This is a genomic window from Streptococcus sp. ST16 (genome assembly GCF_046098135.1).
Classification (GTDB): domain Bacteria; phylum Bacillota; class Bacilli; order Lactobacillales; family Streptococcaceae; genus Streptococcus.
In genome coordinates this window covers 172,024-229,694 of sequence record NZ_JBJUSE010000002.1, presented here as the reverse complement: position 1 = coordinate 229,694, position 57,671 = coordinate 172,024, and the positions used below count along the sequence as shown (strand labels likewise).

40 protein-coding genes and 1 other RNA gene (2 of these 41 only partly in view) are annotated in these 57,671 nt (G+C 41.6%); 37 read left to right on the top strand and 4 right to left on the bottom strand.

The window, feature by feature from the left end; translation table 11 throughout:
• Positions 1 to 110, bottom strand: the beginning of a protein-coding gene (locus tag ACIY14_RS02745) for a DUF1846 domain-containing protein (protein ID WP_409001436.1). 1,375 nt of this gene lie to the left of the window's left edge; 110 of the gene's 1,485 nt are visible here — the first part of the coding sequence; the start codon lies at positions 108 to 110; its stop codon lies off the left edge, out of view.
• 152 nt (positions 111 to 262) lie between these two features.
• Here ACIY14_RS02745 and ACIY14_RS02740 point away from each other — a divergent pair, with 152 nt between their 5' ends.
• The 20 genes from ACIY14_RS02740 (at position 263) to rfbB (ending at position 24,063) form a co-directional block, all read left to right on the top strand.
• Complete coding sequence (locus tag ACIY14_RS02740) at positions 263 to 1,873, top strand: glycoside hydrolase family 13 protein (RefSeq protein WP_409001435.1); 1,611 nt, start codon at positions 263 to 265, stop codon at positions 1,871 to 1,873.
• A 169-nt stretch (positions 1,874 to 2,042) separates the two neighbouring features.
• Positions 2,043 to 4,010, top strand: a complete 1,968-nt coding sequence (locus tag ACIY14_RS02735) for a peptide ABC transporter substrate-binding protein (protein ID WP_409001434.1) — start codon at positions 2,043 to 2,045, stop codon at positions 4,008 to 4,010.
• 154 nt (positions 4,011 to 4,164) lie between these two features.
• Positions 4,165 to 6,123, top strand: a complete 1,959-nt coding sequence (locus tag ACIY14_RS02730) for a peptide ABC transporter substrate-binding protein (protein ID WP_409001433.1) — start codon at positions 4,165 to 4,167, stop codon at positions 6,121 to 6,123.
• 193 nt (positions 6,124 to 6,316) lie between these two features.
• Positions 6,317 to 7,762 (top strand): LCP family protein, encoded by a 1,446-nt coding sequence (locus tag ACIY14_RS02725; protein ID WP_409001432.1) that lies wholly within the window; start codon positions 6,317 to 6,319, stop codon positions 7,760 to 7,762.
• Position 7,763: 1 nt separating this feature from the next.
• Positions 7,764 to 8,495: a capsular polysaccharide biosynthesis protein Cps4B gene (cps4B, locus tag ACIY14_RS02720; RefSeq protein ID WP_247916626.1), complete on the top strand. Its 732-nt coding sequence runs from the start codon at positions 7,764 to 7,766 to the stop codon at positions 8,493 to 8,495.
• An 8-nt stretch (positions 8,496 to 8,503) separates the two neighbouring features.
• Entirely contained in the window at positions 8,504 to 9,196 is a 693-nt protein-coding gene (gene cpsC, locus ACIY14_RS02715) for a capsular polysaccharide biosynthesis protein CpsC (protein WP_409001431.1), read from the top strand.
• A gap of 9 nt (positions 9,197 to 9,205) precedes the next feature.
• Positions 9,206 to 9,889, top strand: a complete 684-nt coding sequence (locus ACIY14_RS02710; RefSeq protein WP_272153962.1) for a tyrosine-protein kinase — start codon at positions 9,206 to 9,208, stop codon at positions 9,887 to 9,889.
• A gap of 22 nt (positions 9,890 to 9,911) precedes the next feature.
• Positions 9,912 to 11,279 (top strand): sugar transferase, encoded by a 1,368-nt coding sequence (locus tag ACIY14_RS02705; protein WP_409001430.1) that lies wholly within the window; start codon positions 9,912 to 9,914, stop codon positions 11,277 to 11,279.
• 28 nt (positions 11,280 to 11,307) lie between these two features.
• The gene (gene cps2T / locus ACIY14_RS02700; protein ID WP_409001429.1) at positions 11,308 to 12,480 is read left to right on the top strand and encodes a beta 1-4 rhamnosyltransferase Cps2T; all 1,173 of its coding nucleotides are present in this window, start codon (positions 11,308 to 11,310) and stop codon (positions 12,478 to 12,480) included.
• 3 nt (positions 12,481 to 12,483) lie between these two features.
• Positions 12,484 to 13,635, top strand: a complete 1,152-nt coding sequence (locus ACIY14_RS02695; RefSeq protein WP_409001428.1) for a glycosyltransferase family 4 protein — start codon at positions 12,484 to 12,486, stop codon at positions 13,633 to 13,635.
• A gap of 8 nt (positions 13,636 to 13,643) precedes the next feature.
• On the top strand, positions 13,644 to 14,645 hold the full coding sequence (locus ACIY14_RS02690) for a glycosyltransferase (protein ID WP_223362064.1): 1,002 nt from the start codon (positions 13,644 to 13,646) through the stop codon (positions 14,643 to 14,645).
• Between the two features lie 14 nt (positions 14,646 to 14,659).
• The gene (gene wefF, locus ACIY14_RS02685; protein WP_409001427.1) at positions 14,660 to 15,661 is read left to right on the top strand and encodes a receptor polysaccharide phosphotransferase WefF; all 1,002 of its coding nucleotides are present in this window, start codon (positions 14,660 to 14,662) and stop codon (positions 15,659 to 15,661) included.
• Between the two features lie 33 nt (positions 15,662 to 15,694).
• Positions 15,695 to 16,663 carry a glycosyltransferase family 2 protein gene (locus ACIY14_RS02680; protein WP_409001426.1) on the top strand — a complete coding sequence of 323 codons (969 nt, stop codon included), beginning with the start codon at positions 15,695 to 15,697 and terminating at the stop codon, positions 16,661 to 16,663.
• 37 nt (positions 16,664 to 16,700) lie between these two features.
• Positions 16,701 to 17,861 carry a polysaccharide polymerase gene (locus tag ACIY14_RS02675; RefSeq protein WP_409001425.1) on the top strand — a complete coding sequence of 387 codons (1,161 nt, stop codon included), beginning with the start codon at positions 16,701 to 16,703 and terminating at the stop codon, positions 17,859 to 17,861.
• Entirely contained in the window at positions 17,858 to 19,270 is a 1,413-nt protein-coding gene (locus ACIY14_RS02670) for a flippase (RefSeq protein ID WP_409001424.1), read from the top strand. The genes ACIY14_RS02675 and ACIY14_RS02670 overlap by 4 nt, the downstream gene beginning before the upstream one ends.
• A 9-nt stretch (positions 19,271 to 19,279) precedes the next feature.
• A complete protein-coding gene (gene glf / locus ACIY14_RS02665; protein WP_409001423.1) occupies positions 19,280 to 20,383 on the top strand; it encodes a UDP-galactopyranose mutase in 1,104 nt (367 codons plus the stop codon).
• A gap of 27 nt (positions 20,384 to 20,410) precedes the next feature.
• Positions 20,411 to 21,463 (top strand): galactofuranosyltransferase, encoded by a 1,053-nt coding sequence (locus ACIY14_RS02660; protein WP_409001422.1) that lies wholly within the window; start codon positions 20,411 to 20,413, stop codon positions 21,461 to 21,463.
• Between the two features lie 71 nt (positions 21,464 to 21,534).
• Positions 21,535 to 22,404, top strand: coding sequence for a glucose-1-phosphate thymidylyltransferase RfbA (gene rfbA / locus ACIY14_RS02655; RefSeq protein WP_409001421.1), 870 nt, complete (start codon positions 21,535 to 21,537; stop codon positions 22,402 to 22,404).
• Positions 22,405 to 22,998: a dTDP-4-dehydrorhamnose 3,5-epimerase family protein gene (locus ACIY14_RS02650; RefSeq protein WP_000131474.1), complete on the top strand. Its 594-nt coding sequence runs from the start codon at positions 22,405 to 22,407 to the stop codon at positions 22,996 to 22,998.
• Positions 22,999 to 23,016: 18 nt separating this feature from the next.
• Positions 23,017 to 24,063: a dTDP-glucose 4,6-dehydratase gene (rfbB, locus tag ACIY14_RS02645; protein WP_295588608.1), complete on the top strand. Its 1,047-nt coding sequence runs from the start codon at positions 23,017 to 23,019 to the stop codon at positions 24,061 to 24,063.
• A gap of 60 nt (positions 24,064 to 24,123) precedes the next feature.
• Here the strand turns inward: rfbB and rfbD are convergent, their stop codons facing one another.
• A complete protein-coding gene (gene rfbD, locus ACIY14_RS02640) occupies positions 24,124 to 24,978 on the bottom strand; it encodes a dTDP-4-dehydrorhamnose reductase (RefSeq protein WP_409001420.1) in 855 nt (284 codons plus the stop codon).
• A gap of 249 nt (positions 24,979 to 25,227) precedes the next feature.
• Here rfbD and ACIY14_RS02635 point away from each other — a divergent pair, with 249 nt between their 5' ends.
• From ACIY14_RS02635 to ACIY14_RS02625, 3 genes are all read left to right on the top strand, one after another.
• Positions 25,228 to 27,210 carry a peptide ABC transporter substrate-binding protein gene (locus ACIY14_RS02635; protein ID WP_409001419.1) on the top strand — a complete coding sequence of 661 codons (1,983 nt, stop codon included), beginning with the start codon at positions 25,228 to 25,230 and terminating at the stop codon, positions 27,208 to 27,210.
• A gap of 268 nt (positions 27,211 to 27,478) precedes the next feature.
• Complete coding sequence (locus ACIY14_RS02630; protein ID WP_409001418.1) at positions 27,479 to 33,898, top strand: SpGH101 family endo-alpha-N-acetylgalactosaminidase; 6,420 nt, start codon at positions 27,479 to 27,481, stop codon at positions 33,896 to 33,898.
• 141 nt (positions 33,899 to 34,039) lie between these two features.
• Entirely contained in the window at positions 34,040 to 42,400 is an 8,361-nt protein-coding gene (locus ACIY14_RS02625; RefSeq protein ID WP_409001417.1) for an SIALI-17 repeat-containing surface protein, read from the top strand.
• Positions 42,401 to 42,567: 167 nt separating this feature from the next.
• On the opposite strand, the gene pbp1a is transcribed toward ACIY14_RS02625, so the two are convergent.
• Both pbp1a and recU read right to left on the bottom strand, forming a co-directional pair.
• Complete coding sequence (pbp1a, locus tag ACIY14_RS02620; RefSeq protein WP_409001416.1) at positions 42,568 to 44,733, bottom strand: penicillin-binding protein PBP1A; 2,166 nt, start codon at positions 44,731 to 44,733, stop codon at positions 42,568 to 42,570.
• Positions 44,730 to 45,326, bottom strand: coding sequence for a Holliday junction resolvase RecU (gene recU, locus ACIY14_RS02615; protein ID WP_000248760.1), 597 nt, complete (start codon positions 45,324 to 45,326; stop codon positions 44,730 to 44,732). The genes pbp1a and recU overlap by 4 nt, the downstream gene beginning before the upstream one ends.
• Positions 45,327 to 45,392: 66 nt before the next feature.
• Between recU and ACIY14_RS02610 the strand changes: the two genes are divergently transcribed.
• The 14 genes from ACIY14_RS02610 to ACIY14_RS02545 form a co-directional block, all read left to right on the top strand.
• Complete coding sequence (locus ACIY14_RS02610; protein ID WP_409001415.1) at positions 45,393 to 45,920, top strand: SLOG family protein; 528 nt, start codon at positions 45,393 to 45,395, stop codon at positions 45,918 to 45,920.
• Positions 45,921 to 45,989: 69 nt separating this feature from the next.
• Positions 45,990 to 46,316 (top strand): cell division regulator GpsB, encoded by a 327-nt coding sequence (gpsB, locus tag ACIY14_RS02605; protein WP_009729806.1) that lies wholly within the window; start codon positions 45,990 to 45,992, stop codon positions 46,314 to 46,316.
• Positions 46,317 to 46,339: 23 nt separating this feature from the next.
• Positions 46,340 to 46,721: RNase P RNA component class B (gene rnpB / locus ACIY14_RS02600), an RNA gene on the top strand.
• Between the two features lie 84 nt (positions 46,722 to 46,805).
• The gene (locus tag ACIY14_RS02595; protein ID WP_409001414.1) at positions 46,806 to 47,963 is read left to right on the top strand and encodes a class I SAM-dependent RNA methyltransferase; all 1,158 of its coding nucleotides are present in this window, start codon (positions 46,806 to 46,808) and stop codon (positions 47,961 to 47,963) included.
• Positions 47,964 to 47,975: 12 nt separating this feature from the next.
• Positions 47,976 to 49,418, top strand: a complete 1,443-nt coding sequence (locus ACIY14_RS02590) for a cell division site-positioning protein MapZ family protein (RefSeq protein ID WP_409001413.1) — start codon at positions 47,976 to 47,978, stop codon at positions 49,416 to 49,418.
• 75 nt (positions 49,419 to 49,493) lie between these two features.
• Complete coding sequence (gene gndA / locus ACIY14_RS02585; RefSeq protein ID WP_007518502.1) at positions 49,494 to 50,918, top strand: NADP-dependent phosphogluconate dehydrogenase; 1,425 nt, start codon at positions 49,494 to 49,496, stop codon at positions 50,916 to 50,918.
• Positions 50,919 to 50,929: 11 nt separating this feature from the next.
• Complete coding sequence (locus ACIY14_RS02580; protein WP_000518005.1) at positions 50,930 to 51,619, top strand: response regulator transcription factor; 690 nt, start codon at positions 50,930 to 50,932, stop codon at positions 51,617 to 51,619.
• Positions 51,620 to 51,718: 99 nt separating this feature from the next.
• A complete protein-coding gene (cbpF, locus tag ACIY14_RS02575) occupies positions 51,719 to 52,714 on the top strand; it encodes a choline-binding protein CbpF (RefSeq protein ID WP_409001412.1) in 996 nt (331 codons plus the stop codon).
• A gap of 117 nt (positions 52,715 to 52,831) precedes the next feature.
• Complete coding sequence (mvk, locus tag ACIY14_RS02570) at positions 52,832 to 53,710, top strand: mevalonate kinase (RefSeq protein WP_409001411.1); 879 nt, start codon at positions 52,832 to 52,834, stop codon at positions 53,708 to 53,710.
• Complete coding sequence (mvaD, locus tag ACIY14_RS02565) at positions 53,692 to 54,645, top strand: diphosphomevalonate decarboxylase (RefSeq protein WP_409001410.1); 954 nt, start codon at positions 53,692 to 53,694, stop codon at positions 54,643 to 54,645. Before mvk ends, mvaD begins: the two co-directional genes overlap by 19 nt.
• Entirely contained in the window at positions 54,632 to 55,639 is a 1,008-nt protein-coding gene (locus ACIY14_RS02560; protein WP_409001409.1) for a phosphomevalonate kinase, read from the top strand. Before mvaD ends, ACIY14_RS02560 begins: the two co-directional genes overlap by 14 nt.
• Positions 55,623 to 56,624, top strand: coding sequence for a type 2 isopentenyl-diphosphate Delta-isomerase (gene fni, locus ACIY14_RS02555; RefSeq protein WP_409001408.1), 1,002 nt, complete (start codon positions 55,623 to 55,625; stop codon positions 56,622 to 56,624). Before ACIY14_RS02560 ends, fni begins: the two co-directional genes overlap by 17 nt.
• Before the next feature lie 167 nt (positions 56,625 to 56,791).
• Entirely contained in the window at positions 56,792 to 57,490 is a 699-nt protein-coding gene (gene liaF, locus ACIY14_RS02550) for a cell wall-active antibiotics response protein LiaF (protein ID WP_409001407.1), read from the top strand.
• A protein-coding gene (locus ACIY14_RS02545; protein WP_409001406.1) for a sensor histidine kinase crosses the window boundary here: on the top strand, positions 57,487 to 57,671 show its beginning. The gene runs 814 nt beyond the window's last position; the window shows 185 of its 999 coding nt (coding positions 1-185); the start codon lies at positions 57,487 to 57,489; the stop codon falls past the right edge of the window. The genes liaF and ACIY14_RS02545 overlap by 4 nt, the downstream gene beginning before the upstream one ends.

The following is a 57,671-nucleotide window of genomic DNA, read 5'->3' as shown; positions in this document are numbered from 1 at the left end:
TTGCCACCAAACTCCAAATAGAGCTTGCCATCAAATTGGTTAATGCGCTCCAAAATGTGGTCGCGCTGTAGATTCAGATATTGTTCAGAACTAAAAGCTTGTTTTTTCATTTTTTTACCTCTGACCTCTATTATAATAAAAAATTGGAAGTTAGGAAACTACGGAGCTAAAAAAGAAATTAAAAAGATTAGGCAAACGCTTGCACAAAATTTTAAAAAGCGCTATCATAGACTATAGATTATTAAAATAATGAGGTAAACAGATGCAAGAAAAATGGTGGCACAATGCCGTAGTCTATCAAGTCTATCCAAAGAGTTTCATGGACAGTAACGGAGATGGAATTGGCGATTTGCCAGGAATTACTAGTAAGTTGGACTATCTAGCCAAGCTAGGAATCACAGCAATTTGGCTTTCTCCTGTTTATGACAGTCCGATGGATGATAATGGCTATGATATTGCTGATTATCAAGCGATTGCAGCTATTTTCGGGACCATGGAGGACATGGACCAACTAATCGCAGAGGCTAAGAAGCGGGATATTCGAATTATCATGGACTTGGTGGTCAATCATACCTCGGATGAGCATGCTTGGTTTGTCGAGGCCTGTGAAAATCCTGGCAGCCCCGAGCGAGACTACTATATCTGGCGGGATGAGCCCAATGATTTGGAGTCTATCTTTAGTGGGTCTGCCTGGGAATACGATGAAAAATCAGATCAATACTATCTTCACTTTTTCAGCAAGAAACAGCCTGATCTCAACTGGGAGAATGAAAAACTGCGCCAGAAAATTTACGAGATGATGAACTTCTGGATTGATAAAGGAATTGGCGGTTTCCGTATGGATGTCATTGACATGATTGGGAAAATTCCTGACGAGAAAGTAGTCAATAATGGCCCTATGCTCCATCCCTATCTCAAGGAGATGAATCAGGCGACCTTTGGAGATAAGAATCTCTTGACAGTAGGAGAGACCTGGGGAGCAACGCCAGAGATTGCCAAGCTCTACTCTGATCCAAAGGGGCAAGAATTGTCTATGGTCTTCCAGTTTGAGCACATTTGTCTTCAATATCAGGAAGGGCAACCTAAATGGCACTATCAAAAAGAGCTGAATATCAGTAAGTTAAAAGAAATCTTCAACAAATGGCAGACAGAGTTAGGAGTTGAAGACGGCTGGAATTCCCTCTTCTGGAACAATCATGACCTCCCTCGTATCGTCTCTATCTGGGGAAATGACCAAGAATGTCGTGAGAAATCTGCCAAAGCCTTTGCAATCCTACTTCATCTTATGAGAGGGACTCCTTATATCTACCAAGGTGAGGAGATTGGGATGACCAACTATCCATTTGAAACACTGGATCAAGTAGAAGATATTGAATCCCTCAACTATGCGCGTGAAGCTCTTGAGAAAGGCGTTTCTATAGAGGAAATCATGGACAGCATCCGTGTCATCGGTCGTGATAATGCACGTACTCCGATGCAATGGGATGAAAGCAAAAATGCTGGCTTCTCAACAGGTAAATCTTGGTTGGCAGTTAATCCAAACTACGAAGAAATCAACGTTCAAGAAGCACTGGCAAATCCAGATTCTATTTTCTATACCTATCAGAAACTCATTCAGATCCGTAAGGAGAACAGCTGGCTGATTCGAGCTGATTTTGAATTGCTTGATACAGCTGACAAGATCTTTGCTTATATCCGTAAGGACGGTGACCGTCGTTTCTTAGTTGTGGCTAACTTGTCCAATGAAAAACAAAACTTTTCAGTAGAAGGAAAAGTTAAATCTGTCTTGATTGAAAACACTACAGCTAAAAAAGCAGTTGAGAAACAGACCTTGGCTCCATGGGATGCCTTCTGTGTGGAACTAACGGATTAAAATAAGTGAACCTCAAGCCTTTGATGCTTGGGGTTCTTTTACTAAAAAATATGTAGAAAAGTCTTTAAAAAATATTTGTTAGAATTTTCCAAAAAATCTGGCGAAAGCCCTTGCTTTTATGAAAAAATAGAGTATAATGGTGAAAATACTATCTTAAAGGAGATTACTTATGAGATCGAAAAAGTGGCTCTTAGGAGCAGGTGCCGTCCTGAGCACAGCCCTTCTTTTAACTGCTTGTGGGAAAAGTGAAAAGAAGGCTGATGCACCCAAGACATTCTCTTATGTCTATGCTATGGATCCATCGTCTTTGGACTACAGTGTGACGAGCAAGAGTTCAACTTCTGATGTTATAGCGAACGTTGTTGATGGCCTTTTGGAAAATGATAAGTATGGAAACTTAATTCCATCGCTTGCAGAAGACTGGTCCGTTTCTAAAGATGGCTTGACTTATACCTACAAACTTCGTAAGGGTGTAAAATGGTATACTTCTGAGGGAGAAGAGTATGCTGAAGTCAAAGCTCAGGATTTTGTTACTGGTCTGAAACACGCGGCTGATGGCAAATCAGACGGTCTCTCTCTCCTTCAAGATTCTATCAAAGGTTTGGCAGAGTATATCAGTGGAGAAAGCAATGATTTCTCTACTGTAGGAGTTAAGGCTGTTGATGATTACACGGTAGAATACACACTCAACAAACCAGAAAGTTTCTGGAATTCTAAGGTTACAACTGCTACCATGCTGCCAGTTAATGAAGAATTCTTGAATTCTAAAGGGAGCGACTACGGTGCGCCAACACCATCAAGTATTCTTTATAACGGTCCTTACCTTTTGAAATCATTGACTTCAAAATCAGTCATTGAGTATGAAAAGAATCCAAACTATTGGGACAAGGACAATGTTAAGATTGACAATATCAAACTAACCTTCTATGATGGTTCCGACCAAGAATCCTTGATTCGAAGCTTTACGCAGGGGGCTTATACAACAGCTCGTCTCTTCCCAACAAGCTCAAACTTTGAGTCAACTAAGAAAGAGTACGGAGATAAGATTGTCTACAGTCCACAAGAAGCGACAAGCTACTATCTCACTGTTAACGTAAACCGCCAGTCTTACAATAAAACAGCCAAAACAGACGAGGCTCAAAAAACATCAACAAAAGAAGCTCTTCTCAACAAGAATTTCCGTCAAGCCTTGAACTTTGCCCTTGACCGTCATTCTTACACGGCTCAGTTGAATGGTGAAGAAGGTGCGGACAAAATTATCCGTAACAGTCTAGTACCTCATGACTACGTTCAAGTAGGTGAAAAGACATTTGGAGAGTTGGCACAAGCAGAGCTGGTTTCTTACGGAGACCAATGGAAAGATGTAGCCCTTACTGATGGTAAGGATACGCTTTACAGTCCTGAAAAAGCCAAGGCAGCCTTTGCAAAGGCTAAGGCAGAATTGCAGGCTAAGGGTGTGACCTTCCCAATCCGTTTGGATGTTCCAGTTGAGCAGACTGATGTCATTGCCGTTCAACAAACCAACTCACTCAAGCAGTCTATCGAATCAACACTGGGTACGGAGAATGTCATTGTCGATGTCCTTCAAATGACCGATAATGAGAAAATGAGCATTACGTCTCAAGCTAAGGTTCCAGCACAAAAAGACTACGACTTGAATGGAACTGGTTGGGGACCAGACTATCAAGACCCAGCCACCTACCTAAACATTCTTGATGCTAAGAAGGGTTCTGCCCTTAAACACTTGGGTATCACTCGTGGAAAAGATCCAGAAGTGATGGCTCAAGTCGGCCTAGACGAATACAAGAAACTCTTGGATGATGCCGCAGCTGAAACAAGCGACCTCAATAAGCGTTACGAAAAATACGCTAAAGCGCAAGCTTGGGTATCTGATAGTTCGCTCTTGATTCCAGTTGCCTCTTCAGGTGGTTCTCCAACTGTTAGCCGTACTGTTCCATTCACAAAAGCATACTCTCAAGTCGGAATCAAGGGAGATCCATTTGTGTTCAAAGGTTTGGAATTGCAAAATGATGTCGTGACTACAAAAGAATACGAAGAAGCTCTCAAGAAATGGCAACAAGAAAAGATTGAAACAAATGCCAAATACCAAAAAGAGCTAGAAAAACACGTTAAATAATCTATAAGAAAGGAAGAGGCAGGTAACTGTGCTTCCTTTCTTTTTATTTGACTAGGTTCATCATTCATCTATAAAAGAGTCGGAAACTTTACAATTTAGGATAAATTTGATAAAATACGGCTATGTTATAAAAAGTGACATAAAGGAGTAGAGGATGAACATGAAAAAAAGACTCATCGGAACTGGTCTTGTCCTAGCTACAGGGATTTTACTGACAGCTTGTGGACAGTCAAATACTGATACAAGCACTTTCTCATCAACATTTAGTGCAAATCCGACGACGTTTAACTATCTTTTAGACTATTATGCAGATAACACTTCAGTGATTACCAATCTTGTGGATGGTTTGTTAGAAAATGATAGCTATGGGAATCTAACGCCAGCTCTAGCTGAAGATTGGTCAGTTTCGGCGGATGGTTTAACCTATACTTATAAACTCAGAAAAGACGCCAAGTGGTATACGGCTGATGGAGAAGAGTACGCTCCAGTCAAAGCCCAAGACTTTGTCACTGGGATTAAGTATGCTGCGGACAACAAGGGGCAAGCCATGGATCTCATCCAAAACTCTATCAAGGGATTGAATGACTATGTGACAGGTGCGACCAATGACTTCACAACAGTTGGTGTCAAAGCCTTGGATGACTATACGGTTGAGTACACTTTGACTCGACCAGAGCCCTACTGGAACTCAAAGACCACCAATAGTATCCTTTTCCCGGTTAACGAAGAGTTTTTGAAATCAAAGGATAAAGAATTTGGAACCTTGACGCCAAACAGCATCCTTTATAATGGGCCTTACTTGTTAAAAGATTTCACATCAAAATCTTCCATCGAGTATGTGAAGAATCCACACTATTATGACCATGATAAAGTAACCATTGAAAAAGTTAAGTTAGCCTACTTTGATGGGTCCGATCAGGAGATGACCATTCGAAACTTTGAAAATGGCGCTTACTCGATTGCAGGAGTCTATCCAAATAGTTCGAACTATGCCAAGACAAAAGAAAAATACCAAGACAATATCGTTTATAGCTTGCAAGACAAGACATCTTGGTACTTTAACTTTAACGTCAACCGTAAGACCTATAATCATACCGCTAAAACAACGGACGAACAAAAGAAATCAGCTCAAACAGCTATCTTAAATAAAAATTTCCGTCAGGCTATCAACTTTGGTATTGATCGAACAGCCTACTCTGCTCAATCTAACGGTGAAGAAGCAGCGAGCAAAACCCTTCGTAATACTCTGGTTCCACCAACTTTTGTCCAAGTGGGAGATAAGACCTTTGGAGAAGTAACAGCTTCTAAACTTGTAAACTATGGAATTGAGTGGTCAGGTATCAATTTGGCAGACGCTCAAGATGCATACTTTAACAAGGAAAAGGCCCAAGCAAAATTTGCGGAAGCTAAAAAGGAATTGGAAGCTCAAGGCGTGACTTTCCCAATCCATTTGGATGTCCCTGTTGATCAGACGAATAAAAATGCGGTTTCTGGTATGAACTCGGTTAAACAAACCCTTGAAACAGTACTAGGTTCTGACAATATCGTCATTGATGTTCAACAGCTTTCTATAGATGACTTTGGAAATGTTGCCTTCCTAGCGCCAAATCCAGCAGCTCGTGACTACGATCTAAACTTTGATGGTTGGGTTGGTGATTACCAGGATCCATCAACTTATCTAGACCCCTTCAATGCTGAAACCGGCTTCTATCTCAAGATTTTTGGCCTTGATGCCAAGGAAGACCAAGAGCTCATCAAGAGTCTGGGGCTCGATACCTATACACAACTCCTAAAAGAAGCAGATGCTGAGAATAAAGATGTCGCTAAGCGTTATGAAAAATACGCTGAAGCTCAAGCTTGGATGATTGACAATTCTCTAGTCATGTCTGCTATGTCAAATGGTGGAACAGCCTCTGTAACCAAAGTAACTCCGTTTACACGTGCCTACTCTCTAGTGGGAATCAAGGGTGACGGAAATAATTATAAGTACATGAGACTGCAAAAAGACCCTGTTACCAAGAAACAATTTGACGAAGCCAAGGCTAAGTGGGAAGCAGAAAGTAAAAAGGCTATTGAAAAGAGCCAAAAAGAGTTTGAAAATCATATCAAATAAAAACAGAAATGGGGCCCCATAATAAAGGGGGTCTTGTTTTTGTTTTATCAAGGATTCCGTTAATGGAAGTCATAAATTCAAAATATAGATAAGAAAAAATGAATGAAAACGCTGATAATAGCAGGAATGGATGGAATTTCTTTCATGATTGTGATATAATAATTATAATTATTAACGTGTATAGGGGATTACCATGAGTAGACGTTCAAAGAGAAATCGTTCAGGAAATGTGAAACGAAGTATTAATATAGCTTTATTAGCCATTTATTTATTATTGAGTGGCTCTTTGTTGTTCTTAATTTTTAGACATAATATCCTAGCCTTTAGGCATCTCAATATCTTAGCTACTGTTCTAGTTTTACTATCTGCTATCGTAGCTCTACTTTTGATAGTATATAAGAAAGCCGAAAAGTTCACGATTTTCTTTTTGGTACTTGCGGTGTTAACTAGTTCGCTTTCGCTATTTGCTTTGCACCAATTTGTGGGCTTGACTAATCACATCAATGCGACATCAAACTACTCAGAATATTCGATGAGTGTTGTGGTTTTAAAAGATAGTGAAATCAACAACGTTACCCAGTTGGAAAGTGTAACAGGTCCGACTGAAACGGATAATGACAATATCCAAAAATTGATAGCGGATATTAAGACGACTCAGAGCAAAGACTTGGCGGTTGAACAAAGTGCATCTTACTTAGCAGCCTATAAGAGCTTGATTTCAGGTGATGCGAAAGCGATTGTCTTGAACAGTGTCTTTGAAAACATCATTGAAGCGGAGTATCCAGATTATGCTTCGAAGATTAAGAAAATCTATACGAAAAAACTAACCAAAGATGTTGCGGCACCAAAGGTATCTAAGAATCAATCCTTTAATATTTATATCAGTGGTATTGATACCTACGGACCTATCAGTTCAGTTTCGCGTTCAGACGTCAACATCTTGATGACTGTAAATCGAGATACTAAGAAAATCCTTCTCACCACAACACCTCGAGATTCTTATGTTCCGATTGCGGACGGAGGAAATAATCAAAAGGATAAATTGACTCACGCGGGGATTTATGGAGTGGACTCATCAATTCATACCTTGGAAAACCTATATGGAGTTGATATTAACTACTATGTTCGTTTGAATTTCACCTCTTTCTTGAAATTGATTGACCTTCTAGGTGGTGTGGATGTTTATAATGACCAAGATTTCACTTCTTTGCATGGGCGGTACCACTTTCCTGTCGGGAATGTCCATCTAGACTCTGAAAAAGCCCTTGGTTTTGTCCGCGAACGCTACTCTCTAGCGGATGGAGACCGCGACCGCGGTCGGAACCAGCAAAAAGTCATTGTTGCCATCATTCAGAAGCTAACCTCGACAGAGGCTTTAAAGAATTATGACAACATTATTCAAGGATTGCAAGATTCTCTTCAAACCAATATGCCTTTGGAAACCATGATGGACTTGATTAATACACAGTTGGATAGTGGTGGTCAGTATAAGGTTAATTCCCAAGACTTAAAAGGAACTGGTAGAACGGATCTTCCATCCTACGCTATGCCAGATAGCAACCTCTATATGATGGAAATTGATGAAAGTAGCTTGGCTGCAGCCAAGGCAGCTATCAAAGATGTGATGGAGGGGAAGTAGCATGATAGACATCCATTCACACATCGTTTTTGATGTGGATGATGGTCCAAAGTCGATAGAGGAGAGTAAAAACCTTTTAAGAGAAGCCTATAGTCAAGGGGTCAGGACCATTGTTTCCACGTCTCATCGTCGTAAAGGGATGTTTGAGACGCCAGAAGAGAAAATAGCAACTAACTTTTTGAAAGTTCGCGAAATGGCCAAAGAGGTGGCAGATGATCTTGTCATCGCTTATGGTGCAGAAATATACTATACGCCAGATGTTGTCGAAAAATTGGAAAAGAAATTGATTCCAACCCTCAATGATAGTCACTATGCTTTGATTGAGTTCAGTATGAATACACCCTATCGAGATATACATAAAGGCCTGAGCGATATTCTCATGTTAGGGATCACACCAGTTATTGCCCATATTGAGCGTTATGATGCTCTAGAAAATAATGAGAAGCGAGTTCAGGAGCTGATTGATATGGGGTGCTATACCCAGGTCAATAGTTCTCATGTCTTGAAACCAAAACTCTTTGGAGAAACCTACAAATTCATGAAAAAGAGAGCTCAGTATTTCTTGGAACGTGATCTAGTTCATGTCATTGCTAGCGATATGCATAACTTGGATCGTAGACCACCTCATATGGAAGAAGCCTATGACATCATTGCTAAAAAGTATAGCGAAGATAAGGCGAAGGAACTATTCAAAGATAACCCACGAAAAATAATAATGGATCAATTGATTTAGGAGAAACAATGAAAGAACAAAATATGATGGAAATTGATGTATTTCAATTGCTTAAAATTCTTTGGAAACGGAAATTTCTAATTGCACTGGTAGCAATCGTAACTGGGGTAGTAGCCTTTGCCTATAGTAGCTTTATCGTAAAACCTGAATATACCAGTACGACACGTATCTATGTAGTTAATCGTAATCAGGGAGATAAGCCTGGATTGACAAACCAAGATTTGCAAGCAGGATCTTACTTGGTTAAAGACTATCGCGAAATTATTCTTTCGCAAGACGTTTTGGAGAAGGTCGCAACGGATTTGAAACTGGATCTTCCTTCAAAAGGTTTGGCTAGTAAAATCAAGGTGACCGTACCGGCTGATACACGTATCGTATCCATCTCTGTTACAGATCGTGCGCCTGAAGAAGCAAGTCGTATCGCCAACTCATTGAGAGAGGTTGCAGCTCAAAAGATTATTAGTGTTACACGGGTTTCAGATGTGACGACACTCGAAGAGGCTCGCCCAGCAACCTCACCATCTTCACCAAACATCCGTCGTAATACCATGATTGGATTTCTCGCTGGAGCGGTTGTGATGATTGTCACAGTTCTCCTTATTGAACTCCTAGATACACGCGTTAAACGACCAGAAGACGTTGAGGATGTTATGCAAATTGCATTATTAGGAGTTGTTCCAAATTTGGATAAATTAAAATAGGAGAGAAAAATGCCAACGTTAGAAATCGCACATAAAAAATTGGATCAGGCAAGAAAAGCAGAGGAATATTACAATGCGCTTCGTACCAATATACAATTGAGCGGAAATAACTTAAAAGTTATTTCCATTACATCAGTGAAACCAGGGGAAGGGAAGTCAACTACTTCTACCAATATTGCTTGGGCCTTTGCGCGTGCTGGATATAAGACGCTTTTAATTGATGCCGATATTCGTAATTCTGTCATGTCAGGTGTTTTTAAATCACGTGAAAAGATTACGGGATTAACAGAATTCTTATCAGGGACAACAGATTTATCACAAGGGTTATGTGATACGAATGTTGAAAATTTGTTTGTCATTCAAGCTGGTTCCGTTTCTCCAAATCCAACAGCTTTGTTGCAAAGTGAGAATTTTAAGACTATGCTTGACACTTTGCGCAAGTACTTCGATTACATCATTGTGGACACTGCTCCTATCGGGGTTGTGATCGATGCGGCTATCATCACTCAGAAATGTGATGCTTCGATTTTGGTGACTGCAGCTGGTGAAACAAATCGACGTGATATCCAAAAAGCCAAAGAACAATTGGAACAAACAAGTAAACCATTCTTAGGGATTGTATTAAATAAATTGAATACCTCGGTTGAAAAATATGGATCATATGGAGCTTATGGCTCTTACGGGAAAAAATAAGAGATAGCTTAGGGAAGATATTATGGAAGAAAAAGGATTGAAGATTACTTTGGCGGTAATCCAGAGTTTTCTTGTCATTGTATTAGCTTATTTACTTAGTTTTGTAAGAGAAACAGAGATTGTGAACACCTCTGTTATCATCTTGTTCATTCTGCATTTTGTTGTTTTTAACATTAGTGATTATGAGCGTGATTTTTTTAAAAGGGGTTATTTATCTGAGTTTATCAGCACTACAAAATATATCGTTTTCTTTGCTTTAGCCATCAGTATTTCAAACTTCTTTTTAGAAGATCGTTTTAGTATCTCTAGACGAGGCATGATTTATTTTTTGACAATACATTCTATTTTGTTGTATTTGTTGAATCTGTGCATTAAACGCTATAGGAGACGTATCTTTCCAAATTTCAAGGGGAGTAAAAAGATATTCTTGATAACAGCTACTTCCAGAGTTGAGAAAGTTGTGGATAGACTGATAGAGTCGGGAGATATTTTTTGGGAATTGGTGGCGGTCAGTGTTTTGGATCAGCCTAATTTTCAGCATGCATCCGTAACCGTTGTACCTGCAGAGAACATCTTAGACTTTGCTACCCATGAAGTTGTTGATGAAGTTTTTATCAATTTACCAAGTGAAAAGTACGACATCGGGGAGTTCATCTCTCTTTTTGAAACAATGGGAATTGACGTGACAGTCAACCTGAATGCTTTCAATAACTATCTAGGTAGCGATAAAAAGATTCGCGGGATGGCAGGCTTGAATGTCATTACGTTTTCTACAAAATTTTATAAGACAAGCCATGTCATTGCTAAACGCTTCATTGATATCATAGGTTCAATTATCGGACTACTTATTTGTGGATTGGTGAGTATTGTTTTGGTTCCGGTGATTCGAAAAGATGGCGGACCCGCTATTTTTTCTCAAACTCGTATCGGAAAAAATGGTCGACATTTCACTTTTTATAAATTTAGATCTATGTGCGTGGATGCTGAGAAAAAGAAACAAGAGCTCCTTGCACAAAATACCATGCAAGGTGGTATGTTTAAAGTCGATGATGATCCTCGTATAACAAAGATAGGGAGATTTATCCGTAAGACCAGTCTAGATGAGCTCCCTCAGTTTTGGAATGTTTTAATGGGAGATATGAGTTTGGTTGGGACACGTCCCCCAACAGTTGATGAGTATGAAAAATATACTCCTGAACAAAAACGTCGTCTTAGTTTTAAGCCAGGAATTACTGGTCTATGGCAGGTGAGTGGTCGTAGTAAAATCACGGACTTTGATGATGTTGTCAAGCTGGACGTGGCCTACATTGATGATTGGACCATCTGGAAAGATATTGAAATATTGTTAAAGACCGTCAAAGTGGTATTTATGAGAGAAGGGGCGAAGTGATTTCTGCCTTCAGCTTGTTAGGAGAGAAATGAAACAGTCAGTTTATATTATTGGTTCAAAGGGGATTCCTGCTAAGTATGGAGGATTTGAAACCTTTGTTGAAAAATTAACCGAATATCAAAAAGACAGCAACATACAATACTATGTTGCTTGTATGCGTGAAAATTCAGCTAAATCTGGCATCACGGATGACCAGTTTGAGCATAATGGGGCCATTTGTTTCAACATTGATGTACCTAATATTGGACCGGCCCGCGCCATCGCTTACGATATCGCAGCGCTCAACAAGGCTATTGAATTGGCTAAGGAAAACAAGGACGAGGCTCCCATTTTTTACATTCTAGCTTGTCGCATCGGTCCTTTTATTTCTGGGCTTAAGAAAAAAATTCGTGCCATCGGAGGCCAATTGTTGGTAAATCCTGATGGTCATGAATGGCTGCGAGCAAAGTGGAGCCTGCCAGTTCGAAAGTATTGGAAAATCTCGGAGCAACTAATGGTCAAACATGCTGATTTATTGGTCTGTGACAGTAAAAATATTGAAAAATATATCCGGGAGGATTATAAGCAGTATCAACCAAAGACCACCTATATTGCCTATGGGACAGATACAGCTCCCTCAAGCCTGAAAGCAGAAGATGCCAAAGTTCGAGACTGGTATCAGGAAAAAGGAATTAGCGAAAATACCTATTATCTAGTGGTGGGACGATTCGTTCCTGAAAACAACTACGAAACCATGATTCGTGAATTTATCAAGTCCAAGTCCAAGAAGGACTTTGTCCTCATCACAAATGTGGAGCAGAATAAATTTTACGATCAGTTGCTACAGGATACTGGTTTTGATAAAGATCCTAGGGTCAAATTTGTCGGTACGGTCTATGACCAAGAATTGCTCAAGTACATTCGTGAAACTGCTTTTGCCTATTTGCATGGGCATGAGGTTGGAGGGACCAACCCTTCTCTACTGGAAGCCCTAGCATCTACAAAACTGAATTTGTTGCTAGATGTTGGCTTTAACCGTGAGGTTGGTGAAGACGGGGCTATTTATTGGAAAAAAGACGAGTTGGCACACGTCATTGAGGAAGTAGAGGGATTTGATCAAGTAGTGATAGCTGACTTGGATTTCAAGTCAAGCCAAAGAATTCTCTCAGCTTTCACATGGGAAAAGATTGTGTCAGATTATGAAGAAGTGTTTAAAGGATAGGGAATGAAACGGATTTTATACTTGCATGCTGGTGCAGAAATGTATGGAGCAGATAAGGTTTTACTGGAATTGATCAAAGGATTAGATCGCCAAGAATTTGAAGCTCACGTCATCCTACCAAATGATGGTGTTTTAGTCGAGGCCTTGCGTCAAGTTGGAGCTCAGGTTAGCGTGCTGGACTATCCGATTTTACGAAGAAAGTATTTTAACCCCAAAGGCATTGCCGACTATATTCGCTCTTATAATTTCTATGCTAAGCAAATCGCCCTCTATGCTCGAGAACATAGTATAGATATGGTTCACAATAATACAGCGGCTGTTTTGGAGGGCATCTATTTGAAACGCAAGCTCAAGCTGCCTTTGGTTTGGCATGTTCATGAGATTATCGTCAAACCCAAAGCTATTTCTGACTTTATCAATATGCTCATGGGACGATATGCAGACAAGATTGTGACGGTGTCCCAAGCGGTCGCTAATCATATCAAGCAGTCTCCCTTTATCAAAGATAGCCAAGTGGAAGTGATTTATAACGGTGTCGATAATGCTGTCTATTATCCAATGGATGCGTCTTCTATTCGTGAAAAATTTGACATTGAGCAAGATGCACTTGTGATTGGCATGATTGGTCGGGTCAATGCTATCAAAGGACAAAATGATTTCATAGAAGCAGTCGAGCCACTTTTGGAAAAGAATAAGAAAGCGGTGGCTTTCCTAGCTGGAGGTGTTTTTCCTGGTGAAGAATGGCGCTTAGAAGAACTAGATAATAGAATAGCTTCTTCATCTGTTGTGTCACAAATTCATCGTATTGATTACTACGATAAGACTTCTGAACTTTATAATATGTTTGATATCTTTGTCTTACCAAGTATAAAACCTGATTCCCTACCTACAGTAGTCCTAGAAGCCATGGCTTGTTCAAAACCAGTTGTTGGTTATAACAATGGGGGAATAGCTGAAATGGTAGTAGATGACAAAAGTGGTTGCTTAGTCAAACCAAATCGTCCTCAAGAACTTTCTAATGCCATTTCTCTCTTACTAGATAGTTCTGAAAAAAGAGAAAAATTTGGGCGAGTAGGATATCAGAGACAAAAAGAGCTGTTTTCTTTGGAGAGTTACATCAAGAACTTCTCGGAATTTTATGATAATTTACAATAAGGGGTATAATGGAAAATTTAATCATTTTAGACAGTGAGCTACAAAAAAAGAATGAAGAGCATTATCAATCTCTTCATGGCGGGAGCCGAGTAGTTTATACCAACTATGAAAGTCCACTTATAAGAAGAGTACGTAATTTCAAATACATCGGTAGTGCTTTGTATCATTTTTTAATGTGGAAAATGTCCTATGATTATGCTCGGAAATTCATAAAATATGATGTCAAGAAAATTATTTGTGTAAATCCTCTTGTAGGTATCTTTTTAGGAATTTTAAATAAAAGTGGCAAGGAAATTACATTAGCAGGATTTTTGTTTGAGAATAAGAAAAATAAAATCTATTATTATTTACGAAAGCAACTTGTGAAAAAGTCTTTCCAGAATATCAGAAATATCATAGTCTATGGTTCAAAAGAAATTCATTATTATTCGGAACTCTTTCCAGAATTTCAGGAGAAATTTAAATTTATTCATTACGGCTTAGATTATGATAATCAACTAACTTATCAAGGTTCTTTACCAACTAAGTATATCTTTTCAGGTGGAGGTAGTAACCGAGATTATGAGACTTTAGTCAAGGCAGTGGAGACTTCAAACCTTTCAATGCCGTGTGTGATTGCAACTCAGCCATGGAGAGTTCCTACGCATGGTTCAAACATTCAAGTTTTATCTGATGTAGTAGTAGAAACCTTTGGAGATGTATTAGCTAAGTCTGATTTCCTTGTCCTATCGTTAAAAGATATTGATTTATCCGCTGGTCATATGGTTATGCTTCAAGCAATGTCTTTAGGAGTTCCTATCATTGTAAATGATATTCCTTCTGTTCGAGACTATGTTAATGAATCGCTAGTGACTTTCTATCCGTCAGGTGACTTTGAAAAACTAGCACAAATTATAGAAGATTTTGATCCTTCAGTTGATGAGGTGCTTCAAAAGGTTGCGAAGGCGAAGAACCTATATTTTGAGCAATATACGTCTATTAAATTGATGGAAAGACTGTTAGATTTTTAAATAGGAGAGACTGAATGGTAGAAAAAATTGATTTTGTTGTCGCATGGGTTGATGGGAATGATCCTGTTTGGAGAAAAAAGAAAGTACAGTACGATGGAACAATTAATACCTCTAAGGAAGGCATGAATTCGGATAAGGCTTATCGTGAATGGGGAACCTTTAAATACTGGTTTAGAGGGGTAGAAAAGTTTGCCCCTTGGGTCAATAAGGTCTATCTTGTGACTGACAATCAAAAGCCAAGTTGGTTAGAGTTAAATAGCGATAAATTGGTCTTGGTAGATCATACAGAGATTATCTGCAATGACTACCTACCAGTTTTTTCTGCCAATCCTATCGAAAGCAATATTCATCGGATTCCAGGTCTTTCTGAGTGCTTTGTGTTCTTTAACGATGATGTTTATCTCACAGCTCCAGTTGAACCGACAGATTTCTTTTCAGATGATGGTTTACCAAAGTATGTTACGGCTTTAGCTCCTATTACAACGGAGAGATATGGCACTGGCCATTTCCAAATGAATGATATGGGAATTATAACAACACATTTTACTCGTGAGGAAATTTTAAAGAATGGCAAATTCTTCTCAATTAAACAAGGTGTTAAAGGTATTGCTAAATCTTTGTTGTATAGACACAGCAAATTTATTTGTGGTTTTTGGGAGAATCATTTAACGCATCCACTCTTAAAGTCAACAATGGAATTGGTATGGGAAAAGGAAAAAGATGTCTTAGAAAAAACATCTGCTAGTCGCTTTAGAAGTCCATCTGATACCAATGTTTGGCTCTTTAAGTATTGGCAGATTGCTAGTGGTCAATATGCAATTGGAAATCCTAAGTTAGGCGGTCTCTTTTCATTATATAATGCTGGGCCAGATTTTTGGAAACTTCTAAATTCTAGGAAATATAAGGTTATGTGTATTAATGATGGTTTTAATGTCCAAAATGAAAATCAGGTGATGGATGACTTTATTAAAGCTATGAATCAACTTTTCCCAGATAAAAGTTCATTTGAGATTTAAATATCTAACTGAGTAAGAGAAAGAAAAGAAAATATGATTTCAGTAATTGTACCTATTTATAATGTAGAGGACTACCTTCATTATGCCATGGAAAGCTTGGTCAATCAAACCTATAAAGATTTTGAAGTTATCTTAGTTGATGATGGTTCCACGGATGATTCTGGGAAACTATGCGATCAATATGCAAGTGAGTATGATTGGGTATCGGCCTATCATAAAGAAAATGGTGGCTTGTCTGATGCTAGAAACTATGGTGTCGCAAAAGCTAAAGGGGAATGGATTGTTTTCCTAGATCCAGATGATTATTTTGAGCCTTGTGCACTTGAACTTTTGGTGGAACTTCAAAAACGTACAGGTGCTCGTATTGTCGCAGGAAAAGGTAAGGATACTTACGAACATGATTCCTACCAAAACTACCAAATAAATGAAGAAATGCTAGCGAAAGCTACCCTTCTTTCTTCTGAAGAAACTTTAATAGAGATGCTTTATGGTACAATTGCCACGGTCTCTGCTTGGGCTAAACTCTTTCCCAGAGATATCGTAGAAAAATACCCCTATCCAAAAGGGAAAATCTATGAAGACTTATATGTTATCAGTGACTACTTGAAAGAAGTGGAATCAGTTTGTGTGATTGATTTAGGTATCTATCATTATTATCGTAGACCAAACAGTATTACCTTATCAAACTTCAATAGTAAGCACTATGATTTTTATGATTCTATGGATCATTTGGCAGAAGTTGTCCAGAAGGACTATTCTGCCAATACAGAACTTGATGATGCTATCATCGCCCGTTGGTTCATCGGTAGTCTCCACATTTTCATCTTAATCTCAGATTCTTCCAAAGAGGAAATCGTTCGCATTCAAAGAAGGATTCGTCCTTATCTAAGAAGAATCTTGAAAAATAAGCGGATTAACTTGAAAAACAAGGCGATTTATCTTATGTTATCATTGGTTCCAGGTCTGTATTATCAATTTAAAAAATTAAAAAAGCCTCAATGAAATAAAAGAGGTTAGAGATTAAAAAAGGAAAAAGAAAATGTTAAAGATAGAACGTGATAAATTGCTCGTGACAGCAGTTTTATTTGTGATAATTTCTATAGATATGATAAACACTTCAATGTTAGCACCTGTATTACCTAGTATACCTAATTTTGTTCCTTTCTTTGCAATCATGTTACTAGCTGTGCGTTTTTTATATATTCGTAACTATTCTTTGAGTTTTTTAATATTTGCACCTACCCTCATTTTAGTTGGAAGTATGGTTTATTATAAGGCAGGAAACTTAAATGGTTTAATGTTTTTGCTGTTAATTGTTTTTCTTTACAAAGCAGATTTAGAGTCTATACTTAAAATTTATACTTGGACGAGTTTATCTTTTATAGTTCTTATTATTTTACTATCGTTAGTCAATGTTATTCCTAATTTACAGTTTGTTCAAACTCGCCCCGTGGGAGTGGTTGTACGTAACTCTTTTGGTTTTATCTATCCAACCGACTTTGCTTCTCATTGTTTCTATCTCTTTACTGCCCTTTCCTATCTCCTTAGAAAGAAGTTTATCTTCCTGAGAACCCTATCAGGTGTAGCCTTGGCGGCCTTTATTATTGTTTATTGTGATGCCCGTTTAAATGCAGGCTCCATCTTAGCAGCAACAGGAATTTTTCTATACTTTTATTATCGTAACAAGACTGAATGGCGTTTATTTTCCCTACTGCCTTTTTCGGCTGGTATCGCTTCTTCGGTCATGATTTATCTATCCAACAAGTTTAGTTGGTCTCATCCAATATATGTTTCTCTGAATAACTTTTTCGGAATGCGATTGTATTTGGGACATGAAGCGCTTAAGAAATATGGCGTACAGTTATTTGGAATTCGTGGAATTTCCTTTGTTGGATATGGAGGAAAGACAGAAACGGTTTTGAACTATGACTATGTAGATTCGTCTTATGTACAAATGTTATTTACTTACGGTTTGATTCCAGTTGTTATGTTGGTATGCCTATACATGGTTCAGTCTTGGACTCTCTATCGTAGGAAGAACTATTTATTGTTAACCTGCCTGGCCTTAGTAACAGTCAATTGTATGTTTGAGGCCTTCTGGGTTCGTCCATCATACAATATTTTTATGTTCCTTCTTTTTGCTACCATCCCAGCGATGGAATTTGAAGGAGAAAAATCTGAGATGGGGGAAGCCGTGTGAGAGTTTTAAAAAATTACTTGTACAATCTGTCCTATCAGTTACTTGTCATCGTCCTACCAGTGATTACAACTCCCTATATCACCCGAGTTTTCTCTTCGGATGATTTGGGATCTTACGGATACTATAACTCTATCGTGACTTATTTTATCCTACTAGCGACGCTGGGAGTAGCCAATTATGGGACCAAGGAAATTTCCGGCCATCGTAAGGAAGTTGAAAAGACCTTCTGGGGTATTTACAGTTTACAAGTCCTTTCAACCTGTTTAGCGGTTATACTTTATATAAGTGTTTGTTTGCTTGTACCGTCAATGAACAATCCAATTGCCTATATACTTGGCTTTAGTTTGCTGTCTCGTGGTTTTGATATTTCTTGGCTTTTTCAAGGATTAGAAGATTTCAAAAAAATTACAGCTCGTAACACAATGGTCAAACTTCTAGGTGTTGTTTCGATTTTCCTATTTGTTAAGAAACCATCTGACTTGTACTTGTATATCATCCTCTTGGTTGCCTATGATCTACTAGGTCAGTTGAGTATGTGGCTTCCTGCTCGGGAACACATTCGCAAGCCACATCTGGATATAGCCTATGTCAAAGAGCATATCAAACCAGTCATTCTTTTGTTTCTGCCGCAGATTGCCATTTCGCTCTACATCACGCTAGATCGCACAATGTTAGGTGCCTTGTCTTCGACCAAGGATGTCGGGATCTATGACCAAGCCTTGAAATTATTGAATATTTTGTTGACCTTGGTAACGTCGCTTGGTAGTGTCATGTTGCCTCGGGTCTCTAATCTCCTGTCATCAGGCAATCAAAAGGCGGTTAACAAGTTACATGAAATGTCCTTTCTGGTTTATAACTTGGTTATCTTCCCGATGATTGCGGGGATTTTGATTGTCAACAAAGATTTTGTTCAATTTTTCTTGGGGCAAGACTTCCAAGATGCTCGTTATGCGATTGCCATCATGGTTTTTAGAATGTTCTTTATTGGCTGGACTAACATAATGGGAATCCAGATTCTGATACCTCATAATCGCAATCGTGAATTTATGCTGTCAACAACTATTCCAGCTATTTTCAGTGTAGGCTTGAATCTCCTCTTGATCCCGCCTCTGGGCTATATTGGAGCGTCGATCGTATCTGTCGCGACTGAAGGTTTAGTCTGGCTCATCCAACTCTACTTTACACGTTCGTATCTAAAAGAGGTCAAGATCCTTCCATCTATGCTAAAAATATTTTTAGCTGCTCTCTTGATGTACGGTGCCTTGTATTCTGTACAAGCTTTCATGCACTTCTCGTCTGTTGTGAATGTCTTGATTTATGCTGTCCTTGGCTTCCTAGTCTATGGTGGCTTGGTTTTGGTCTTACGTGTCTTGGATTTTCAAGAACTAAAAAGTGTTTTAAAGAAATAAGGAGATTTTATGTACGATTATTTGATTGTCGGTGCTGGCTTGTCAGGTGCAATCTTTGCCCATGAAGCTAACAAACGTGGCAAGAAGGTGAAGGTGATTGATAAACGAGAACACATTGGCGGGAATATCTATTGCCAATCTGTTGAAGGAATCAATGTCCACAAGTATGGGGCTCATATCTTCCATACATCCAATAAAAAGGTCTGGGACTATGTCAATCAGTTTGCGGAGTTTAACAATTACATCAATTCTCCTATTGCCAACTATCAAGGACATCTTTACAATCTGCCTTTTAACATGAATACTTTCTATGCTTTGTGGGGGACAAAGACACCCCAAGAAGTCAAGGACAAAATTGCTGAGCAGACGACGCACATGCAAGATGTTGAGCCAAAAAACTTAGAGGAACAAGCCATTAAGTTGATTGGTACGGATGTCTATGAAAAGCTAATCAAGGGCTACACCGAAAAGCAATGGGGGCGTTCTGCTACTGAACTACCACCTTTTATCATCAAGCGTTTACCTGTTCGATTGACCTATGATAACAATTATTTCAACGACCGCTACCAAGGCATTCCTATTGGTGGTTACAATGTCATCATCGAAAAGTTGTTGGAAGGAATCGAAGTAGAGCTTAATACAGATTTCTTTGCTGATCGTGAGAACTTGGAGACTTCAGCAACTAAGATTGTCTTTACAGGGATGATTGATCAGTTCTTTGACTATAAGTTTGGTGAACTAGAGTATCGTAGTCTCCGTTTTGAGCATGAGATTCTGGACCAAGAAAATTATCAAGGAAATGCTGTAGTCAACTATACTGAGCGTGATATTCCCTATACGCGTATCATCGAACACAAACATTTTGAGTTTGGGACTCAGAACAAGACGGTTATTACTCGAGAATATCCAGCAGATTGGAAGAGAGGAGATGAACCTTACTATCCAATCAATGATGCCAAAAACAATGCTATTTATGAGCAGTATCTAGCAGAAGCTGAGAAAAATGGGCGTGTTATTTTCTGTGGGCGCTTGGCAGATTATAAATACTATGATATGCACGTGACTGTTGAACGTGCATTGGATGTGGTAGAAGAAGAACTAGGGAGTATCTAAGAACATCACGGATAAAGGGGAGAAAAGGTGAAATATTATCTGAAGGATTCATTTCTGCATAATGCACACGAAAAGAATGCAGGGAGTAAGGCACGAAATGACGTGGAAGCTATTCTAATCTCAGAGGGTTATGAGGGCTTGGAGCTCAAGGTTGAGAATTGGTATAAGATGAATTTCTTTAAAGCTCAACAACACAAATATCGTGCGACCAAGTCTGTGTTTGATCAGTTGGGAACCGAAGATGAATTGGTGATTCAGTTCCCTATTATCCACCATACATTTTTCATCTCACAACTCATTAAGCAGGCGCAAAAAAGAGGAGCAAAATTCTATCTGTTGATCCATGATATTGAAACCTTGCGTCATGCGGCAGGTTCGGAAGTGAAATTTCGTCATAAAGTGCGCAATTACTTCCAGGAAAAGAAAGCTTTGATGTCAGTGGATGGGATTATCGTTCATAACGATATCATGAAGAAAGTTCTGGTAGGTCAAGGAGTGCCAGCAGATAAAATGGTTAGCTTGGAAATTTTTGACTACCTGATTCCAAACTTTGCTGAAAAACCAAATCTCCAAAAAGACCAGCCCATTATCGTAGCTGGAAATTTGAACCCTGCAAAGTCAGGTTATCTTTATAACTTGCCAGACCAGCCAGCCTATAACTTGTATGGAGTGGGCTATGATGAAAGTCGTGCATTGAAAAACACTAGCTACTTTGGTTCCTTTATGCCAGATGACCTCCCAGCTGCTCTTGAAGGTAGTTTTGGTTTGGTCTGGGACGGAGACAGCTCAGAAACCTGCCAAGGTTCTTACGGAAACTATCTACGCTTTAACAACTCGCACAAGGCCTCTCTTTATTTGGCTTCGGGCTTTCCTCTAGTGGTTTGGAAAGAGTCTGCCCTTGCGCATTTTGTTCTGGATAAACAGTGTGGTCTAGCAGTTGATTCTCTACACGACCTCCAAAAAGTACTAGATGATTTGACACTTCAAGACTACAAGGAACTTTCAGAACAAGTTAGGAAAGTTGGAGCTGCTCTTCGAGACGGAGCCTATTTAAAAGCTGCCTTATCCAAATTGAAGTAAATTCCTTAGAGAATTTGGGACAAAATGAAATAGAATATAGGATAGGTAATTAGCCAGAAAGGAAACCTATTATGAAAGGTATTATTCTTGCGGGTGGCTCAGGTACCCGACTGTACCCCCTTACACGAGCTGCATCAAAACAGCTGATGCCGGTTTATGATAAACCCATGATTTACTATCCTTTGTCAACCTTGATGTTGGCAGGGATTAAGGACATTTTGATCATCTCAACACCACAGGATTTACCCCGCTTTAAGGACCTGCTCTTGGATGGTTCCGAATTTGGGATTAAACTTTCTTATGCGGAACAGCCAAGTCCAGATGGACTTGCTCAGGCTTTTCTTATCGGTGAAGAATTTATCGGTGACGATAGTGTTGCTTTGATCTTGGGAGATAATATCTATCATGGACCTGGTTTGAGCAGAATGCTTCAAAAGGCAGCCCATAAAGAGAAGGGTGCGACTGTTTTTGGTTATCAAGTGAAGGACCCAGAGCGTTTTGGTGTGGTCGAGTTTGATGAAAACATGAATGCCATTTCCATAGAAGAAAAACCGGAGCATCCTCGCTCTAACTATGCAGTGACGGGTCTTTATTTCTATGATAATGATGTTGTGGATATTGCCAAACAGATCAAACCAAGCGCACGTGGTGAGTTGGAAATCACAGATGTCAATAATGCTTATTTGAAGCGTGGGGATTTGTCTGTTGAGGTGATGGGGCGTGGTTTTGCCTGGTTGGATACAGGGACGCATGAGAGCTTGTTAGAGGCTTCCCAATATATCGAAACGGTTCAACGAATGCAAAATGTTCAGGTTGCCAATCTGGAAGAAATTGCCTATCGTATGGGTTATATCAGTCGTGAAGATGTACTGGAATTGGCGCAACCTCTTAAGAAGAATGAATACGGGCAATACTTGCTCCGTTTGATTGGAGAAATCTAGATGACTGATAATTTTTTCGGCAAGACACTTGCAGTGCGCAAGATTGATGCCATTCCAGGTATGTTAGAGTTTGATATTCCAGTTCATGGTGACAATCGTGGCTGGTTTAAGGAAAATTTCCAGAAGGAAAAGATGGTGCCACTTGGCTTTCCTGAAAGCTTCTTTGCTGAAGGGAAACTGCAAAATAACGTCAGCTTTTCTCGCAAAAATGTTCTTCGAGGCCTCCATGCTGAGCCTTGGGACAAGTACATCTCTGTTGCAGATAATGGGAAGGTTCTAGGATCTTGGGTGGACTTGCGTGAGGGTGAGACTTTTGGAAATGTTTATCAGACCGAGATTGATGCAAGTAAGGGAATCTTTGTCCCTCGTGGCGTAGCCAATGGTTTCCAAGTCCTCTCGGATACAGTTGCTTATAGCTATCTTGTCAATGACTACTGGGCACTTGAACTCAAGCCTAAATATGCCTTTGTCAACTATGCAGACCCAGCCTTGGGAATCGAGTGGGAAAACCTAGAAGCAGCAGAAGTCTCAGAAGCTGATAAACATCATCCCCTACTTAAGGATGTCAAACCACTAAGAAAAGAAGATTTGTAAAAAAGTTAAGGAATAAAAATGACTGAATACAAGAATATTATCGTGACAGGTGGGGCTGGTTTTATCGGTTCTAACTTTGTTCATTATGTTTACAAGAACTTTCCAGACGTCCATGTGACAGTGCTGGACAAGCTGACTTATGCGGGTAATCGTGCCAATATTGAAGAAATTTTAGGTGATCGTGTTGAGTTGGTTGTTGGAGATATTGCTGATGCAGCCTTGGTAGACAAGCTGGCGGCTGAAGCGGATGCTATCGTTCATTACGCTGCAGAAAGCCATAATGACAACTCGCTCAATGACCCGAGCCCCTTTATCTACACTAACTTCATCGGGACCTACACTCTATTGGAAGCAGCTCGTAAATATAACCTTCGTTTCCACCATGTGTCGACTGACGAAGTCTATGGGGATCTGCCTCTGCGTGAAGATTTGCCAGGTCATGGAGAAGGCCCAGGTGAGAAGTTTACAGCTGAAACCAAGTACAATCCAAGCTCGCCTTACTCATCAACCAAGGCAGCTTCAGACTTGATTGTCAAAGCTTGGGTTCGCTCATTTGGTGTCAAAGCGACTATTTCTAACTGTTCAAACAACTATGGCCCTTACCAGCATATCGAGAAGTTCATTCCGCGCCAAATCACCAATATCCTGAGCGGCATCAAGCCAAAACTCTATGGTGAGGGTAAGAATGTCCGTGACTGGATTCACACCAATGACCATTCATCAGGTGTTTGGACGATTCTGACCAAAGGTCAAATCGGTGAAACCTACTTGATTGGTGCGGATGGCGAGAAGAACAACAAGGAAGTGCTGGAACTCATCCTCAAGGAGATGGGGCAACCAGCTGATGCTTATGATCATGTGACGGACCGAGCTGGTCACGACCTTCGCTATGCCATTGACGCTAGCAAGCTTCGTGATGAACTAGGGTGGGAGCCAGAGTTTACCAATTTTGAAGCAGGTCTCAAAGAGACCATCAAATGGTACACAGACAACCAAGACTGGTGGAAATCTGAAAAAGAAGCAGTCGAGGCTAACTATGCTAAAACGCAACAAGTGATTAAATAATCAGATACTAAAAAGCAGGAGACCTCATGGTCTCTTGCTTTTTATGTATGTCGTAATCTTTTATTTTCTTACTTCTTGTTTATAAAATTCTTTGAGGGCATCTTGCCATGTTGGAATGACGAAACCTGTCGCCTTCGCTTTGGCTAAACTCATGGTTGAGTTGAGGGGACGTTTAGCCTTAGCAGGGAACTTGCTGGAATCTACAGGGATTACTTCAACATCACTGCCCTTAAGAATTTCAATAGCAAAGTCATACCAAGTGGTGTCTTCAGTTGAGTCATTTGATAAGTGGTAGTAGCCAAATTCTTTTTGATTTTCAGTCAAGTAGGTCATGAACTCAGCCAAGGTACGTGTCCAGGTTGGGCGGCCGTGTTGGTCGTTGACTACTGTGAGTGTTTTATGGGATTTGGCTAGATTTTGCATGGTAAAGACAAAGTTTTTGCCATAATTTCCAAAGACCCAAGCAGTACGGATGATGTAATGCTGTGACGTAAGGGTTTCAACAAGTTCTTCACCCATTCGCTTGGTACGCCCGTACTCTGTCTGCGGATCAGGTAGGTCATCGACTTCCCATTCTTGTCCGACGGGTTTTTTCCCATCAAAGACATAGTCTGTTGAGATATAGACCAGGGTAGCTCCGTATTTCTCAGAGGCCTTGGCTACATTTTCAGTTCCAGTTACGTTTATGGCAAAATCCAGTTCTTTCCCCTCGTCTTCAGCCGCATCCACAGCAGTGTAGGCTGCACAATGATAGACCAGAGTTGGCTTGACCTCAGCAAATACCTTATCAACCATTTCAGCATTAGTGATATCCATTTCGGCCACATCCACTGCAACATAGTCCACATTTCGTTCATCTAGTAAATAACGTAGTTCGGTACCGAGCTGACCATTTGCACCTGTAATTAATATCATTGTCTCCTCCTCAGCTTTTCTTCTATCTAATCATAGCAAAAAAATGATAAAAAATCTGATTTTTACCTCTGGTTTGACCGTTTGTATTTTGGAAATCGTAAGTTATACAAATTGGAATTTAATACTAAGGATATCTATCAAAAAAATATTTTTCAGAAAATGCTAAAATCATTCAAAAATTCTGAAAATTCTGTTGACAACTTTCTGAAAAGAGTCTATAATGGGATGTAAATTTTAAAGGAGAAAATGATGAAAAGTTCAAAATTACTTGCCCTTGCGGGTGTGACATTATTGGCAGCTGGTACTCTGGCTGCGTGCTCTGGATCAAGCTCAAGTGCTAAAGGTGAGAAGACATTCTCATACATTTATGAAACGGATCCTGATAACCTAAACTATTTGACAACTGGTAAGGCAGCTACAGCAAATATTACGAGCAACGTTATTGATGGTTTGCTCGAAAATGACCGCTATGGTAACTTTGTGCCATCTATGGCTGAGGATTGGTCTGTATCTAAGGACGGCTTGACTTACACGTATACGCTTCGTAAGGATGCAAAATGGTATACCTCTGAAGGTGAGGAATACGCAGAAGTCAAAGCTCAAGACTTTGTAACAGGGCTTAAATATGCTGCTGATAAAAAATCTGATGGTCTTTATTTAGTTCAAGAATCAATCAAAGGATTGGACGCCTATGTGAAAGGAGAAATTACAGACTTCTCTCAAGTAGGAATCAAAGCCCTTGATGATTATACAGTTCAGTATACATTGAACAAGCCAGAAAGCTTCTGGAATTCTAAGACAACGATGGGAGTTTTGGCTCCAGTAAATGAAGAGTTCTTGAACTCTAAAGGGGATGACTTCGCTAAGGGAACTGATTCAAGCAGTATTCTCTACAATGGTCCATTCTTACTCAAATCAATTGTTGCTAAATCTTCTGTCGAATTTGCGAAAAATCCTAACTACTGGGATAAGGACAATGTCCATATCGATAAGGTTAAATTATCATTCTGGGATGGACAAGATACCAACAAACCAACTGAAGCTTTCAAAGACGGCAGCTTTACAATGGCACGTCTCTTCCCAACAAGCGCTAGCTATCCAGAGATTGAGAAATCATTTAAAGATAACATCGTTTATACCCCACAGGATTCGACTACTTATTTAGTAGGTACGAATATTGATCGTCAGTCTTATAAGTACACTTCTAAGACAACGGATGAAGAAAAAACATCAACCAAGAAAGCTCTTCTAAACAAAGACTTCCGTCAAGCTCTTGCTTTTGGTTTCGATAGAACAGCCTATGCTTCTCAAGTAAATGGTGCAAGCGGGGCAACTAAACTGCTTCGTAACTTGTTTGTTCCTCCTACATTTGTACAGGCAGATGGAAAGAACTTTGGCGAAATGGTCAAAGACAAATTGGTGACTTATGGTGATGAGTGGAGCAACGTGAACTTGGATGATGCTCAAGATGGACTCTACAACCCAGATAAGGCCAAAGCAGAGTTTGCTAAAGCTAAGACAGCTCTCCAAGCAGAAGGTGTGAAATTCCCAATCCACTTGGACATGCCTGTGGATCAAACAAACACAACGAAAGTTCAACGTGTGCAATCTTTGAAACAGTCACTTGAAGCAACTTTGGGAACAGATAATGTAGTTGTGGATATCCAACAACTTCAAAAAGACGATGTCTTGAACATCACTTACTTTGCCGAGACTGCTGCTGGTGAAGATTGGGATATCTCAGATAACGTTGGTTGGTCTCCAGACTTTGCAGACCCTTCTACCTACCTTGATATCATCAAGCCATCTGTCGGAGAAAATACGAAGACTTTCCTAGGATTTGACTCTGGAACAAATAACGCTGCTGCCAAGCAAGTTGGTTTGGAAGACTACGAAAAAATGGTTGTGGAAGCTGGGGAAGAAACTACTGACGTTTCAAAACGTTATGAAAAATATGCTGCTGCCCAAGCTTGGTTGACAGACAGTGCCTTGCTCATCCCAACAACTTCTCAAACTGGTCGTCCAATGTTGTCTAAGATGGTACCATTTACACTTCCGTTTGCATACTCTGGTAACAAGGGTACGAGCGAAGCCCTCTTGTATAAATACCTAGATGTACAAGACAAGGCGGTAACAACAGAAGAGTACCAAAAAGCTCAAGAAAACTGGTTGAAAGAAAAAGAAGAGTCTAATAAGAAGGCTCAAGAAGACCTCGCAAACCATGTGAAATAATTTTGCAGGATAGGAGAAAGGATTTAGTATTCCTCTTGGATGCTAAGTCCTTTTTATATCTTTAAAGCGAGCTTTTAAATTTGGGGTGTCTTGAGAAATTTTTGCGAATTTTCCTTTTTCCTATTGCTTTCTTAGATATTATTTGTTATATTAAAAGCATAATTATTTTTTTATTTATGACAGTTAAGCACGGTACTTTCAGAGAAAGGAGTATTTTTTAAAAAAGAAATGTAAACGCTTACTGTAAAGTGAAAGGATTAAGGAGTTTATGGATAAACAATTTTTTGAAAAACGCTGTAAGTTTAGTATTCGTAAGTTTACGCTTGGAGTAGCTTCGGTGATGATTGGAGCGACTTTCTTTGCTACTGCCCCAGTGTTGGCTGATCAAGCAAGGGTTGGTTCAACAACTAATTTACCGAGTGAACTAGCTGATTTGGATAAGAAGGCTAGTGATGAGGGGCACGATTTCGACAAGGAAGCTGCTGTTCAGAATCCTGGTTCAGCTGAAACTACTGAAGGCTCTCAAACAGAAGAAGAGTTGTTGGCTCAAGAAAAAGAAAAGTCTGAAAAGCCAAGCAATCTGCCAAAAGAATTAGAAGATAAGTTGGAGAAAGCTGAAGACAATGGGCGTGAAGTTGACAAGGATCAATTAGCCCAAGATACTGGAAAGCTCGTCCCAGAAGATGTGGCTAAGACTACCAATGGGGAATTAAACTACGGCGCAACTGTTAAGATCAAGACGCCATCAGGAGAAGGTAGCGGTATTGTCGTTGCAAAAGACCTTGTTTTGACGGTTTCTCATAACTTTATCAAGGATAGCCAAGACGGCAATATCCGTAAGGTTGTGGACAATGATCAGGGGGATGGAGATATCTATAGTATCTCTTATCCAGGATTGCCAGATGTCAAGTTTAGCAAGAAAGATATCATTCATTGGGATCGTGAAGGCTACCTAAAGGGCTTCAAGAATGATTTGGCCCTTGTGAGATTGCGTACAGTTCTCGAAAACACGCCTGTTGAAGTAACCAAAAAGCCAGTAGTTAAGAAAATCGGAGATAAGCTCCATGTCTTTGGTTATCCAGAAGGGAAATTGAATCCGATTGTCAATACTACAGTTGATTTTGCGGAACCATACGGAGAAGGTGTCCAAGGGATTGGTTACCAAGGAGGAAAACCGGGTGCTAGTGGTGGCGGTATCTTTGATACAGAAGGCAAACTAGTCGGTGTTCACCAAAATGGTGTAGTTGGAAAACGGAGCGGTGGCATTCTCTTTTCACCAGCTCAACTAAAATGGATTCAAGACCACATGCAGGGAATTTCAAGTGTGAAACCAGCAGACTTGGAAGAGAAAGAAAAACCGGCTGAAGAAAAACCAAAAGAGGATAAACCTGCAGCTGCTAAACCTGAAACACCTAAGACAGTAACCCCTGAATGGCAAACAGTAGCGAATAAAGAACAACAGGGAACAGTTACTATCCGAGAAGAAAAAGGTGTCCGCTACAATCAATTGTCCTCAACTGCACAGAACGACAATGGCGATAAACCAGCCTTGTTTGAAAAACAAGGATTGACAGTTGACGCTAATGGAAATGCGACGGTTGATTTAACCTTCAAAGATGATTCTGAAAAGGGCAAATCACGCTTCGGTGTCTTCTTGAAATTTAAAGATACCAAGAACAATGTTTTTGTTGGTTATGACAAGGACGGCTGGTTCTGGGAGTATAAATCTTCAACCGATAGCACCTGGTATAAGGGCAACCGTGTAGCAGCACCAGAACCAGGTTCTGTAAACCGTCTTTCTATCACTCTCAAATCAGATGGACAACTCAATGCAACGAATAATGATGAGAAACTCTTTGATACGGTCACTTTGCCAGCAGCTGTTAATGAAACTCTCAAAAATGAGAAGAAAATCGTCCTAAAAGCTGGTTCCTATGGCAATGAGCGTACAGTTGTCAGCGTTAAAACAGACAATCAAGAAGGTGTAAAATCAGATGATACTCCTGCCCAGAAAGAAACAGGTCCGGCCGTTGACGATAGCAAGGTGACTTATGATACGATCCAGTCTAAGGTACTCAAGGCAGTAATTGACCAAGCCTTCCCTCGTATTAAAGAATACAGTTTGAACGGGCATACCTTGCCAGGACAAGTCCAACAATTCAATAAAGTATTTATCAACAAACACGAAGTCACACCTGAAGTTACTTACAAAAAAATCAATGAGACAACTGCAGAGTACTTGATGAAGCTTCGTGATGATGCTAATCTTATCAATGCAGAAATGACGGTCCGTCTGCAAGTTGTTGATAATCAGTTGCACTTTGATGTGACCAAGATTGTCAACCACAATCAAGTTACTCCAGGTCAAAAGATTGATGACGAAAGAAAACTACTTTCTTCTATTAGTTTCCTTGGTAATGCTTTAGTCTCTGTTTCGAGTGATCAAGCTGGTGCTAAGTTTGATGGGGCAACCATGTCAAACAATACCCATGTCAGCGGAGATGATCATATCGATGTAACCAATCCAATGAAAGACTTGGCCAAGGGTTACATGTATGGATTCGTTTCTACAGATAAGCTTGCTGCAGGTGTTTGGAGCAACTCTCAAAACAGCTACGGTGGAGGTTCTTATGACTGGACTCGTTTGACAGCTTATAAAGAAACCGTTGGAAATGCCAACTATGTAGGAATCCACAGCTCTGAATGGCAATGGGAAAAAGCTTATAAGGGCATTGTCTTCCCAGAGTATACTAAGGAACTTCCAAGTGCCAAGGTTGTTATCACTGAAGATGCCAATGCGGACAAGAAAGTCGACTGGCAGGATGGTGCCATTGCTTATCGTAGCATCATGAACAACCCCCAAGGTTGGGAAAAAGTTAAGGATATTACAGCTTATCGTATCGCGATGAACTTTGGCTCACAAGCACAAAACCCATTCCTTATGACCTTGGATGGTATCAAGAAGATCAATCTTCACACAGATGGTCTAGGACAAGGTGTTCTCCTTAAAGGATATGGTAGCGAAGGCCATGACTCTGGTCACTTGAACTATGCTGATATTGGTAAGCGTATCGGTGGTGTTGAAGACTTCAAGACCTTGATTGAGAAAGCGAAGAAATATGGAGCTCATCTAGGTATCCACGTTAACGCTTCAGAAACTTATCCTGAGTCTAAGTACTTCAATGAAAAAATTCTTCGTAAGAATCCAGATGGAAGCTATAGCTACGGCTGGAACTGGCTAGACCAAGGTATCAACATTGATGCTGCTTATGACTTGGCGCATGGACGTTTGGCTCGCTGGGAAGACTTGAAGAAAAAACTTGGTGAAGGTCTCGACTTTATCTATGTGGACGTTTGGGGTAATGGTCAATCAGGTGATAACGGTGCCTGGGCTACCCACGTTCTTGCAAAAGAAATCAATAAACAAGGCTGGCGCTTTGCGATCGAGTGGGGACACGGTGGTGAGTACGACTCTACCTTCCAACACTGGGCAGCTGACTTGACCTATGGTGGCTACACCAATAAAGGTATCAACAGTGCCATCACGCGCTTTATTCGTAACCATCAAAAAGATGCTTGGGTAGGGGACTATAGAAGTTACGGTGGTGCAGCAGATTACCCACTTCTAGGTGGCTACAGCATGAAAGACTTTGAAGGATGGCAAGGACGGAGTGATTACAATGGCTATGTAACCAACTTATTTGCCCATGACGTCATGACTAAGTACTTCCAACACTTCACTGTAAGTAAATGGGAAAATGGTACACCAGTTACCATGACCGATAACGGTAGCACCTATAAATGGACCCCAGAAATGAAGGTTGAGCTAGTCGATGCGACAGGTAACAAGGTTGTTGTGACTCGTAAGTCAAATGATGTCAATAGCCCACAATACCGTGAACGTACAGTAACGCTCAACGGACGTGTCATCCAAGATGGTTCAGCTTACTTGACTCCTTGGAACTGGGATGCGAACGGTAAGAAACTTCCTACTGATAAGGAAAAGATGTACTACTTTAATACGCAGACCGGTGCAACAACTTGGACCCTTCCGAGCGATTGGGCAAATAGCAAGGTCTACCTTTACAAGCTAACTGACCAAGGTAAGACAGAAGAGCAAGAACTAACTGTAAAAGATGGCAAGATTACCCTAGACCTTCTAGCAAATCAACCATACGTTCTCTACCGTTCAAAACAAACCAATCCTGAAATGTCATGGAGCGAAGGCATGCATATCTATGACCAAGGATTTAACAGCGGAACTTTGAAACACTGGACCATTTCTGGTGATGCTTCTAAGGCAGAAATTGTCAAATCACAGGGCGCAAATGAAATGCTTCGTATTCAAGGAAACAAAGAAAAAGTTAGTCTCACTCAGAAATTAACTGGTTTGAAACCAAATACCAAGTATGCTGTTTATGTAGGTGTCGATAACCGTAGTAATGCCAAGGCAAGTATCACAGTGAATACTGGCGAAAAAGAAGTGACTACTTATACCAATAAGTCACTCGCTCTCAACTATATCAAAGCATATGCTCATAACAATCGTCGTGACAATGCTACAGTTGACGATACAAGTTACTTCCAAAACATGTACGCCTTCTTTACAACAGGATCTGACGTATCAAATGTTACTCTGACTTTGAGTCGTGAAGCTGGTGATGAAGCAACTTACTTTGATGAAATTCGTACCTTTGAAAATAATTCAAGCATGTATGGAGACAAGCACGATACAGGTCAAGGAACCTTCAAACAAGACTTTGAAAATGTTGCTCAAGGTATCTTCCCATTCGTAGTGGGCGGAGTCGAAGGTGTTGAAGACAACCGCACTCACTTGTCTGAAAAGCACGATCCATATACACAACGTGGTTGGAACGGTAAGAAAGTTGATGATGTTATCGATGGAAATTGGTCACTCAAGACCAATGGACTAGTTAGCCGTCGTAACTTGGTTTACCAAACCATCCCACAAAACTTCCGCTTTGAAGCTGGTAAGACCTACCGTGTAACCTTTGAATACGAAGCAGGTTCAGACAATACCTATGCTTTTGTAGTCGGTAAGGGAGAATTCCAGTCAGGTCGTCGTGGTAGTCAAGCAAGCAACTTGGAAATGCATGAATTGCCAAATACTTGGACGGATTCTAAGAAAGCCAAGAAGGCAACCTTCCTCGTGACAGGTGCAGAAACAGGCGATACTTGGGTAGGTATCTACTCAACTGGAAATGCAAGCAATACTCGTGGTGATTCTGGTGGAAATGCCAACTTCCGTGGTTATAACGACTTCATGATGGATAATCTTCACATCGAAGAAATTACCCTAACAGGTAAGATGTTGACAGAAAATGCTCTCAAGAACTACTTGCCAACTGTAGCCATGACCAACTACACCAAAGAGTCTATGGATGCTTTGAAGGAGGCGGTCTTTAACCTCAGTCAGGCCGATGATGATATCAGTGTTGAAGAAGCGCGTGCAGAGATTGCCAAGATTGAAGCCTTGAAGAATGCTTTGGTTCAGAAGAAAACAGCCTTGGTAGCAGAAGACTTTGAAAGTTTGGATGCGCCAGCTCAACCAGGTGAAGGCCTAGAGAATGCCTTTGATGGTAATGTATCTAGCCTATGGCATACATCTTGGAATGGAGGAGATGTAGGCAAGCCTGCAACCATGGTCTTGAAAGAACCTACTGAAATCACTGGACTTCGTTATGTTCCACGTGGATCAGGTTCAAATGGTAACTTGCGTGATGTAAAACTTGTTGTGACAGATGAGTCTGGTAAAGAACATACTTTCACCGTGACAGATTGGCAAGATAACAACAAGCCAAAAGACATTGACTTTGGTAAGACAATCAAGGCTAAGAAAATTGTCCTTACTGGTACCAAGACATACGGAGATGGTGGAGATAAATACCAATCTGCAGCGGAACTCATCTTTACTCGTCCACAAGTAGCAGAAACATCTCTTGACTTGTCAGGCTATGAAGCAGCTTTAGCTAAGGCGCAGAAATTGACGGACAAAGAAAATCAAGAGGAAGTGGCTGGAGTTCAGGCGAGCATGAAATATGCGACGGATAACCATCTCTTGACGGAAAGAATGGTCGAGTACTTCGCAGACTATCTCAACAAATTACAAGATCAAACAGCTAAACCAGACGCTCCTACAAGCAGCAAGGGTGAAGAGCAACCGCCAGTTCTTGATGTACCTGAGTTCAAAGGTGGCGTCAATGCGGCAGAAGTAGCTGTATATGAAGTCCCTGAGTTCAAGGGCGGCGTTAATGCGGCAGAAGCAGCTGTTCATGAAGCCCCTGAGTTCAAGGGTGGCGTTAATGCAGCAGAAGCATTGGTACACGAATTACCAGAATACAAAGGTGGAGCCAATGCAGTTCTCGCAGCTGCAAATGAAGTTCCAGAGTATAGAGGTGGCGTCAATGCAGTTGAGGCCTTGGTAAATGAAAAACCAGCCTACACAGGTGTACTGGCTACAGCTGGAGATCAAGCAGCTCCAACGGTTGAAAAACCTGAGTACCCGATCACCCCAAGTCCAGTAGCTGAGACCAAAACTCCGGGAGCTAAAGATGAGGAGAAACTTCCTGCTACAGGGGAACACAGTTCTGAAGTAGCCCTCTTCCTAGCAAGTGTGAGTATCGCTTTATCTGCTGCTGTTCTTGCGACAAAACGAAAAGAAGACTAAACAGATTTGATTTTAGCAGTTCCAAAGAACTCGAATCAAAAAGGAACAAACAGCCGGAGAGGACCTCTTGGTTCTCTCCTTTTTTCAAAGGAGAAATGATACCGCTTACTCATGTACGCGGATGAAAGGAATAGGAGAAAGATGGATAGACATTTTTTTGAGAAACGCTGTCACTATAGTATAAGAAAATTTGCAATCGGTGCAGCCTCCGTTATGATTGGTGCTAGTATCTTTGGCGCCAATATGGTTCAGGCAGCAGAAACAGCAGCTCCTTCAGAAACAGAGGGAAGCATCACCCATGTTGAAGCACTGGATAAGTTACCCGATGATTTAGCCGATGCGCTTAAAAAGGCGGATGTAGAAGCTGCAACAGAAGCAAGTCATGAAGAAACTCCAGCGACTGACGAAGGAAGCAATCCTACATCAAGTGAAGAGGCAAAACCAGAGACAAGTCCTACAAGTCCCAAGCCAGCAGAAACGCCGAAACCGGTTGAAACACCAAAGGCAGACAATAAACCAGCTGAAACTGCTACGCCAGCAGCAAAACCAGCTGAAAAGCAAATTGAAGATAGAGAAGATGTCAACCATCTCGAAGGTGCTACTGCTCAGGCGAGCAACCATGAGACTGGTACCAACTTTACTGCGGATAAAGCTATCGATGGAGATGACAATACTCGTTGGGCTACAGACAAAGATGTACCAAAACCAACTTTTGAACTAACTCTGCCAAAGACTACCTTGATCAAACATGTAGAAATTGACTGGGATCGTCGTCTTCGTAATGGGCAAAATGACCCTAATATCAAATCTTGGAGTCTCTACTATGCAGGTCAAGAAGACGTGGGCGCTAATGGAGAAAAACAATGGAAACTCGCTCATACCAAGACTGGAGAACCTGTTTTAGATGAGAAAGTTGACCTAGCTGAAAGTATTCAAGCTAAATATCTTAAGTTAGAAATTAACGACTATCAAGCGGGCACAATGGGTTGGAGAAACGTTGGTATCCAAGAAATTCGAGCTTATTCTAACGTTCCGGACCACAGTAAGGTAACGGATATCCGCCAAGTAACCGAACTAACAGTAGCAGAAGACGGACAGTCTCTTGTCTTGCCAACTTTACCAGGGAAAGTTAGCCTTATCGGAAGCAACAAGCAAGGTGTGATTGACCTTCAAAATCGTATCCATAAACCTCTGACAGATCAACGCGTTAAGGTCATGGTCCAACAAATCAGAGACAGTCATACCTTTACAAAAGAGTTTGAAGTAGTCATCAAGGGGCTACATCAGGACGAAGGTGTGGGTGTGAAACCAAAAGTAGCACCAGCTGTTCAACAATGGTATGGGAAAGAAGGCCAATCTTCTATCACTTCAGATACAGTCCTTGCGACAGGTGATTCTGGCTTTGATCAGGCAGCAACCTTCTACCAGTCAGACCTTGCAAGCCGTGGATTGGAACTAGCAACAGGTGACAAGCAAGCTCAAAAACGAATCGAATTTAAAAAGGTTGAAAACAAAGGTTATGGCAAGGAAGGCTATGGCATCACTATCCAAGATGATGTGATTACCATCGAAGCTGCCACAAATACAGGAGCCTTCTATGCGACTCGTACTCTTCTTCAAATGGGAGAAACAGACCTACAAAATGGCGAAATTCGTGATTTCCCAAGTTTCAGCCACCGTGGCTTTATGCTAGATACAGGTCGTAAATTTATCCCTTACGACACTCTTGTAGACATCATGCTCAACATGGCTTACTACAAGATGAACGACTTGCAGTTGCACCTCAACGATAACTATATCTTCCTTAAGGAACACTTGGCAGGTAAGAATTTAAGTCCAGAAGAACAACTCAAGTATGTCCTTGAACATGCCAAGACTGGTTTCCGTGTGGAGACAGACATTGTCGGTAAGAATGGTCAAAAATTGACATCAGATGAGCATTATACCAAGGAAGAAATGCAAAATCTGATTAAACTTGCCAAGGCCTTGCATATCAACCTAGTGCCAGAAATTGACACATCAGGTCACGCCTTGTCCTTTGTCAAAGTCCGCCCAGACCTCATGTATCAAGGTAGTTTGAGTGATTATGCTGGCAAACACAACGTTGAACGTGTTGCTATGCTCGACCTAGATAATAAATACGATGAAACACTGGCTTTTGTCAAATCAGTTTATGACAAACTCCTCGATGGCCCAGATGCACCGCTTCATGGCGTGTCCACTGTTCATATCGGAACGGATGAATACTATGGTAGCAGAGAAAGTTATCGTCGCTATGTCAATGATTTGACCCAATATATCAAGTCTAAAGGTTACACTCCTCGTATCTGGGGCTCACTCAGTGCGAAACGTGGGAACACTCCTGTTGATTGGAACGGAGTAGAGGTTGATATCTGGAGTATCGGATGGCAACGACCAAATGAAGCCATTGCTCAGGGAGCTAAGATTATCAATATCACGGATGTACCGACCTATAGTGTGCCAAGTGGAAGCAATAGTCAAGCAGCCTACGGGGACTATGCTAACTACGAACGTCAGTACAATAGCTGGACACCGAATGATTTTAGAACAGGTGGAGGTCCACTTCTACCAGCTTCTCATCCAAGTATCATTGGTGGTGGGCACGCAGTTTGGAATGACAATATCGACCTTCATGAGACCGGTTTGACCTCTTATGATATCTTTAAACGCTTCTTCAAGAGCATGCAAACTACTGCGGAGCGCACTTGGGGATCTGATCGTGCAGCTGCGACCTTTGCAGAACGTACCCTACCAACGAGCCCTTATGCGCCACAGTCAAATCCTGATAAAGAGATTGATCAAAGCGACTTGTTTACCATCAATTCTGAAACAGTCAAGAACTATGCAAGCAAGAAAGTGAAGACAAGCGAACAGGGATTGGCTTTTGAGAAAGACAGCAGTATCGAAGGCTTGGCTGGTGATGTTGGTCCAAGTCACGTCTTGAAGTTTGATGTGACTGTCACTGGAGACGGGGAACAAACCTTCTCAACAAGTGGGGACAACCGTATTTATCTAGCTGATAAAGACGGCTACCTTGCTTACCAGTTTGAACAGTTCCATATCCAATTCAAGAAAAAACTTGAAAAGAACAAACGTTATCAAATCTCTATCGTGACCAAACCACAGTCAACGGAAGTCTATGTGGATGGTGAGAAGATTGAGCGTATTGCAAATCCAGAATACCCTCGCTTTGCACACAATAGCTTGGTTCTACCGCTTGAAAGCATCGGTGGTTTCAAAGGAATCTTGCATAGTGCAGAGTTGTCAGACAAACCATTTGTAAATCCTCGTTTGATTTCAAATGATAAGATTACGGCAACCGCAAGTAGTCAGCAACTTCCAGGAAACGCGACTGAAGGCGCTGTTGAAAAGGCCTTTGACAATGATCCAAATACCTTCTGGCATACTAAATGGACTGGTGATACTGCGCCATATACCCTTACTATGACCTTGAAAGAAGCAGAAAAAGTCAATGGCTTGACTTATCTCCCACGTCCTGGTGGTGGGAATGGTGTCGTTACCCGCTACGAAATCTACGCACAAAAAGATGGCCAAATGGTCAAGATTTCAGAAGGAAACTGGGACAACAACGCCCAAGAAAAAACAGTCAACTTTGCGGCGGTAGATACCAACAAGATTGAGTTGAAAGTATTGGAAGGCGTTGGTGGTTTTGCAAGTGCAGCCGAAGTTCATCTATTGAAACCTGCCAAAGAAGGACAAGAAACACCTGAACCAAGTCAGCCTCAACCACCAACTACTCCTGAAAAACCAAAAGTAGACCAAACCGGTGATGGAACAGTTGAATTGGCAGATCAATTCACTGCAAGTAAACCAGCTAGCGAAGACAGCATTGTGGCTGCCAGCAAGAGCGCAGACTATCTCAAGAAAGAGTACAAGGTCTTCCCAACGCCACAAAAAGTGACTTATGGAGAAGGAGTCACAGCCCTTCGTAAGCAAGTCAATCTGGTCATGGGCGATCAACTCGATATCTATACTCGCAATCGCTTGAAGAGTGTCTTGCAGGACAATCAAGTATCTTATACAACTGGTAAGGCGGCAATCGCTGGCGCAACCAATATCTATCTTGGAGTGCATGGACAAGGTTCACAAGCAGAGCAAAACTTGTCCAAGGTTTCAGCAGGTTTCTTTGACAAGATTGACGCCTATGTCTTGAGCATCAAGGATAACTCGATTTCCATCGTCGGAAAAGACACAGATGCGGTCTTCTATGGTTTGACAACCTTGAAACATATGCTCAAGGAAAGTCAAGTTCCAGTTCTTCGCAATGTGACAGTAGAAGATTACGCAGAGCTCAAGAACCGTGGTTTCATCGAAGGTTACTATGGAAACCCATGGTCTAACGCAGATCGTGCAGAGCTCATGCGTTTTGGTGGCGATTTGAAATTGAACCAATACTTCTTTGCACCGAAAGATGATCCATACCACAACAAGAAATGGCGTGAACTCTATCCAGAAGAAAAACTAGCAGAAATTCGTGAACTTGCTCGTGTTGGAAATCAAAGTAAAACTCGCTATGTCTGGACTATCCATCCATTCATGAACAACCGCATCCGCTTTGGCAATGAAGCACATTATCAAGAAGATTTGGCAACCATCAAGGCTAAATTTACCCAGTTGATGAAAGTGGGTGTCCGCGAATTTGGTATCCTTGCAGATGATGCACCAAGCCCAGTTGGAGGCTACAATAGCTACAACCGCTTGATGCAAGATATGACCAAGTGGTTGACTGAAATGCAGGGAACTTACAGCGGTCTTCGTAAAGAAATGATCTTTGTTCCTGGACAGTATTGGGGTAATGGACGTGAGGATGAGTTGAAATCCCTCAATGAAAATCTCCCAAGATCAACAACCATGACCTTGACGGGTGGTAAGATTTGGGGTGAAGCCTCTGAAAGCTTCCTTTCAACTCTCAAAAACAATCTATCCGCAGGTGGCAAGACCTATCGCCCAGTTTCACTTTGGATTAACTGGCCTGTAACAGATAACTCTAAACAGCACTTGATTCTAGGTGGTGGTGAGAAATTCCTTCATCCGAATGTGGATCCTAGCTTGCTATCTGGTATCATGTTGAACCCAATGCAACAGTCTGAACCATCTAAGATTGCCCTCTTTTCAGGAGCTCAATACTCATGGAAACAGTGGAAATCAGAAGAAGAAGCTAAGAAAATCAATGACATTGCCTTCAACTTTGTAGAAAATGGTCATTTTGAAGATAGCAAGGTATCAGCAGCCTTCCGCGAACTTGGTAAGCACATGATCAACCAAAACATGGATAATCGTGTCGTCAAACTAGAAGAATCGGTAGACTTAGCTCCAAAATTAACAGACTTCATGACCAAGCTCAAAGCTGGTCAGGATGTGACTGCAGAACGTGCAGCCTTGCGTGCAGAATTTGCCAAGATTAAAGAAGCAGCCGAACTCTATAAAGCATCAGGTGACCAAAAGATGGTTGCCCAAATCCACTATTGGTTGGATAATGCAATCGACCAAATGAATGCCCTTGATGCTTTCCTTACAGGAACTGAAGCCATGGCTACAAATGATGCAGCCAAACTTTGGGATAGCTACTATAAAGGTTTGAAATTCTACGAACAGTCTCAAACTCACACCTTCCATTATGTAGACCATATGGAAAAGGCTGAATTGGGTGTTCAACATATCCGTCCATTTATCCTATCTCTGAAAGAAGTTCTAGCTTCTGAAGTTCAAAAAGTCTTGCACCCAGATCAAATCATCAGCACCTTTATCACCAATCGAACAGGTGTAGAAGGTGGTTTAGCAGAAGTAACGGATGGTGACTTGGCAACCCATGCGATTATTAAATCACCAAATAGCATCAAGACAGGTGATTATATCGGCATGAAATTCAACAATCCGGTAGCTATCCAAACCTTGACCTTTGCTATGGGAACTCAGGCAAATCCACGTGATACCTTTAGTAAGGCAGAAGTGCAGTATCAAGATGAAAATGATAACTGGGTAACTTTGAAAGAGCCAAGCTATGTCGGAAATGAATCCCTTCTTAAGTTTGAGAATCTCAATATCAAGGCTAAGGCAGTTCGTATGATTGCGACAGCAGATCGTGAAAATACCTGGTTTGCAGTTCAGGAAATTGCAGTTAACCGTCCAGTTGAGAAAGCTCGTAGCCAACAAGCAACGACAGTTAGTCTAAGTTCAAACTTAGTTTACAAACTAAATACCTCAGCTCGTCAAATCACTGATGGCAAGGACAATACAGAAGCCATGATGGCGAACGCCGACGGTAGCAATACCACTCCAGTAGATGCCTGGGCACAGCTTGACCTCGGTGAAGTCAAGTCAGTCACTAAAGTTCGCCTTCGTCAAGGAACAGGTGATAAACTTGCTGCAGGTGTGCTTGAGTATTCTACAGATGGAACTGCATGGCAAGAGTTGGATCGCCTATCAGGTGAGCAAACCAAGGAAGTGACTAGAGCTATCAATGCTCGTTATATCCGGGTACGAAATACTAAGGCACTCGACCTCTGGTGGCGTATCCAGGACTTCTCTGTTGAGACACGCTCTGGAAATAGTGACTTAACAGACACCAACGTCGATGCCTTGAAGGAAGCGCCGGTAGTGGATAGCTTGGGACGATATGAGCTTCAAATTCCAGCTGGAACCAAACTCCCTGCCAATAGCTATCTAGGTATGAAACTTGATCGTATCCATCAGGTCAAGAGCATCCAGCTCCAAGGCCAAGCCAACCCAGCTCTTAGCCTTGAGTACTCTTCAAATGCGCAAGAATGGACACCAGCTAGCCAGTTGACTGATAGATCTGCAGCAAGCCACTTAGTACGTTATGTACGTCTGGTCAACAAAACAGATCAGGAGCAAGCTGTTACAGCCACTTCTCTCCTTGTGACAACCAAAGAAGTGCAACCAACAAAATTGGAATCAACTTCAATGGGCATTCACCCAGCATATGGTAGCAATGATGTTCGTAAACTGAACAACCTAGATCAATTATTTGATGGTGTTTATAACAACTTCGTTGAGTTTTCAGACTATGCCCATAAAGATGGTCATGTGACCTTAAAACTTGGCAGCGAACGAACTATCAAGAAGATTAGAGCTTATATCCAAGACGGAACACAAAACTATCTTCGTGATGGTAAGATTCAAGTCAGCCAAGACGGTAAAACTTGGACAGATGTCGTTACAGTAGGAGATGGTGTGGCCAATAGCCAACACGATGATTCATTGACAGATGGTTGGACACATGATCCTAAGATGCCAGGAAATCGCTACATCGAAGGTGAATTGACGACACCAGTCAAAGCTAACTATCTCCGTGTCCTCTATACGGCAGACTATGATGCCCGTTTTGTAGGCTTTACAGAATTGGTCATCAACGATGGTGAATTTGTCAAACCAATCAATGATCCAACAGTAGAAGGAAGTAGTGGAGAAAGCCAAGGCAACCTTTATAATAATCTTGTAGATGGCAAAGTCTTGACTAGCTATAAGTCTGAAAAAGACAAGGGCGAATTGGTGTATCACTTATCTGAACCAACCAAAGCCAACCATCTACGTCTTGTTTCCAGTCTTCCTGAAGGAGTGCAAGCACGTATTCTTGCTAGAACACTCAAGGATGGTCAAGACAGCTGGACAGACCTCGGTGCCATTACATCTAGTCTCCAAACTTTTGCTATCCGAAATGGCGGCTCTCTTCTAGACGTTAAATTAGTCTGGGAGGGTGGCAAGGCTGAGTTTTATGAATTGGCGAGCTTCTATCAAGAATTAACAGAAGAATCGGTTCAATCAAGTAAGGGCGAAGAGCCAGCACCTGTTCTTGAGGTTCCTGAATTCACAGGTGGTGTCAATGCAGTTGAAGCCCTAGTACATGAACTTCCAGAGTACACAGGCCCAGTAGCAACAGTAGGTGACCAACCAGCTCCAACAGTTGAGAAGTCTGAGTTCAAGGGAAGTGTCAATGCAGCTGAAGCCTTGGTACATGAGCTTCCAGAGTACACAGGCCCATTATCGACAGTAGGCGATCAAGCCGCTCCAACTGTAGAGAAACCTGAGTTCACAGGCGGTGTCAATGCAGTTGAAGCCTTGGTACATGAACTTCCAGAATACACAGGCCCAGTAGCAACAGTAGGCGATCAAGCCGCTCCAACAGTTGAGAAGTCTGAGTTCAAGGGAAGTGTCAATGCAGCTGAAGCCTTGGTACATGAGCTTCCAGAGTACACAGGCCCATTATCGACAGTAGGCAATCAGGCCGCTCCAACTGTGGAGAAACCTGAGTTTAAACTTAGCTCTTTAGCTTCCGATCAAGGTAAGACGCCAGATTATAAGCAAGAAATAGCTAGACCAGAAACAGCTGAACAAATCTTGCCGGCAACTGGTGAGAGTCAATCTGATTCAGCCCTCTTCCTAGCAGGTGTTAGCCTAGCCCTATCTGCTCTCTTTGTAGCAAAAACAAAGAAAGACTAGTATTCAACAAAACCTCTTAACAAGATTACAAAATCAGTTTCTTATCTTTTCCAATGAGGTTTATAGTACGCAGAAAGCCTGAGAAGATTTCTTCTCAGGCTTTTGATAAGCACATAAATACGACACTGCTATGAAAAAATCACCCAGAATACTCTGGGTGATAAATGTTATGGTTGTGCTGGTTGCGGATTCTGATTTTGTTGGCCAGGGGTTGTATTTGATTGTTGCGTATTATTGTTAGGATTGGTAGTTGTACTATTATTTGTGCTTGGAGAAGTTGAGCTTGACTGAGAAGTCGAGCTCTCAGATGTTGAGCTAGGACTTTCAGACGTCGAACTTTGTTGTGTAGATGATGAAGGGGTCCACGTATTGCGTGCTCCATTCTTAAAGACAAATTCTCCGCTTCTGTAAAGGCCTTCAGGCATGGTCCAATCCCCTGGATGATCATCTTCAGAGAGATAAGTCATCATTGAACGATAAACCTTAGCTGCAACATAGAAGCCATCACCAACGATAGGAGTAAGGCGGTTCGAGTAACCTGTCCAGACTGCCATTGAATATTTACGAGTATAGCCAACGAACATTTCGTCTGGAGCTACATAACCCGTATTTTTAATGTAGTTTTCAATCTCATCATCTGTATAGTTTGACGTACCAGTTTTACCAGCTTGTGGTAGCCAAGGGAGGTAGGCTCCTCGACCAGTCCCGTATGCCAAAACGGTTTTCATCATATCTGTCATCATATAGGCTGTCGTTTCTTTCATAGCACGTGTACCAGAATCAGAGAATTCTTTTGAACTACCATCACTAAAGACAATCTTATTAATATACATAGGTTTGCGGTAGATACCGCCATTGGCAAAAGCAGCATAAGCCGCAGCCATCTTCTCGCTGCTTGCTCCATACTTTTTGTCAGATTCGGTTGTATTACTTGAAATAGCATTAGCATAGTGTATGCTTGGGTAGTCAATACCGAGTCCATTTAGAAACGTCTTAGCACGATCAAGTCCTACTTTCTCTAGCGTTTCTACAGCCGGCACATTCCGTGATTGCTGGAGAGCATACTGGAGTGTTATGTTTCCAAAGTAACTCTTATCCCAGTTATAGACAGGGGTAGAGGTTCCAGGGTAATTATAAGGACTATCGTGAACAATTGAAGCAGTTGAATCATAAACGCCGTATTCTAAAGCAGGAGCATAGTCTGTAATAGGCTTCATGGTAGAACCCCAGTCACGGTTAGTTTCTACAGCCTGGTTTATTCCAAAGGAAACGTTACTTGATTGGTGGCGAGCACCTAATTGGGCAATGACTTTCCCGTTTGTGACATCAACGATAGTAGAGGCCACCTGTAACTCATCATCTGGATAGTTGACATACTCGTCCGTATTGTAAATATCCCAGAGACGTTGTTGGGCCTTAGAATCAACGTTTGTGTAGACTTCCATACCCGTAGTTAAAAGGTTGTAACCTGTTTCCTGTTCAACTTGGTCAATCACCTCTTTGAGGTAATTATCCATGTACGGAGGATAACTGTTAGCTGATTTTAGGCTTTGAAGTCCATCTGTAATCGGAGTATTAATCGCTTTTTCATATTGCTCAGCTGTAATGTAGCCTTGCCCCTTCATCTCAGAGAGGACGAGATTGCGACGTTCTTGGGCGGCTTCTGGATGCGAGTATGGATCATACTGGTTTGGAGCCTGAGGCATTCCGGCAAGGAGGGCCAATTGAGGGATACTCAAATCTTTGAGGTCTTTGCCATAGTAACTTTGAGCAGCCGTCTGCATTCCGTAGTTCCCGTTTGACATGTAAACCTTGTTGATGTAGTAGGTCAAGATTTCTTGTTTAGTCGCTTTTTGTTCTAGCTGGACGGCGAGCCATGCTTCCTGAGCCTTACGAGAAAGGGTTTGGTCAGAAGTTGACGTAGAGAAATAGGTTAACTTGATCAACTGCTGCGTCAAAGTTGAAGCTCCTTGAAGGCCTCCGCCACCACGAAGATTTCGTAGGGTAGCACCTAGGATACGGATAGTATCGATTCCTCGGTGATTAAAGAAGCGATGGTCTTCAATCGAAACAATAGCGTTGACCAAATCGGTCGGTATTTCGTTTGCTTGCGCATTGACTCGACGTTCTGATCCAAGATCAGCGATGAGTTCATCGTTATTGTCATAAATTTTGCTGGACGTTGTAGCGACCAGTTTACTTTCAGATAGGGCTGGAGCATTGCTAACATAGTAGAGAAAGAGACCTCCGCCCAGCATAATAGCTGCGATAAATACAGTTAAGAAGCAGATACTGATATATTTAGCTATTCGCAGGATAGTTTGTTTGTTCATCTTGTTTTACCACCTAGTAAATGTTCTTTGATAATATCGAGATAGGGAATCTGGGGAAAGGCACCCAGCTCAATCCTATATCCATTTTCTCGAATATATCCAAGTGGCATTGACTTTTGTCCCTTATCTTGATGATAGAAACGAATCAGGTCAACAGCCGGCAATAAATAAGTTTCTTGCTGAGAAGCAAAGTGAAGAAGGACAAAGCAGATTCCTCGCTGGGCAAGGACCTGTTCCATATGCTGAATCTGATGGTGATGGAAATTCTTCATCGGAATCGCATGTTTTTGCCTAGTTTCCTTTGCTTCAAAGTCGATGTAATATCCATCATAAACCCCTGAATAGTCTGTGGTTGAAGCTTGTCTGAAGTAGGCTTCAACGATCTTGGCCCGACTTCGTTGGGGATAATCGACACGTACGATTTGGATGGGAGTCGGTTTCTTGTGAATCACTGCCAACCCATGCGACAAGTAATAATCGTTTGTAGCGTTGATCATCTTTTCAAAAGACATTCCCCGATTTGCGAAATTTTTAGTTTGTGACGGGGGAGCTTGTCTCTTCTGTGATGAAATTTTATGTGGATAGTTGACCATAATTCTCCTTATTGGTACAATAACATCACTCTATTATATCATAAATTTACAAAGAAAGGGTTAAAAATGACAACAGCCTTGATTTCAGGTTATTCTGCCTTCGACCTTGGTCTCTTTAATGACAAGGATATTCGCGTTGATATTATCAAAACAGCTATTCGGAGAGACCTGGAGCGTCTAGCGGAGGAAGGGGTGACCTGGCTTGTCTTTACTGGGGCTTTGGGCTTTGAGTACTGGGCGCTTCAGGTGGCGAAAGACATGAAAATAGACTATGGATTTCAGCTGGCGACCATTTTTGATTTTGAAACCCATGGCAGTAATTGGAATGAAGCAAATCAAGTGAAGTTGAGCGAATTCAAGCAAGTTGATTTTGTCAAATATGCCTATCCACAATATGAACACAAGGGACAACTACATGATTATCAGAAATTTTTACTGGAGAACACAGATATTTGCTATCTTTTTTATGATGAAGAAAACAAAACTAAATTACAATATTTTTACCAAATGATGAAAAATCAAGCGGACTATGTTACAAGGCAATTAACATTTGATGAGTTAAATGAACTAGCAGAAAATTTTTCTGAAAAGTAACCCTTTGACCTTGATTTTTACTTGTCTTTTTTTATATAATAATACTAGTAACCCAGAATGGAGAGAGACATGGCAAGTATTATATTTTCAGCAAAAGATATTTTTGAACAAGAGTTTGGACGTGAAGTACGTGGATACAGTAAAGCAGAGGTAGATGAATTCCTAGATGATGTGATTAAGGATTATGAAACCTACGCAGCTTTGGTCAAATCCCTTCGTCAAGAGATTGCTGATTTGAAGGAGGAATTATCTCGTAAACCACAAGTGACTCCAACTCAACCAGACTCTATTGAAGTAACAGCTTCTACTTCAATGACAAACTTTGATATTTTGAAACGCTTAAATCGCCTCGAAAAAGAAGTATTTGGTAAGCAAATCTTAGACAACCAAGATTGATAATTGACTAAAGCATGAGTGCAATTTTTGGATAATCGCGTGAAGAGGTTCTCTTTTCATGAGGAAAGTCCATGCTAGCACAGGCTGTGATGCCTGTAGTGTTTGTGCTAGGCGAATCCATAAGCCTAGGGACGAGTGATCGTTACGGCAGTCGAAATGGCTAAGTCTTCGGATAGGTCAGAATAGACTTGAAAGTGCCACAGTGACGGAGTCTTTCTGGAAACAGAGAGAGTGGAACGCGGTAAACCCCTCAAGCTAGCAACCCAAATTTTGGTCGGGGCATGGAGTGCACGGAAACGAACGTAGTACTCTGACTGCTAGCAGCTTCATGCTGTTAGCGGTAGACAGATGATTATCGAAGGAAGTGGTCCTAGTCACTTCTGGAACAAAACATGGCTTATAGAAAATTGCATATAGGTTGGGGCTGAGAAATCTTTCTCAACCTCATTTTTTAAAGTGAACAAGAGAAAGGTCTTGCAAGACTGTAAAATGAAAAAAGAATTTAATTTAATCGCAACTGCTGCGGCGGGTCTTGAGGCTGTCGTTGGACGAGAAGTGCGAGATCTGGGTTATGATTGCCAGGTTGAAAATGGGCGTGTCCGCTTCCAAGGAGATGTGAAGGCAATCATTGAGACCAATCTTTGGCTTCGTGCAGCGGATCGCATCAAGATTGTGGTCGGAAGTTTTCCAGCTAAGACCTTTGAAGAGCTTTTTCAAGGTGTTTTTGCTCTAGATTGGGAAAACTATCTCCCACTTGGGGCGCGTTTCCCGATTTCAAAGGCCAAATGTGTTAAGTCTAAACTTCATAACGAGCCCAGCGTTCAGGCTATTTCTAAGAAAGCTGTTGTGAAGAAATTACAAAAACACTATGCCCGCCCAGAAGGAGTTCCTTTGATGGAAACTGGTCCTGAGTTTAAGATCGAGGTGTCCATTCTTAAGGATGTGGCAACTGTTATGATTGACACGACAGGTTCTAGCCTCTTTAAACGTGGATATCGTACGGAAAAAGGTGGAGCTCCTATCAAGGAAAATATGGCAGCGGCCATTTTGCAACTTTCCAACTGGTATCCAGATAAGCCTTTGATTGATCCAACCTGTGGTTCAGGAACTTTCTGTATTGAGGCGGTTATGATTGCTAGAAAGATGGCGCCGGGTCTTCGCCGTTCCTTTGCTTTTGAGAAATGGAACTGGGTCAGCGATCGGTTAATCCAAGAGGTCCGTACTGATGCTGCTAAGAAAATCAATCGTGAGATAGAGCTGGATATCATGGGCTGTGATATTGATGCTCGTATGGTAGAAATTGCCAAGGCAAATGCTCAAGTAGCAGGTGTCGCAGGTGATATCACCTTTAAGCAAATGCGGGTACAAGATTTGCGCTCAGACAAGATCAATGGCGTTATCATTTCCAATCCACCATATGGGGAGCGCTTGTCCGATGATGCAGGAGTTACGAAACTTTATGCTGAGATGGGACAGGTCTTTGCACCACTGAAAACCTGGAGTAAGTTTATCCTGACGAGTGACGAAGCTTTTGAAAGTAAGTACGGAAGTCCAGCAGATAAAAAACGAAAACTCTATAACGGGACCTTGAAAGTGGATTTGTATCAATACTTTGGTCAGCGTGTGAAACGCCAAGAGGTAAAATAGAAAGGTAAACTCATGAGCAAGAAAAGACATGATCGTCATAAAAAAGAACAGCAAGAGCCACAATTCGACTTTGATGAAGCAAAAGATTTGACTGTTGGTCAAGCAATTCGTAAGAATGAAGAGGTTGAGGCTGGAGTATTGCCTGAAGACAATATCTTGGATAAATATATCAAACAGCACCGCGAAGAGATCGAGGCAGATAAGTTCGAAACTCGTCAGTTTGAAAAAGAAGAATTGGCTTCTACTCAAAACCTAGAGGAAATGATCCAAGAAGTTCGTGAATCAAGTGAATCTTCTGAACAGGTAGACGATTCAGACCTGGTTTCCGAGGAATCTATTGAAGAGATAGACAATGAAGAAACTACTCAGTTTGTTCCTCCACTTCAAGATGAAGAAAGTGCTGAAATAGAGCCTCTTGTTTTAACAGAAACAGCATCCAAGGAAATGAATGAGGAAAATGAGGAACAAGAAGAAACCTATACTTCCCTATCACGATCAGTACAGACGGAACCTGAAACAGGCTCTAAAAAGAAACGTCTGATTACTATCGTTTCTGTGGTAGCTGCGATTCTTGTTCTTGCTGGGACGTATTATGTCTACCGTCAGGTATCTCGTTCAAACCAAGAAATTCAGTCTTCTCAAGCATCTTCAGGAAATCAAGAATCGCAAACCGACTTGCAAGAGTTCAATACGCTTTATGATGCCTTCTATACAGATGCCAATAAGACTGCTTTAAAAAATAGCCAGTTCGATAAGTTGAGCCAGCTAAAAAACTTGCTAGATAAGTTAGAAGGTAGCCGTGATTATACACTAGCTAAGTCAAAATACGATAGCCTAGCAACTCAAATCAAGGCCATTCAAGATATCAATGCTCTCTTTGAAAGTCCAGCTATTACTGACGGTGTCTTGGATACCAATGCTAAAGCCAAGGCGGATGCTAAGTTCACGGAAGTTAAAACAGGAAATACAGAGCTTGATAAACTGTTAGCTCAGGCGATTAGCCTTGGTAAGAGCCAACAAACCAGTGCTTCCAGCTCAAGTTCTAGCACGAGTCAAGCAAGCTCAAGTTCAGCTACAGAAAGCAATGCAAGCAGTACGACACCTTCAACAAGCACCACGGCACCAGCTAGAGACACAAATGGTGGTTTGTCTGGCGATGGGGTTAATCTTCAAAGAAGTGCTAGTCGTGTACCCTACAACCAATCAGCTGTAGACGATAGCAATAACCCTGCTTGGACATTTGCAGATGGTGTATTGGAACAAATCTTAGCAACCTCACGTGCACGTGGCTACATCACTGGCAACCAATACATTCTCGAACGTGTCAATATTGTAAACGGAAACGGCTATTACAACCTCTACAAACCGGATGGAACCTACCTCTTCACCCTCAATTGTAAGACGGGTTACTTTGTAGGGAATGGTTCTGGCCATGCAGATGACTTGGACTATTAGGAGTCCGTTACAAAATTCTTTCCTTTCATAGGTAAAAATGATAAAATAAAACATATTAAACAAGAGGAGTGTCACATGACAAAAGCTAACTTTGGTGTCGTAGGTATGGCCGTAATGGGTCGTAACCTTGCCCTAAATATCGAATCTCGTGGTTATACAGTTGCCATTTACAACCGTAGTAAAGAAAAAACAGAAGACGTAATTGCCTGCCATCCTGAAAAGAACTTTGTGCCAAGCTATGACGTGGAAAGCTTTGTAAACTCAATCGAAAAACCTCGTCGTATCATGCTGATGGTTCAAGCTGGACCTGGTACAGACGCAACTATCCAAGCCCTTCTTCCACACCTTGATAAGGGTGATATCTTGATTGACGGAGGAAACACTTTCTACAAAGATACCATCCGTCGTAATGAAGAGTTGGCAAACTCAGGGATTAACTTTATCGGTACTGGAGTTTCCGGTGGTGAAAAAGGTGCCCTTGAAGGTCCTTCTATCATGCCTGGTGGACAAAAAGAAGCCTACGAATTGGTTGCTGATGTTCTCGAAGAAATCTCAGCCAAAGCACCAGAAGATGGCAAACCATGTGTGACTTACATCGGTCCTGATGGAGCTGGTCACTATGTGAAAATGGTTCACAACGGTATCGAGTATGGTGACATGCAATTAATCGCAGAAAGCTATGACTTGATGCAACACTTGCTTGGTCTTTCTGCAGAAGATATGGCTGAAATCTTTACTGAGTGGAACAAGGGTGAATTGGACAGCTACTTGATCGAAATCACAGCTGATATCTTGAGCCGTAAAGACGATGAAGGTCAGGATGGACCAATCGTAGACTATATCCTTGATGCTGCAGGGAACAAGGGAACTGGTAAATGGACTAGCCAATCAGCTCTTGACCTTGGTGTGCCATTGTCACTCATCACTGAATCAGTATTTGCTCGCTATATCTCTACATACAAAGAAGAGCGTGTGCATGCTAGCAAGGTGCTTCCAAAACCAGCTGCCTTCAAATTTGAAGGTGACAAGGCTGAGTTGATCGAAAAGATCCGTCAAGCCCTTTACTTCTCAAAAATCATCTCATACGCACAAGGTTTTGCCCAATTGCGTGTGGCTTCTAAAGAAAATAACTGGAACTTGCCATTTGCGGACATCGCATCTATCTGGCGTGATGGCTGTATCATCCGTTCTCGTTTCTTGCAAAAGATCACAGATGCTTACAACCGTGATGCAGACCTTGCTAACCTTCTTTTGGATGAGTACTTCTTGGATGTTACTGCTAAGTACCAACAAGCAGTGCGTGATATCGTAGCTCTTGCTGTTCAAGCTGGTGTACCAGTGCCAACCTTCTCAGCAGCTATTACTTACTTTGATAGCTATCGTTCAGCAGACCTTCCTGCTAACTTAATCCAAGCACAACGTGACTACTTTGGTGCCCACACTTACCAACGTAAAGACAAAGAAGGAATCTTCCACTACTCTTGGTATGACGAAAAATAAGTAGGTCTGCCATGGGGAAACGGATTTTATTACTTGAGAAAGAACGAAATCTCGCTCATTTTCTCAGTCTGGAACTCCAAAAAGAGCAATACCGTGTTGATCTGGTTGAGGAGGGGCAAAAAGCCCTCTCCATGGCTCTCCAGACAGATTATGACTTGATTTTACTGAATGCTCGTCTGGGGGATATGACAGCCCAGGATTTTGCAGAGAGGCTTAGTCGGACAAAACCAGCCTCAGTGATTATGGTTTTGGACCATCGCGAAGAATTGCAAGACCAGATTGAGACAATCCAGCGCTTCGCCGTTTCTTACATCTATAAGCCAGTGATTATTGATCAGCTGGTGGCTCGTATTTCAGCGATTTTCCGAGGTCGGGACTTTATCGACCAACACTGTAGTCAGATGAAGGTCCCAACGTCTTACCGCAATTTGCGTATGGATGTAGAACATCATACCGTTTATCGTGGCGAGGAGATGATTGCTCTGACGCGCCGTGAGTATGACCTTTTGGCCACTCTCATGGGAAGCAAGAAGGTCTTGACTCGTGAGCAGTTGTTGGAAAGTGTTTGGAAGTACGAAAGTGCGACAGAAACCAATATCGTGGATGTTTATATCCGTTATCTACGTAGCAAGCTTGATGTAAAAGGTCAAAAAAGCTATATTAAAACCGTGCGTGGTGTTGGTTACACCATGCAAGAATAGAAAAGCAGTTGCAGTTTTGTAACTGCTTTTTTTGAGCAATTTCTATATATTGACATACAATAAAGTCTTTGCTACAATCAGTTATGGAGGAAAGATCTAATGAAAAAATTTAAAATAATGATGCAAGTTGGACTCGCAGTCTTTTTCTTTGCTTTGTTAGCGACAAGCACCGTCTTTGCGGATGATACTGATTCAGAAGGCTGGCAATTTGTCCAAGAAAATGGTAGAACCTACTATAAAAAGGGGGACCTCAAAGAAACCTACTGGCGAGTGATTGATGGTAAGTACTATTATTTTGATCCTTTATCTGGCGAGATGGTTGTCGGCTGGCAATATATACCTGCTCCACACAAAGGGGTTACGATTGGTTCTTCTCTAAGGCAAGATGTTGCTTTTAGACCAGATTGGTTTTACTTTGGTCAAGATGGGGTACTACAAGAATTTGTTGGTAAGCAAGTTTTAGAAGCAAAAACTGCTACAAATACCAACAAACATCATGGGGAACAATATGATAGTCCAGCAGAGAAACGAGTCTATTATTTTGAAGATCAGCGTAGCTATCACACTTTAAAAACTGGTTGGATTTCTGACGGAGGGCATTGGTATTATTTACAGGAGGATGGTAGCTTCGATGCTCGTATCGACAGTTTAACGGTTGGGGAGCCAGTACGTGGTTGGATCAATGATAACTCAACTTGGTACTATCTCGATCCAACAACTGCTGCAATGCAAACTGGGTGGCAACAACTTGGCAATAAGTGGTACTATCTCCGTTCATCAGGAGCCATGGCAACTGGTTGGTATCAGGAAGGCTCCACTTGGTATTATTTAGATGAGCCAAATGGTGATATGAAAACGGGCTGGCAATACCTTGGGAACAAGTGGTACTACCTCCGTTCATCAGGAGCTATGGCAACTGGTTGGTATCAGGAAGGTTCGACGTGGTATTATCTAAACGCAAGTAATGGTGACATGAAGACAGGCTGGTTCCAGGTCGGAGGGAAATGGTACTATGCTTATAGTTCAGGTGCTTTAGCAGTGAATACGACTGTAGAAGGCTATTCTGTCAACTATAATGGCGAATGGGTCCAATAATGAAAGGGGCGATTGTGAAGGAAACAATCGCTTTTTTTGTGAAAATATAATAAAATAGATAGGAGAAAATACTACTGTATGAAATGAGACGGTCTTTTCGTCTGGTTAAAGGAAAACATGACAAAAAAAGTTGGTGTCGGTCAGGCACATAGTAAGATTATTTTAATAGGAGAGCACGCTGTCGTATACGGCTATCCTGCCATTTCTCTGCCTCTCTTAGAAGTGGAAGTGACCTGCAAGGTGGTCCCTGCTGAAAGTCCGTGGCGCCTTTATGAGGAGGATACCTTGTCCATGGCAGTGTATGCCTCGCTGGAGTATTTGGATATCAAAGAAGCCTGCATTCGATGTGTGATTGACTCGGCTATCCCTGAAAAACGGGGAATGGGTTCGTCAGCTGCTATCAGTATAGCAGCCATTCGAGCAGTTTTTGACTACTATCAAGCCGACCTGCCTCATGATGTACTAGAAATCTTGGTCAATCGGGCTGAGATGATTGCCCATATGAATCCTAGTGGTTTGGATGCTAAGACCTGTCTCAGTGACCAACCCATTCGCTTTATTAAAAACGTTGGATTTACAGAACTTGAGATGAACCTATCTGCCTATATGGTGATTGCTGATACGGGCGTGTATGGTCACACTCGTGAAGCCATCCAAGTGGTTCAAAGCAAGGGCAAGGATGCCCTGCCATTTTTGCATGCCCTGGGAGAATTGACCCAGCAGGCAGAGGATGCGATTAGACGAAAAGATGCTGAGGGACTGGGACAAATCCTTAGTCAAGCGCATTTACATTTAAAAGAAATTGGTGTTAGTAGCCCTGAGGCAGACTCCCTCGTTGAAACGGCTCTGAGCCAGGGTGCTCTGGGTGCCAAGATGAGTGGTGGTGGACTAGGAGGCTGTATTATCGCCTTGGCAACCAATTTGACACACGCTCAAGAACTAGCAAAACGATTAGAAGAGAAAGGAGCTGTTCAGACATGGATCGAGAGCCTGTAACAGTACGTTCCTACGCAAATATTGCCATTATCAAATATTGGGGAAAGAAAAAAGAAAAAGAGATGGTTCCTGCTACTAGCAGCATCTCTCTGACGTTGGAAAACATGTACACAGAGACGACCTTGTCGCCTCTACCGAAGGATGCGACGGCTGATGCATTTTATATCAATGGTCAGTTACAAAATGATGCTGAACATACTAAGATGAGTAAGATTATTGACCGCTACCGCCCAGAAGGTGAGGGCTTTGTCCGTATTGATACCCAAAACAATATGCCGACTGCGGCGGGCTTGTCCTCTAGTTCTAGTGGTTTGTCCGCCTTGGTCAAGGCTTGTAATGCTTATTTCAAGCTTGGTTTGAATCGGAGTCAGTTGGCGCAGGAGGCTAAGTTCGCTTCAGGTTCTTCCTCTCGCAGTTTTTATGGACCACTAGGTGCTTGGGATAAGGATAGTGGGGAGATTTACCCTGTAGAGACAGACTTGAAACTAGCTATGATCATGTTGGTGCTAGAGGATAAGAAAAAACCAATTTCTAGCCGTGATGGGATGAAACTCTGTGTGGAAACCTCGACGACCTTTGATGACTGGGTGCGTCAGTCTGAGCAGGATTATCAGGATATGCTGGTCTATCTCAAGGAAAATGACTTTGCCAAGGTTGGTGAATTAACGGAGAAAAATGCCCTTGCTATGCACGCTACGACCAAAACAGCATCGCCAGCCTTTTCATATCTGACGGATGCGTCCTATGAGGCGATGGACTTTGTCCGCCAGCTTCGTGGGCAAGGAGAGGCCTGCTACTTTACCATGGATGCTGGTCCCAATGTCAAGGTCCTCTGTCAGGAGAAAGACTTGGAGCATTTATCAGAAATCTTCGGTCAACATTTTCGCTTGATTGTGTCAAAAACAAAGGATTTGAGTCAAGATGATTGCTGTTAAAACTTGCGGAAAACTCTATTGGGCGGGTGAGTATGCTATTTTAGAGCCAGGACAGTTAGCCTTGATAAAGGCGATACCTATCTATATGAGGGGGGAGATTGCCTTTTCTGATAGCTACCGTATCTATTCAGATCTGTTTGATTTCGCAGTGGACTTGACGCCAAATCCTGACTACAGCTTGATTCAAGAAACGATTTCTCTAGTGGAAGATTTTCTCACTTACCATAGCAAGACCTTACGACCTTTTTCCTTGGAAATCCGTGGAAAAATGGAACGAGAAGGGAAAAAGTTTGGTCTAGGCTCTAGTGGTAGTGTCGTTGTCCTGGTGATCAAGGCCCTGCTGGCTCTATATGATATTACGGTTGATCATGAACTCTTGTTCAAGCTGGCTAGCGCGGTCTTGCTCAAGAGAGGCGATAATGGCTCCATGGGAGACCTTGCCTGTATTGTGGCAGAGAATTTGGTTCTCTACCAGTCGTTTGATCGAAAGAAGATAGCTACGTGGTTGGAAGAAGAAAACTTGGCGACAGTTTTGGAGCGCGATTGGGGTTTTTCTATCTCACAAGTAAAACCAGGTCTAGAATGTGATTTCCTAGTGGGATGGACCAAGGAAGTGGCCGTATCGAGTCAAATGGTTCAGCAAATCAAGCAAAACATCAATCAGAATTTTTTAACTTCCTCAAAAGCGACGGTGTCTGCTTTGGTAGAAGCTTTAGAACAAGGAAAAGCAGAAGAAATCATCAAGCAGATGGAAACAGCCAGTCAGCTTTTAGAAGGCTTGAGCGCAGATATTTACACGCCTTCGCTGAGACAGCTGAAAGAAGCCAGTCAAGATTTGCAGGCTGTTGCCAAGAGTAGCGGGGCTGGTGGTGGTGACTGTGGCATTGCCTTGAGTTTTGATGAGCAATCAACTGAAACCTTAAAAAATCGTTGGGCCGATCTGGGGATTGAGCTCTTATACCAAGAAAGGATAGGACATGACGACAAATCGTAAGGACGAGCACATCTGCTATGCTCTTGAGCAGAAAAGTTCTTATAATAGCTTTGATGAGGTGGAATTGATTCATTCTTCCCTGCCTCTTTATGATCTGGATGAAATTGATTTGTCTACAGAATTTGCAGGTCGACAATGGGACTTTCCTTTTTATATCAATGCCATGACGGGTGGGAGCAACAAGGGGAGAGAAATCAATCAAAAGCTGGCTCAGGTGGCAGAAGCCTGTGGGATTTTATTTGTGACAGGTTCTTATAGCGCAGCCCTAAAAAATCCTACAGATAATTCTTTTTCTGTCAAATCTAGCCATCCAAATCTCCTCCTTGGAACCAATATTGGCTTGGACAAGCCTGTTGAGTTAGGACTTCAGACTGTAGAAGAGATGAATCCTCTCCTCCTTCAAGTGCATGTTAATGTCATGCAGGAATTACTCATGCCCGAGGGAGAAAGAAAGTTTCGAAGCTGGCAATCGCATCTGGCAGACTATAGTAAGCAAATCCCCGTTCCTATTGTCCTAAAGGAAGTGGGATTTGGGATGGATGCCAAGACCATCGAGAGAGCCTATGAACTGGGCGTTCGAACCTTTGACCTGTCAGGTCGTGGTGGCACTAGCTTTGCCTATATCGAAAACCGTCGCAGTGGTCAGCGTGACTACCTCAATCAATGGGGACAATCCACCATGCAAGCCCTTCTCAATGCCCAAGGCTGGAAAGACAAGGTTGAACTCTTGGTCAGTGGAGGTGTTCGGAACCCGCTTGATATGATTAAGTGCCTAGTTTTTGGAGCCAAGGCCGTGGGACTGTCACGTACCGTTCTAGAGTTGATTGAAACTTACTCCGTTGAAGAAGTGATTAACATCATCCAAAGCTGGAAAGAAGATCTGCGTTTGATCATGTGTGCCCTTAACTGTGCTACTATAGCGGATCTGCAAGACGTAGACTATATTCTTTACGGTAAACTAAAAGAAGCAAAAGATCAGATGTAGAGAGGTCGGGACAAAAATCTCGCCCTTTTTTTGTATCTCTTTGTCAACTGTAGTGAGTTGGTGAAACCTAGCTTGTAGAAGCAATTTCTGCCCTATCTCCTTTTTCCATCCTCAGACCGAGGTGACTTTTTTGAATTGTGATAAAATAGAGGGGAGAGGATGCAGCTATGAAAAAATTTCAAATCTTTTTATTTATCGAAGCCTGTCTATTGACGGGAGCTCTGATTTTGATGGTATCAGAGCATTTTTCGCGTTTTCTGCTGATTCTGTTCCTCTTTTTGCTCTTGCTGCGCTATTATACAGGTAAGGAGGGCAATAATGTCTTCCTCCTTGTAGCGACTATTCTTTTCTTTTTCATCGTCATGCTCAATCCCTTTGTGATTTTAGCTATCTTTGTGGCAGTTATCTATAGTCTCTTTCTTCTCTATCCGATGATGAATCAAGAAAGAGGGGATACGGACTTGGTTTTTGAAGAGGTGGTGACGGTAAAAAATGAACGCAATCCTTGGTTTGGCAATCTCCACCATTTCTCTAGTCACCAGACCTGCCAATTTGATGATATCAACCTCTTTCGCCTCATGGGCAAGGACACCATTCATTTGGAAAGAGTTATCCTAACCAATCATGACAATGTCATTATCCTTAGAAAAATGGTCGGAACGACTAGGATTATCGTGCCCGTAGATGTGGAAATCAGTCTCAGTGTCAACTGCCTCTATGGAGATTTAACTTTCCTCCATCAACCCAAGCGAGCTCTTCGTAATGAACATTATCATCAGGAAACCAGGGACTATCTCAGGAGTAACAAGAGCGTCAAAATTTTCCTAACCAGTATGGTTGGCGATGTGGAGGTAATCAGAGGATGAAAAAGCAATCGTACCTATTAATCGGGCTGACTTCTTTCCTCTTTATCCTTTTTTTGACTAATAGTTTACTTGATATTTTTGAGCTAGACTGGTCCTATTTGCTACAGGATATCGAGAAAACAGAGAAACTCATCTTCTTGATCTTGGTCTTTAGCCTTTCCATGACCTTCTTTTTTGTCCT

Coding starts and splice junctions, on each gene's coding strand:
- ACIY14_RS02650 (WP_000131474.1), top strand. CDS start 22,405: ATGACTGATAATTTTTTCGGCAAGACACTTGCAGTGCGCAAGATTGAT.
- liaF (WP_409001407.1), top strand. CDS start 56,792: ATGAAAAAATTTCAAATCTTTTTATTTATCGAAGCCTGTCTATTGACG.
- ACIY14_RS02625 (WP_409001417.1), top strand. CDS start 34,040: ATGGATAGACATTTTTTTGAGAAACGCTGTCACTATAGTATAAGAAAA.
- ACIY14_RS02690 (WP_223362064.1), top strand. CDS start 13,644: ATGGAAAATTTAATCATTTTAGACAGTGAGCTACAAAAAAAGAATGAA.
- ACIY14_RS02590 (WP_409001413.1), top strand. CDS start 47,976: ATGAGCAAGAAAAGACATGATCGTCATAAAAAAGAACAGCAAGAGCCA.
- ACIY14_RS02610 (WP_409001415.1), top strand. CDS start 45,393: ATGACAACAGCCTTGATTTCAGGTTATTCTGCCTTCGACCTTGGTCTC.
- pbp1a (WP_409001416.1), bottom strand. CDS start 44,733: ATGAACAAACAAACTATCCTGCGAATAGCTAAATATATCAGTATCTGC.
- ACIY14_RS02595 (WP_409001414.1), top strand. CDS start 46,806: ATGAAAAAAGAATTTAATTTAATCGCAACTGCTGCGGCGGGTCTTGAG.
- mvk (WP_409001411.1), top strand. CDS start 52,832: ATGACAAAAAAAGTTGGTGTCGGTCAGGCACATAGTAAGATTATTTTA.
- ACIY14_RS02725 (WP_409001432.1), top strand. CDS start 6,317: ATGAGTAGACGTTCAAAGAGAAATCGTTCAGGAAATGTGAAACGAAGT.
- cps4B (WP_247916626.1), top strand. CDS start 7,764: ATGATAGACATCCATTCACACATCGTTTTTGATGTGGATGATGGTCCA.
- ACIY14_RS02580 (WP_000518005.1), top strand. CDS start 50,930: ATGGGGAAACGGATTTTATTACTTGAGAAAGAACGAAATCTCGCTCAT.
- rfbB (WP_295588608.1), top strand. CDS start 23,017: ATGACTGAATACAAGAATATTATCGTGACAGGTGGGGCTGGTTTTATC.
- ACIY14_RS02705 (WP_409001430.1), top strand. CDS start 9,912: ATGGAAGAAAAAGGATTGAAGATTACTTTGGCGGTAATCCAGAGTTTT.
- cps2T (WP_409001429.1), top strand. CDS start 11,308: ATGAAACAGTCAGTTTATATTATTGGTTCAAAGGGGATTCCTGCTAAG.
- recU (WP_000248760.1), bottom strand. CDS start 45,326: ATGGTCAACTATCCACATAAAATTTCATCACAGAAGAGACAAGCTCCC.
- glf (WP_409001423.1), top strand. CDS start 19,280: ATGTACGATTATTTGATTGTCGGTGCTGGCTTGTCAGGTGCAATCTTT.
- cbpF (WP_409001412.1), top strand. CDS start 51,719: ATGAAAAAATTTAAAATAATGATGCAAGTTGGACTCGCAGTCTTTTTC.
- fni (WP_409001408.1), top strand. CDS start 55,623: ATGACGACAAATCGTAAGGACGAGCACATCTGCTATGCTCTTGAGCAG.
- ACIY14_RS02730 (WP_409001433.1), top strand. CDS start 4,165: ATGAACATGAAAAAAAGACTCATCGGAACTGGTCTTGTCCTAGCTACA.
- ACIY14_RS02710 (WP_272153962.1), top strand. CDS start 9,206: ATGCCAACGTTAGAAATCGCACATAAAAAATTGGATCAGGCAAGAAAA.
- ACIY14_RS02695 (WP_409001428.1), top strand. CDS start 12,484: ATGAAACGGATTTTATACTTGCATGCTGGTGCAGAAATGTATGGAGCA.
- rfbA (WP_409001421.1), top strand. CDS start 21,535: ATGAAAGGTATTATTCTTGCGGGTGGCTCAGGTACCCGACTGTACCCC.
- ACIY14_RS02740 (WP_409001435.1), top strand. CDS start 263: ATGCAAGAAAAATGGTGGCACAATGCCGTAGTCTATCAAGTCTATCCA.
- mvaD (WP_409001410.1), top strand. CDS start 53,692: ATGGATCGAGAGCCTGTAACAGTACGTTCCTACGCAAATATTGCCATT.
- cpsC (WP_409001431.1), top strand. CDS start 8,504: ATGAAAGAACAAAATATGATGGAAATTGATGTATTTCAATTGCTTAAA.
- ACIY14_RS02560 (WP_409001409.1), top strand. CDS start 54,632: ATGATTGCTGTTAAAACTTGCGGAAAACTCTATTGGGCGGGTGAGTAT.
- wefF (WP_409001427.1), top strand. CDS start 14,660: ATGGTAGAAAAAATTGATTTTGTTGTCGCATGGGTTGATGGGAATGAT.
- rfbD (WP_409001420.1), bottom strand. CDS start 24,978: ATGATATTAATTACAGGTGCAAATGGTCAGCTCGGTACCGAACTACGT.
- gpsB (WP_009729806.1), top strand. CDS start 45,990: ATGGCAAGTATTATATTTTCAGCAAAAGATATTTTTGAACAAGAGTTT.
- ACIY14_RS02675 (WP_409001425.1), top strand. CDS start 16,701: ATGTTAAAGATAGAACGTGATAAATTGCTCGTGACAGCAGTTTTATTT.
- ACIY14_RS02630 (WP_409001418.1), top strand. CDS start 27,479: ATGGATAAACAATTTTTTGAAAAACGCTGTAAGTTTAGTATTCGTAAG.
- gndA (WP_007518502.1), top strand. CDS start 49,494: ATGACAAAAGCTAACTTTGGTGTCGTAGGTATGGCCGTAATGGGTCGT.
- ACIY14_RS02735 (WP_409001434.1), top strand. CDS start 2,043: ATGAGATCGAAAAAGTGGCTCTTAGGAGCAGGTGCCGTCCTGAGCACA.
- ACIY14_RS02635 (WP_409001419.1), top strand. CDS start 25,228: ATGAAAAGTTCAAAATTACTTGCCCTTGCGGGTGTGACATTATTGGCA.
- ACIY14_RS02680 (WP_409001426.1), top strand. CDS start 15,695: ATGATTTCAGTAATTGTACCTATTTATAATGTAGAGGACTACCTTCAT.